This window comes from Halomonas alkalisoli, assembly GCF_021412585.1.
Lineage (GTDB): Bacteria > Pseudomonadota > Gammaproteobacteria > Pseudomonadales > Halomonadaceae > Halomonas > Halomonas alkalisoli.
In genome coordinates this window covers 169,672-221,850 of record NZ_JAKCMI010000028.1, presented here as the reverse complement: position 1 = coordinate 221,850, position 52,179 = coordinate 169,672, and the positions used below count along the sequence as shown (strand labels likewise).

General features: G+C 65.8%; 44 protein-coding genes and 1 tRNA gene (1 of these 45 only partly in view). 16 read left to right on the top strand and 29 right to left on the bottom strand.

The window, feature by feature from the left end:
* From LY622_RS13550 to LY622_RS13540, 3 genes are all read right to left on the bottom strand, one after another.
* A partial coding sequence (locus tag LY622_RS13550; protein ID WP_234291367.1) for an aldehyde dehydrogenase family protein occupies positions 1–1,292 on the bottom strand: 1,292 nt, incomplete at its 3' end.
* Positions 1,289–2,665 carry an aspartate aminotransferase family protein gene (locus LY622_RS13545; protein WP_234291366.1) on the bottom strand — a complete coding sequence of 459 codons (1,377 nt, stop codon included), beginning with the start codon at positions 2,663–2,665 and terminating at the stop codon, positions 1,289–1,291. The genes LY622_RS13550 and LY622_RS13545, both read right to left, overlap by 4 nt.
* A 25-nt stretch (positions 2,666–2,690) precedes the next feature.
* Entirely contained in the window at positions 2,691–3,479 is a 789-nt protein-coding gene (locus tag LY622_RS13540; RefSeq protein ID WP_234291365.1) for a gamma-glutamyl-gamma-aminobutyrate hydrolase family protein, read from the bottom strand.
* A gap of 246 nt (positions 3,480–3,725) precedes the next feature.
* Here LY622_RS13540 and LY622_RS13535 point away from each other — a divergent pair, with 246 nt between their 5' ends.
* Positions 3,726–5,102 carry a glutamine synthetase family protein gene (locus tag LY622_RS13535; protein WP_234291364.1) on the top strand — a complete coding sequence of 459 codons (1,377 nt, stop codon included), beginning with the start codon at positions 3,726–3,728 and terminating at the stop codon, positions 5,100–5,102.
* A 215-nt stretch (positions 5,103–5,317) separates the two neighbouring features.
* A complete protein-coding gene (locus LY622_RS13530) occupies positions 5,318–7,234 on the top strand; it encodes a Na+/H+ antiporter NhaC family protein (protein WP_234291363.1) in 1,917 nt (638 codons plus the stop codon).
* Between the two features lie 143 nt (positions 7,235–7,377).
* Here LY622_RS13530 and LY622_RS13525 read toward each other — a convergent pair whose 3' ends face one another.
* The 3 genes from LY622_RS13525 to LY622_RS13515 form a co-directional block, all read right to left on the bottom strand.
* Positions 7,378–7,956, bottom strand: coding sequence for a glycine zipper 2TM domain-containing protein (locus tag LY622_RS13525; RefSeq protein ID WP_234291362.1), 579 nt, complete (start codon positions 7,954–7,956; stop codon positions 7,378–7,380).
* 315 nt (positions 7,957–8,271) lie between these two features.
* A complete protein-coding gene (locus LY622_RS13520; RefSeq protein ID WP_234291361.1) occupies positions 8,272–9,144 on the bottom strand; it encodes a methylenetetrahydrofolate reductase in 873 nt (290 codons plus the stop codon).
* A gap of 194 nt (positions 9,145–9,338) precedes the next feature.
* Complete coding sequence (locus LY622_RS13515; protein ID WP_234291360.1) at positions 9,339–10,535, bottom strand: glycine cleavage T C-terminal barrel domain-containing protein; 1,197 nt, start codon at positions 10,533–10,535, stop codon at positions 9,339–9,341.
* Positions 10,536–10,776: 241 nt separating this feature from the next.
* Here LY622_RS13515 and LY622_RS13510 point away from each other — a divergent pair, with 241 nt between their 5' ends.
* A complete protein-coding gene (locus tag LY622_RS13510; protein ID WP_234291359.1) occupies positions 10,777–13,344 on the top strand; it encodes a GcvT family protein in 2,568 nt (855 codons plus the stop codon).
* Positions 13,345–13,368: 24 nt separating this feature from the next.
* On the opposite strand, the gene LY622_RS13505 is transcribed toward LY622_RS13510, so the two are convergent.
* On the bottom strand, positions 13,369–14,418 hold the full coding sequence (locus LY622_RS13505; protein WP_234291358.1) for a GlxA family transcriptional regulator: 1,050 nt from the start codon (positions 14,416–14,418) through the stop codon (positions 13,369–13,371).
* Between the two features lie 231 nt (positions 14,419–14,649).
* On the opposite strand from LY622_RS13505, the gene LY622_RS13500 reads away from it, so the two are divergent.
* A complete protein-coding gene (locus tag LY622_RS13500) occupies positions 14,650–16,395 on the top strand; it encodes a formate--tetrahydrofolate ligase (protein WP_234291357.1) in 1,746 nt (581 codons plus the stop codon).
* 197 nt (positions 16,396–16,592) lie between these two features.
* Here LY622_RS13500 and LY622_RS13495 read toward each other — a convergent pair whose 3' ends face one another.
* The 13 genes from LY622_RS13495 to hemA form a co-directional block, all read right to left on the bottom strand.
* The gene (locus tag LY622_RS13495; RefSeq protein ID WP_234291356.1) at positions 16,593–17,885 is read right to left on the bottom strand and encodes an NAD(P)/FAD-dependent oxidoreductase; all 1,293 of its coding nucleotides are present in this window, start codon (positions 17,883–17,885) and stop codon (positions 16,593–16,595) included.
* A gap of 23 nt (positions 17,886–17,908) precedes the next feature.
* A complete protein-coding gene (locus LY622_RS13490; RefSeq protein ID WP_234281313.1) occupies positions 17,909–18,745 on the bottom strand; it encodes an ABC transporter permease subunit in 837 nt (278 codons plus the stop codon).
* 3 nt (positions 18,746–18,748) lie between these two features.
* Entirely contained in the window at positions 18,749–19,657 is a 909-nt protein-coding gene (locus tag LY622_RS13485; protein WP_234291355.1) for an ABC transporter permease subunit, read from the bottom strand.
* A 56-nt stretch (positions 19,658–19,713) separates the two neighbouring features.
* Positions 19,714–20,790, bottom strand: coding sequence for a polyamine ABC transporter ATP-binding protein (potA, locus tag LY622_RS13480; RefSeq protein ID WP_234291354.1), 1,077 nt, complete (start codon positions 20,788–20,790; stop codon positions 19,714–19,716).
* Positions 20,791–21,002: 212 nt separating this feature from the next.
* The gene (locus tag LY622_RS13475) at positions 21,003–22,106 is read right to left on the bottom strand and encodes a polyamine ABC transporter substrate-binding protein (protein ID WP_305038586.1); all 1,104 of its coding nucleotides are present in this window, start codon (positions 22,104–22,106) and stop codon (positions 21,003–21,005) included.
* A gap of 180 nt (positions 22,107–22,286) precedes the next feature.
* Positions 22,287–23,633: a glutamine synthetase family protein gene (locus LY622_RS13470; protein ID WP_234291352.1), complete on the bottom strand. Its 1,347-nt coding sequence runs from the start codon at positions 23,631–23,633 to the stop codon at positions 22,287–22,289.
* 35 nt (positions 23,634–23,668) lie between these two features.
* On the bottom strand, positions 23,669–24,961 hold the full coding sequence (locus LY622_RS13465; RefSeq protein ID WP_234291351.1) for an NAD(P)/FAD-dependent oxidoreductase: 1,293 nt from the start codon (positions 24,959–24,961) through the stop codon (positions 23,669–23,671).
* A 328-nt stretch (positions 24,962–25,289) separates the two neighbouring features.
* Positions 25,290–26,210, bottom strand: coding sequence for a LysR family transcriptional regulator (locus LY622_RS13460; protein ID WP_234291350.1), 921 nt, complete (start codon positions 26,208–26,210; stop codon positions 25,290–25,292).
* Positions 26,211–26,220: 10 nt separating this feature from the next.
* On the bottom strand, positions 26,221–26,970 hold the full coding sequence (locus tag LY622_RS13455; protein WP_234291349.1) for a HesA/MoeB/ThiF family protein: 750 nt from the start codon (positions 26,968–26,970) through the stop codon (positions 26,221–26,223).
* A gap of 5 nt (positions 26,971–26,975) precedes the next feature.
* A complete protein-coding gene (locus LY622_RS13450; RefSeq protein WP_234281320.1) occupies positions 26,976–27,476 on the bottom strand; it encodes an Lrp/AsnC ligand binding domain-containing protein in 501 nt (166 codons plus the stop codon).
* A 187-nt stretch (positions 27,477–27,663) separates the two neighbouring features.
* Entirely contained in the window at positions 27,664–28,503 is an 840-nt protein-coding gene (prmC, locus tag LY622_RS13445) for a peptide chain release factor N(5)-glutamine methyltransferase (RefSeq protein ID WP_234291348.1), read from the bottom strand.
* A complete protein-coding gene (gene prfA, locus LY622_RS13440) occupies positions 28,503–29,591 on the bottom strand; it encodes a peptide chain release factor 1 (RefSeq protein ID WP_234291347.1) in 1,089 nt (362 codons plus the stop codon). Before prfA ends, prmC begins: the two co-directional genes overlap by 1 nt.
* A gap of 11 nt (positions 29,592–29,602) precedes the next feature.
* Positions 29,603–30,868, bottom strand: coding sequence for a glutamyl-tRNA reductase (gene hemA, locus LY622_RS13435; protein ID WP_234291346.1), 1,266 nt, complete (start codon positions 30,866–30,868; stop codon positions 29,603–29,605).
* 237 nt (positions 30,869–31,105) lie between these two features.
* Between hemA and LY622_RS13430 the strand changes: the two genes are divergently transcribed.
* The 8 genes from LY622_RS13430 (at position 31,106) to LY622_RS13395 (ending at position 38,116) form a co-directional block, all read left to right on the top strand.
* Positions 31,106–32,860 (top strand): tetratricopeptide repeat protein, encoded by a 1,755-nt coding sequence (locus LY622_RS13430; RefSeq protein WP_234291345.1) that lies wholly within the window; start codon positions 31,106–31,108, stop codon positions 32,858–32,860.
* 53 nt (positions 32,861–32,913) lie between these two features.
* Positions 32,914–33,534, top strand: coding sequence for a lipoprotein insertase outer membrane protein LolB (lolB, locus tag LY622_RS13425; protein WP_234291344.1), 621 nt, complete (start codon positions 32,914–32,916; stop codon positions 33,532–33,534).
* Positions 33,535–33,537: 3 nt separating this feature from the next.
* A complete protein-coding gene (ispE, locus tag LY622_RS13420) occupies positions 33,538–34,389 on the top strand; it encodes a 4-(cytidine 5'-diphospho)-2-C-methyl-D-erythritol kinase (protein ID WP_234291343.1) in 852 nt (283 codons plus the stop codon).
* Between the two features lie 92 nt (positions 34,390–34,481).
* The gene (locus LY622_RS13415) at positions 34,482–35,423 is read left to right on the top strand and encodes a ribose-phosphate pyrophosphokinase (protein WP_234291342.1); all 942 of its coding nucleotides are present in this window, start codon (positions 34,482–34,484) and stop codon (positions 35,421–35,423) included.
* 119 nt (positions 35,424–35,542) lie between these two features.
* Complete coding sequence (locus tag LY622_RS13410; RefSeq protein WP_234291341.1) at positions 35,543–36,187, top strand: 50S ribosomal protein L25/general stress protein Ctc; 645 nt, start codon at positions 35,543–35,545, stop codon at positions 36,185–36,187.
* A gap of 83 nt (positions 36,188–36,270) precedes the next feature.
* Complete coding sequence (gene pth, locus LY622_RS13405; RefSeq protein ID WP_234281328.1) at positions 36,271–36,855, top strand: aminoacyl-tRNA hydrolase; 585 nt, start codon at positions 36,271–36,273, stop codon at positions 36,853–36,855.
* Positions 36,856–36,894: 39 nt separating this feature from the next.
* Positions 36,895–37,986, top strand: a complete 1,092-nt coding sequence (gene ychF, locus LY622_RS13400) for a redox-regulated ATPase YchF (RefSeq protein ID WP_234291340.1) — start codon at positions 36,895–36,897, stop codon at positions 37,984–37,986.
* A gap of 53 nt (positions 37,987–38,039) precedes the next feature.
* A tRNA-Met gene (locus LY622_RS13395) sits at positions 38,040–38,116 on the top strand.
* 213 nt (positions 38,117–38,329) lie between these two features.
* On the opposite strand, the gene LY622_RS13390 is transcribed toward LY622_RS13395, so the two are convergent.
* Positions 38,330–39,640 carry a M18 family aminopeptidase gene (locus tag LY622_RS13390; RefSeq protein WP_234291339.1) on the bottom strand — a complete coding sequence of 437 codons (1,311 nt, stop codon included), beginning with the start codon at positions 39,638–39,640 and terminating at the stop codon, positions 38,330–38,332.
* A gap of 128 nt (positions 39,641–39,768) precedes the next feature.
* On the opposite strand from LY622_RS13390, the gene LY622_RS13385 reads away from it, so the two are divergent.
* The 4 genes from LY622_RS13385 to LY622_RS13370 all read left to right on the top strand — a co-directional run bounded on the left by LY622_RS13385 (position 39,769) and on the right by LY622_RS13370 (position 45,311).
* Positions 39,769–41,823 carry a carboxy terminal-processing peptidase gene (locus LY622_RS13385; protein WP_234291338.1) on the top strand — a complete coding sequence of 685 codons (2,055 nt, stop codon included), beginning with the start codon at positions 39,769–39,771 and terminating at the stop codon, positions 41,821–41,823.
* 205 nt (positions 41,824–42,028) lie between these two features.
* Positions 42,029–42,778, top strand: a complete 750-nt coding sequence (locus tag LY622_RS13380; protein WP_234291337.1) for an SDR family oxidoreductase — start codon at positions 42,029–42,031, stop codon at positions 42,776–42,778.
* Between the two features lie 26 nt (positions 42,779–42,804).
* Positions 42,805–43,656 carry a fumarylacetoacetate hydrolase family protein gene (locus LY622_RS13375; RefSeq protein ID WP_234291336.1) on the top strand — a complete coding sequence of 284 codons (852 nt, stop codon included), beginning with the start codon at positions 42,805–42,807 and terminating at the stop codon, positions 43,654–43,656.
* Positions 43,657–43,670: 14 nt separating this feature from the next.
* Positions 43,671–45,311, top strand: coding sequence for a UxaA family hydrolase (locus tag LY622_RS13370; RefSeq protein WP_234291335.1), 1,641 nt, complete (start codon positions 43,671–43,673; stop codon positions 45,309–45,311).
* A 23-nt stretch (positions 45,312–45,334) separates the two neighbouring features.
* On the opposite strand, the gene nanR is transcribed toward LY622_RS13370, so the two are convergent.
* The 8 genes from nanR to LY622_RS13330 form a co-directional block, all read right to left on the bottom strand.
* Positions 45,335–46,060, bottom strand: a complete 726-nt coding sequence (nanR, locus tag LY622_RS13365; RefSeq protein ID WP_234291381.1) for a transcriptional regulator NanR — start codon at positions 46,058–46,060, stop codon at positions 45,335–45,337.
* Between the two features lie 66 nt (positions 46,061–46,126).
* The gene (locus LY622_RS13360) at positions 46,127–47,203 is read right to left on the bottom strand and encodes an Ldh family oxidoreductase (protein WP_234291334.1); all 1,077 of its coding nucleotides are present in this window, start codon (positions 47,201–47,203) and stop codon (positions 46,127–46,129) included.
* Positions 47,204–47,251: 48 nt separating this feature from the next.
* Positions 47,252–48,631 (bottom strand): TRAP transporter large permease, encoded by a 1,380-nt coding sequence (locus LY622_RS13355; protein WP_234291333.1) that lies wholly within the window; start codon positions 48,629–48,631, stop codon positions 47,252–47,254.
* A 49-nt stretch (positions 48,632–48,680) separates the two neighbouring features.
* The gene (locus LY622_RS13350; protein WP_234291332.1) at positions 48,681–49,217 is read right to left on the bottom strand and encodes a TRAP transporter small permease; all 537 of its coding nucleotides are present in this window, start codon (positions 49,215–49,217) and stop codon (positions 48,681–48,683) included.
* Between the two features lie 56 nt (positions 49,218–49,273).
* Entirely contained in the window at positions 49,274–50,275 is a 1,002-nt protein-coding gene (locus LY622_RS13345) for a sialic acid TRAP transporter substrate-binding protein SiaP (protein WP_234291331.1), read from the bottom strand.
* A 122-nt stretch (positions 50,276–50,397) separates the two neighbouring features.
* The gene (locus LY622_RS13340) at positions 50,398–50,589 is read right to left on the bottom strand and encodes a hypothetical protein (protein ID WP_234291330.1); all 192 of its coding nucleotides are present in this window, start codon (positions 50,587–50,589) and stop codon (positions 50,398–50,400) included.
* Positions 50,586–51,611, bottom strand: coding sequence for a 4-hydroxythreonine-4-phosphate dehydrogenase PdxA (gene pdxA, locus LY622_RS13335; RefSeq protein WP_234291329.1), 1,026 nt, complete (start codon positions 51,609–51,611; stop codon positions 50,586–50,588). Before pdxA ends, LY622_RS13340 begins: the two co-directional genes overlap by 4 nt.
* On the bottom strand, positions 51,608–52,179 hold the 3' portion of the coding sequence (locus LY622_RS13330) for an SDR family NAD(P)-dependent oxidoreductase (protein WP_234291328.1). Its footprint extends 193 nt past the window's final position; 572 of the gene's 765 nt are visible here — the last part of the coding sequence; its start codon lies off the right edge, out of view; it ends in the stop codon at positions 51,608–51,610. The genes pdxA and LY622_RS13330 overlap by 4 nt, the downstream gene beginning before the upstream one ends.

Below are 52,179 nucleotides of genomic sequence, written 5' to 3'. Positions count from 1 at the left end.
CCGTAGGGCGTGTCGTTGGCCATCGCCACGGCCTCCTCCTCGCTGTCGAAGCCGAACACCGCCAGCACCGGGCCGAAGATCTCCTCGCGGCCGATGGTCATCTGTGGCGTGACGCCATCGAAGACCGTGGGCGGAATGAACAACCCCGGGCCGTCGATGGCCTGGCCACCGGTGCGCAGCCGCGCGCCCTCTTCCACACCCTGGCGGATGTAGTCGAGGATGCGCCGGTGCTGGGTCTCGTCGACGATGGCACCCATGAAGCTCTCGGGGTCGAGCGGATCGCCGGGCTGCATGGTCTCCGCCGCTTTCAATACGCGCTCGACGAACTCCTCGCGGATCGCGTTCTCCACCAGCAGCCGGGAGCCGGCGATGCACACCTCGCCCTGGTTGTGGAAGATCGCCGCGGCGGCGTGGCTCGCCACCCGGTCAAGCTCCTTGCAGTCGGCGAAGACGATATTGGGCGACTTGCCGCCGCACTCCAGGTAGACCCGCTTGAGGTTGGACTGGCCGGCGTACTGCATCAGCTGCTTGCCCACCGCCGTGGAGCCGGTGAAGGCCAGGCAGTCGACTTCCATGGAGAGCGCCAGCGCCTTGCCCACGGTATGGCCGAAGCCGGGCAGCACCTGGAACACCCCACGCGGTATCCCCGCGTCCTTCGCCAGTTGGGCCAGGCGCAGCGCCGAGAGCGGTGACTTCTCCGAGGGCTTGAGGATCACGCTGTTGCCGGCGGCCAGCGCCGGGGCGATCTTCCAGGCGGTCATCATCAGCGGGAAGTTCCACGGCACGATGGCCGCCACCACGCCGATGGGCTCGCGCAGCACCAGCGCCAGGGCGTCCTCGCCGGTGGGCGCCACCTCGCCGTAGAGCTTGTCGATGCACTCGGCCTGGTAGCGGATACAGGCGATGGCACCATTCATGTCGCCCAGCGAGCTCGAAACCGGCTTGCCCATGTCCAGGGTATCGAGCAGCGCCAGCGCGTGCTTGTTGGCTTCCATCAGATCGGCCAGGCGCAGCAGCACCTTCTTGCGCTTGCTCGGCGCCAGGCGGGACCACTCGCCGCCGGCGAAGGCCGCCCGGGCCGCGGTCACGGCCAGCTCGGCATCGACGGCGTCGCAGCTTGCCACCTGGGCCAGGATCTCGTTTGTCGCCGGGTTGCGCGACTCGAAGGTGTCGCCACTCACGGCGGCGACGAAGGCGTCGTCGATATAGGCGCGCGACTCGAAGGCGAGCCCGGCGGCCAGGGCCTGCCAGTCGTCGCGGGTCCTCGGGGACTCATTCGTGGAATGGCTCATGCGATGGACTCCTCGGTAGCGGGTTGGCGAAGGCCGGCCAGGGTGGCATCAAGGGCGGCCCGGGCCTTGGTGACTAGTTCGTCGATCTCATCGTGGGTAATCACCAGGGGCGGCGAGATGATCATGGTATCACCCACCGAGCGCATCACCAGACCGCCAGCGAAGCTGAAGTCTCGGCACAGGTTGCCCACCCCCAGCGCCTTGTCGAAGCGCTCGCCGGTCTCGGGGTCGACCAGCTCCAGGGCCCCCATCAGGCCAAGAGAGCGCACATCGCCCACCAGCGGATGCTCGGCCAGTTCGCCCCAGCGCCTGGCCAGATAGGGCCCCAGGTCGTCGCGGACCCGCTCCACCACGCCCTCGGCCTCGATCAGCTCCAGGTTCTTCAGCGCCACGGCGGCACAGGCAGGGTGTCCCGAGTAGGTAAAGCCGTGGAAGAACTCGCCGCCCTCCTCGATCAAGGTATCCGCCACCCGATCCCCCACCAGCACACCACCGATGGGCAGGTAGCCGGAAGAGAGCCCCTTGGCGATGGGCATCAGGTCCGGCTTGAGGTCGTAGTGAATGCTACCGAACCACTCGCCCAGGCGCCCGAAGCCGCAGATCACTTCGTCGGCCACCAGCAGGATATCGTACCTGGCCAGCACCTCCTTGACCGCCGGCCAGTAGCTTTCCGGCGGCATGATGGCGCCACCGGCGCCCTGCACCGGCTCGGCGATAAAGGCGGCAACGTTCTCCTCGCCGAGCTCCTGAATCTTCGCCTCCAGGGCCGCGGCGCACTCGATACCGAAGGCCTCGGGACTCATGTCGCGCCCCTCACCGAACCAGTAGGGCTGGCGGATATGGGCGATGTTCGGCACACAGGGGCCGCCCTGACCATGCATCGCGTCCATGCCGCCGAGACTCATGCCGGCCAGGGTGGAGCCGTGGTAGCCGTTCTCGCGGCCGATGATCCACTGCTTCTGCGGCTGGCCCTTCAGCGCCCAGTAGCGGCGCACCATGCGAAGCACGGTGTCGTTGGCCTCGGAGCCAGAGCCGACGAAGAAGACGTGGTTGATGTGCTCCGGCGCCAACTGCACCAGCTTCTCGGCCAGCTTCACCGCCGGCGGGTGAGTGGTCTTGAAGAAGTTGTTGTAGTAGGGCAGTCGCTCGAGCTGCGCGGTGGCGGCCTCGACCAATTCGTGGCGCCCGTAGCCCAGGTTGACGCACCACAGGCCGGCCATACCGTCGAGGATGCAATTCCCCTCGCTGTCATGGATATAGACGCCCTCGGCACGCTCGATGATGCGGCTTCCCTCCTCCCCCAGCGCCTTGAAGTCGGTAAAAGGGTGCAGGTGGTGGGCGCGGTCCAGCGCCTGATAGTCACGAGTCTTCATGGGTAACGTCTCCAGAAAGGGGCACTCAGGCCAGCTGGGTGATTGATGGGATGTGAGCAGCGCCCTGATGAGCACGGCAAGCCTCGGCGAAGCCGCGGAACAGGGCGTCATGGAGAGCATGCTCGCGAGGCTGCCACTCCGGGTGCCACTGCACCGCCAGGGCGAAGGTGGCGGCATCCGCCACCGATACCGCCTCGATCAGGCCGTCCGGGGCCCAGGCCTCGGCCACCAGCCCCTCGCCCAGACGGTCAACACCCTGCTGATGCAGGGAATTGACCCCCGAGCGGGTATCACCGAACAGGCGCGCCAAGGCACCGTCGGCGCGGATCTCAAGATCATGCGCTGGCGAATACTGGGCCGCCTTGTTGGCGCCGCCAGGCTCGCGGTGATCGAGCATGCCGGGCGCCGCCTGCACCGCCTGATGCAGGCTGCCGCCGAAGGCCACATTGAGTTCCTGAAAACCGCGGCAGATGCCGAATAGCGGCAGCGCCAGGGCCAGGGCCTCGTGGATCCAGGTCAGGGCGGCGGCGTCGCGATGCCTATCGTCCCGGGTATTCTGGGGCGCGCGCTCGGCGCCATAGCGATGGGGCTCCACATTGGTGTAGCTGCCGGTCAGCAGCAGCCCATCGACCCGGGAGAGCAGCTCACGGGCCGCCTCGCGGTCATTCTCCTGATCGCTCCACACCGGCAAGATCACCGGGTTCAGGCCATACTCACGCAGGGCACTCAGGTATTTTTCGGTTACCATCTGGGCGGCGTGCCCCTCCACCTCTCGGCGGCAGGCAATCACCCCCACCAGGGGTCGTGTCGTCATGGCTGGCTCCTCGCAGGATCGCTCAGGCGTTGTTATGGTTTACTCAACATACCCATGTTGATTTATCTTTCCAAGCATCCCACTGGAAAATCCAGGCATAAATAATTAAATATCTGTTTTTAAAAGAAATAAATCGAATCATCAAAAAACCTAAAACCACAAAAGCGTAAAGGATTTGACAACACGACTCCACCAAGAAAGGATAAAGGTCATCAACAACGACCATAAGCCCCACAGGTGAGCGCCATGTTTTCCACTCCCACCGATGACATCCAGGACTTTCTCGACCGCCACCCCGAGATCGACAGCTTCGATCTGCTGATCAGCGACCTCAATGGCGTCATCCGCGGCAAGCGCATCTCCCGGGATAACCTGGCCAAGGCCTACAGCAGCGGCATTGCCCTACCCGCCTCGGTCTTCGCCCTGGATATCAACGGCAACACCATCGAGGAAACCGGCCTGGGCCTGGCCACCGGCGACGGCGACCGCCTCTGCCGACCGATTCCCGACAGCCTGATGCCAGTGCCCTGGCTGCGCGGCGGCCGCCATGGCCAGCTACTGATGACCATGGTGGAACCCGACGAGTCGCCCTTCTTCGCCGATCCCCGTCAGGTTCTCACCCAGGCATTGAAGCGCCTGACCGCCATGGGCCTGACCCCGGTGGTGGCGCTGGAGCTGGAGTTCTACCTGGTGGACCGGACGCGCACGTCCTCAGGCGCAATACAGCCGCCCTGCTCACCCCGCAGCGGCGAGCGCGCCACCCAGAGCCAGCTCTACTCGATCCAGGAGCTCGACGAATACGCCGACTTCCTCGACGACATCCAGTCCGCGGCCCGAATCCAGGACCTGCCGCTGGATACCGCACTCAAGGAGTGCGCACCGGGCCAGTTCGAGATCAACCTGGTGCACTGCGACGATGCCCTCCGGGCCTGCGACAGCGCCGTGCTGCTCAAGCGGCTGATCAAGGGCGTGGCGCTGACCCACGGCTTCGAGGCCACCTTCATGGCCAAGCCCTATGGACTGGAAGCCGGCAACGGGACCCACGTGCATATCAGCCTGCTGAACGAGGCCGGTAACAATGTCTTCAGCGATACCGAGGGCGATGCGATGGGCACGCCGACGCTGCACCACGCCACCGCCGGCCTGCTGGAGCTGATGCCGGCCTCGATGGCAATCTGCGCCCCCAACCTCAACTCCTTTCGTCGCTTTCAGCCGGGGCTCTACGTGCCCATGGCACCCACCTGGGGCTACGACAACCGATCGGTGGCGCTTCGGATCCCCTCCGGACCCAACGGCGCCCGCCGGATCGAGCACCGGGTCGCCGGCGCGGACGCCAACCCCTACCTGCTACTCGCCACCCTGCTGGCCGGCATCGAGCACGGGATCCAGCAGCGCCTGGCACCACCCGCACCGGTGACGGGAAATGCCTACGACCAGTTTCCCCCCAGCCTCACCAACAGCTGGCAGCAGGCTCTGGATCTGCTGGAGGCGAACGAGGTGCTGGGCGAGGCCCTTGGCCGCGACTTTATCCACGTCTTCGTGGCCAACCGCCGGGCCGAGCGGGCCCAGGCCATGCAGGTGGTCAGTCAGCTCGAATACGACTGGTATCTACGCCACGTCTGATCGCCGATTTTTGCCTTGCGACCCACATGGATGTGGGAAGTGCGCTGGCCCGTAGGGAACGGGCCTGGCCCTGACCATCGCTCGCTCACTTTTCACCTCAGCGACTCTGTCAGCACACAACATCAAAAAAACACGGAATCTCCGGCTCATCTCAAGAGCCGGCGGACCGGGATATGTCCATCCAAACGACCACATACAACAATGAGGCGACCTCCATGGAAACCCCGAAACGACGGCTCTGGTTGTCGAGCCTGCTGCTCCTGCTGTTGATGGCCGCCGGCCCCCTGCTGGCCGATGACCGCCTGTCGACGCCCAGCCTGATTCTCCAGGGCGTGGGCTTCGAGATCGAGGTCGACGCCGGCGCCGACCATCGCCTGACCCTGGATGGCCAACCGCTGACGCTAACCGAAGGCGAAGCGGGCCAGTGGCTCGCCGAGGCGACCCTCGGCGAGGGAGCCGGGGTGCTGGAGCTCTTCGATGCCCAGGGCCAGCTGCTGGAGCGCCAGGAGCTCTCCACCATTCCCGCCTGGCTGTCGCTGGTGCCGGCACTCACCGCCATCGGCATCGCCCTGGTGTTCCGCCAGGTGATCGTAGCGCTCTTCCTGGGAATCCTGCTGGGGGGCTGGATCTACCACGGCATGAGTGCTGGGGCCCTGTTCACCGCCTTCAACGAGACGGTCAGCGTGCACCTGCTGGAGGCCGCCAGCGACAGCGAGCATATGGCGGTGGTGCTCTTCTGCCTGCTGATCGGCGGCATGGTGGGCATCATCTCGCGCAACGGCGGCACCCAGGGCATCGCGGCGCGCATTACCCGCTATGTTCACAACCGACGCCAGGCCCAGGCCACCGCCGGCCTGCTGGGGCTGGCCATCTTCTTCGACGACTATGCCAATGCGCTGATCGTCGGCAACACCATGCGCAATATCTTCGACAAGCTGCGCATCTCCCGGGCCAAGCTGGCCTATATCGTCGACTGCACCGCGGCGCCGGTCTCGGCGGTGCTGCTGGTGACCACCTGGATCGGCTTCCAGGTGGGCCTGATCCAGCAGGCCATGAGCGATATCGATGGCTGGAACGAGCCCGCCTACACCGTCTTTATCAAGTCCCTGCCCTATAACTTCTACCCCTTCCTGGCGGTGGCCTTCGTCTTCCTGCTGCTGTGGAGTCGCCGCGATTTCGGCCCCATGCTGGGCGCCGAACGCCGCGCCCTGGCCGGTCAGGCTAGCCGCTCACCGATGTCGCCCCGGGAGGCGGTGGTGGAAGAGGCCGAGATCGAGACCAAGCCGGGCATTCCCCTGCGCGCCACCAATGCAGTGATTCCCATGCTGGTCCTGGTGGCCTTTACCATCGGCGGTATCTATACCACCGGCTCCGCAGAGCTGGGTGCGGGAGATCACGGCATCCAGGATATCTTCGGGGAGGGCGACGCCTTCGCCGCCATGATGTGGGGCTCGCTGGCCGCCTGTATCACCGCCGTAGTGATGACCATGGCCCAGCGACTGATGACCATGAGCGAGACCACTCACTACTGGTTCGAGGGGGTCAAGTCGATGCTGCTGCCCCTGACCATTCTGATGATGGCCTGGGCCCTGGCCAACGTGAATGCCACCCTGGGTACCAGCGACTTCCTGATCGCCGCCCTGGGCGAGGCACTCTCGCCCCAGTGGCTGCCGGCCGCCATCTTCACCCTGGCCGCCTTTACTGCCTTCGCCACCGGCTCCTCCTGGGGGGTGATGGGGATCATGATGCCGCTGACCATTCCCCTGGCCTGGGCGGTCCTCGACCTCCATGGCCTGGCGGGAACCGCCGAAGGCATGCCGCTGCTCTATGCCTCGGTGGCCGGCGTGCTGGCCGGCGCTGTCTGGGGGGACCACTGCTCGCCGCTGGCCGAGTCGACCCTGCTGGCGGCCATGGCCAGCGGTTGCGACCTGATCGAGCATGTGCGCACCCAGCTGCCCTATGCCCTGCTGGTGGGAATCGTGGCACTGCTGTTCGGTAGCGTGGCGGTGGGCCATGGCGTCAGCTGGTGGCTGGGCCTGATCGTTGGCCTGATCGTGCTGGCCCTGGCCCTGCGACTGCTGGGCAAGCGCGCCGAGGATAGCGTCATCAAGACCAGGCCCGCGATCGCCTAGTCAAGGCGTCGTTCACAGAAACGCCAAGGGGGCCGCAGTCGCGGCCCCCTTGGCGTTTAGGCTACCTGCGTAATGTCCTGTGAAAACAACGACGCCCCGGCTTGGGGCCGGGGCGTCGTGGATCGAGCGTGGTGCTGGCGGAATCAACCTTCGTTGGTGATCTGGCTCTCCCAGCGGGGCCGGCCATCCTCGATGAGGACACGGTCGCCCTGGGGCGAAGTTTCCACACGGCTGGTCTGTACCACGTCGCCGTAGCGCCAGGTAACGTCATAGCCGAGGGTTTCCTGGTGTGAATCCATCACCGTATGGCACTGACGCTGCGTGGTCGTATAGGTCTGGGGCGCCTGATTGGCCTCGATGCGGCCCTGCACTTCGCGTCCCGCCAGGCCGCCGCCCACCACACCGGCAACGGTAGCCAGTGTCTTGCCGCTGCCGCCCCCGACCTGGTTGCCCAGCAGGCCACCGACGACGGCACCGGCAGCCGTACCGGCGATGCGGTTCGGGTCACGGCTGGGCTGCTGTGGCGCTGCCTGGCTGACCACGACGTCCTCGCATACCTCGCGGGGCGTCTCGACGCTGCGCGTCACGCGCTCCGTGCCGACAATATCGGCATACTGGGGTCCGCTCTCCTCCGGAGGCTGCTGGACCTGCCAGGCGCCGAACGCCAGACCACCCAGACCGAAAACGGCCAATGTCACGCCTACGACGGTTGATTTGTTCATCTGTCACCTCCTCTGTGGCGCACAGGCGCCTTGCCGACAAAATGCAAGGGTCGGCTCCGACGATATGCGGCGAATGCGATGAGGGACGGCGCATCCTGCGCCGCCAGGGGAATGAAGCCCAGTATACGCTGTCGCGAAGTGTAAAGATGTTCCCAGGCATCACTTCCACAATTTCTGACCAGGCGTCGGCGTAAAGCGACAATCTTGGACTTTGTCCGAAAGCTGTCTCAGTATCCCAACCGATCGCGCAGGGAATAGTCCCAGGCGCCCAGCGCCGCACCCTGGCCGGTCAGGCTAGCCGCTCACCCAACTGCCCTATGCCCTGCTGGTGGGCATAGCGGTCCTGCTGTTCGGTAGCGTCTCCAGCCAGGCGCGGGTGGGGCCGATCTGGTTAAAAGTATAGATGTGCAGGCCCAAGAAGCCTGCCCCCCCCTCTCCCAGAGACGACCGGAGGCCACGCAGCAGGGCGTCGGGGCGATAGACGGCCGGCCCGAACAGGCGGGTCATCCAACCGCCCTGACGCTGCAAGGTCCGTACCGAGTGGCCGAGACCGAGCCGCAGGGCGATGCTGAGCAGCCGCTTGCGCTCCATCACCCCGGGGATGCCGGCATGGACCGGCAGCCGCAGGCCGCGCCGCTGCTGCCGATCGCGCCAGGCCAGCAGGGGACCGGGCTCGAAGCAGAGCTGGGTGACGGCATAGTCGGCGAGCGCCGCCTTGGCCTCAAGATCGCACTGCAAGGAGGCCGCCTCGATATTGTGATGGCCTTCCGGATAGGCCGGCACCCCGACGCGCTCGGGCCGCGTCGACAGCACGGTCATGGCCTCGAGCAGCGCCAGGCCATGGGGGAAGTCGCCCAGCGGGCGCTCGGCGTCGCCGCCCACCACGAAGACGTCCTCGACACCCAGCGCCGCCAGTCGTGCCAGCAGCCGCTCCAGGTGGGCACGATCGCGCACCAGGCGGGCGGCGAGATGCGGTACCACCCGAAAACCGGCCCCCGCCAGCCACTCGCTGGCCTCCAGGGTGCGCTCGAGGCCGTGGCGCGGCGAGCAGGTCACGGTGACCACGGCACCTTCGGGCAGCGCCCCGGCCGCCTCCTGCATACCGCGGATAGGGAGCAGTTCAAAGCGGGTCGCCAGCCACGCCGGGCGAGCGAGGGCCGCCAGGGCGGCCCGATTGGCATCGTTCATGGCGCCTCCAGGCACTCACGAGGCAATCACGGTTGCCAAGTTAGCGAAGGGGCGCCGGGGGCAAGCCGAAGAGGAGGTCCTACGCCAGGGATGGCGTCGGTAGCGCCCATGGACGGGTTTACAGCGCCTCCTCGCAGGCTTGCCCCCGGATCAGCCCCGAGCGGTGTCGCTCTCGGTGACGGCTTATGGTTGCCTCACCCCTTGGGAATTGCCTTGCTCGGGTCGTGGAAGGGCTTCTCCACCACCACGGCGTCCTGCAGGCCGGTATTGGCCTCGATGCGCAGCGGGGTGCCCAGCTCGGCATAGGCGATGGGCACCATGGCGTAGCCGATGTTGCGCTCCTGGCGCGGCGAGCGGGTGGCCGAGGTCACCTGGCCGATGCGCTCACCGTCCGGGGCATGGACCGGGAAGACGTCGATCATCGAGCCATCGGTGAAGTACCCCACGCTGGGTCCGTCGATCTCCACCCCCACCAGCTTGCGCGACACCCCCTCGGCCTTGATCCGCTCCAGGGCGGCGCGGCCGATGAAGTCGTCGTCGCCGCGCAGGTCGACCATCCAGTCGTAGCCCATGCCCACCTCGAAGGGGTTGGTGTCGTACCAGATGTCGCAGCCGAAGGCGAGGATGCCGCCTTCGATGCGGCGGATGTGGCAGGGGCCGATCACCTGCATGTCATGGGGCCGCCCGGCTTCGAAGACCCGCTGCCAGAGCGCCTCACCATGCTGGCTGGCGTCACGCAGGTAGATCTCGTAGCCGATCTCGCCGGAGTAGCCGGTGCGCGAGATCACCACCGACATGCCGTCCAGCTCGGCCTCCATCAGGTGGTAGTAGGGCATGCCCAGCACGGCGTCGCCAAAGAGGTCCACCATCACCGCCTTGGCCCTGGGTCCCTGGACCTGCACCGGCGCCACGTCCACCTCCTGGATGGTAACGTCCAGGCCGGCATGGACCGCCAGGCCCCGGCACCACAACAGGATGTCGCTGTCGGCCAGCGACAGCCAGAAGCGGTTCTCCTCGATGCGCAGCAGTACGGGGTCGTTGAGGATGCCGCCATCAGGGGCGGTAACGAAGACGTACTTGCACTGACCCACCTGGCACTGACGCATGTCACGGGGCACCAGCCGTTGGACGAAGGCGAAGGCGTCGGGCCCACTGATCTCGATCTGGCGCTCCACCCCCACGTCCCAGAGAGTGACGCCCTGCACCAGGGCCCAGTACTCATCCACCGGGTCGGTGTAGAGCCGTGGGTGGTAATGGTGGTTGTAGACGCTGTACTTACGCACCCCGTGCCGCCGGGAGGCGTAGAAGAAGGGCGACTTGCGGATGCGCGGATAGAGCAGGATCTCCGGTGCCGCCTGGGTTTGCTCGATGCTCTCTAGTACCTGGGACATGGCCTGTCTCCTCAACGCTGAGCGGATCACGAAGCGACGCTGCGGGCCGCCTCTATCTGGAAGCTAGTGCTTCACCACCCCGCCGTCTCGCTGTGAACGTCAGCCACTTTGGTGCCGGCGACATCAGCCCCACCGGGCTGTCGCCCTGACGCAAGAGGACGTCGCCGCGGGACAGTGAGCCCCGGAACCCCTGCCTATCCTGAACTCGACGGCCCGCAGCCAGAGCCCCCAGGAGGCAAGCATGGCAACCCTTCCCCAGCAGGCGAACGCGGTGATCATCGGCCAGGGCGGCATCGTCGGTGCCTCAGTGGCCCATCACCTGATCGAGCAGGGCTGGACGAATCTGGTCGGTCTCGATACTGCCGCCATTCCCACGGACGTCGGCTCCACCGCCCACGCCTCCGACTTCTGCTACATGACTTCCCACGACCGCATGGCGTGCTACACGACCACCTACAGCCGCCGCTTTTACGAATCGCTCGGCCACTATCACCGGGTCGGCGGCCTGGAGATCGCCCGTGTCGGTGACGAGGCCCGCCTGGCGGAGCTGCAGCGCAAGGTCGCCTCGGGCAAGGCCTTCGGTACCAACGTCCGGATGATCGGCGCCGACGAGGTGGTGGAACGCTTCCCGCTGCTGCAGCGGGAGCTGATCCTGGGAGGCCTGTGGGACCCCGATGCCGGCCTGGTGGTACCCCGCTCCCAGCGGGTCGCCGGCCTCTTGGTCGAACGCGCCCTGGAGACTGGCCACCTGCGGGTGTTCGCCGACACCCCGGCGCTGGACATCGACGTCCAGGCCGGCCAGGTGTGCGGGGTGGAGACGCCCAGGGGCTATGTCGCCACCCCCCTGGTGATCCTCACCGCGGGGATCTGGGGACCGCTCCCCGCGGCCATGGCCGGGGTGGCGCTGCCGCTGATGCCGGTGGAGCATCCGCTGATGTTCTTCGGCCCCTTCGACGCCTTCGCCGGCACCGGCCTGGAGATCGGCTACCCGCTGCTGCGCGACCAGGGCAACTCCGCCTATTTGCGCGACACCGGCGACCCGCGCTCCACCGAAGGGGGAATGCTGGAGTGGGGCTACTACGAGGCCAACTCGCCGCGCCTGGTCCATCCCCGCGATATTCTCTCCCGGGAGAGGGCCCGCCTCTCCCCCTCCATGCGCGACCTGGACGCCGATCAGGTGGCCACGCCCTACGAGCGCGCCATCGAGCTCACCCCCCTGCTCGGAGAGCTGGGCTGGGACGAAAAGCACTCCTTCAACGGCTTGCTTTCCGTCACCTCCGACGGCGGATCCCTGGTGGGCGAGGCCCCGGAGACCCGCGGCCTGTGGTGCTGCGAAGCGGTGTGGGTCAAGGACGGCCCGGGCATGGGCAAGGTGCTGGCCGACTGGCTGACCCGGGGCCGCCCCGAACTCGACCCCTGCGGCATCGATATCGCCCGCTTCTACCCGGTGCAAAAGACGCCTCACCATGTGCAGGGCCGCTGCCGGGAGATCGCCCAGAAGATCTATGACCCACCGGTGCACCCCCGCGAACCCTTCGCGAGCGGCCGCGACCTGCGGCGCAGCCCTTTCTGGCCCCGGGAGCGCGAGCTCGGTGGCTACTTCATGGAGGTGGCGGGCTGGGAGCGCGCCCACGGCTATGCCGCCAACGAGACGCGGCTCGCGTCCTATCTCGAGCGGGTGCCCGAGCGCCCCGCGGAGTGGGACGCCCGCCACTTCTGGAGGGTCGCCAATGCCGAGCATCTGGCGCTTTCCGACGACGTGGGCATGATCAACCTCTCCCACTTCGCCATCTACGACATCGCAGGTCGCGACGCCGAGGCCCTGCTGGAGCGGCTCTCGGTGGCCAGGGTGGGCGGCGACAGGCCGCCCGGCAAGGGGGTCTACACCCATTTCCTCGACGCCTACGGCGGCGTCCACTCGGACCTGACCATCGTGCGCCTGGCCGCGGACGCCTTCCGCGTGATCTGCGGCGGCGACACCGGCCACCGCGACCTGATGTGGATCACCCGCCGCGCCGAGGAGTTCGGGCTCACCCACTGGCACCTGGAGGATCGCACCGACAGCCTGGCCACCTTGGGGCTGTGGGGGCCCAACGCTCGGCGCACTCTGCAGGCGCTTGCCGACGACCCGGCACAGCTCGACGCGGCCCGCTTCCCCTTCGCCACCGCCCGGGAGCTGCGCATCCAGGGCCTGCCGGTATGGGCCTTCCGCATCTCCTACGTGGGGGAACAGGGCTGGGAGCTCTACGTGCCCTTCAGCTATGGCCTCGCCCTCTGGGACCGCCTCTTCGAGGCCGGAGCGATTCCAGTGGGCATCGAAACCTACGCCAACAGCCGCCGCCTGGAGAAGAGCCTGCGGCTGCAGAACGTCGATCTGCTCACCGACTACAACCTCTACGAAGCCGGCCTGGCCCGGCCGAAGGTGAAGGAGGCCGACTTCCACGGCAAGGCCGCCTACCTGGAACAACGCCAACGGCCACAACAACCGGCCAGCCTCTGCACCCTGGTGATGGAGGCGCACCAGGACGCCGCGGGCAGGCCGCGCTATCCGGTGGGCCAGTCGCCGCTGCTCGACCCGGAGAGCGGCGAGGTACCGGTGGATGCGCTCGGCCGGCGCTCCTACACAACCAGCATCGCCTACGGGCCCAGCCTGGGCCGCAATATTGCCCTGGGCTACCTGCCCGTCGACTACGCCGAGGAGGGGCGCCAGCTGCTGATGGAATACTTCGGCGAACACTACCCGATGCGGGTGGCGGCGGTGGGCTATCGGGCGCTTTACGATCCGGAGAACCACCGCCCGCGCAGTTGATCCACGCCTGCCTCATGAACCCCCTCAGGGCGCCTCGCCGCCCTGAGCTGTGCCTTGAGTGGCCTCGCCCTGCACGGCGGTGAACTCGGTTTGACGCTCGTGACGCCCCTTGCGCTCCGCGCTCGGCGAGTGGCCGAAGTGGTCGTGATAGCACTTGGTGAAGTGCGGCGGCGAGATGAAGCCGCAGGCCAGCGCCACCTCGGTAACCGGCATATGGGTCTGCAGCAGCAGCAGCCGGGCCCGGGCCAGGCGCAGCTCCAGGTAGTACTTGAGCGGCGGCTTGCCCACGTAGCGCTGGAAGAATCGCTCCAACTGGCGGCGCGACAGGCCGGCGTAGCTGGCCAGCTCGTCCATGGCCAATGGTTCCTGCAGGTTGGCCTCCATCAGGGTGGCCACCTCCTCCAGCTTGGGGTGGCTGTGCCCCAGGCGAACCCGCAGTGGATAGCGCTGGCGATCGCTCACGCCGCGGATGCGCTCGTGGATGAACTCCTCGGCAATCGCCTCGGCCAGCGCCAGCCCCTGCTGACGCCCGATCAGATTGAGCAGCATGTCCAGGGGCGCGTTGCCACCGGAGCAGGTATAGCGGTCGCGATCCATGACGAAGAGCTGCGAAGTAAAGGTCACTTCGGGAAAGCGCCGCGCCTCGTGGAGGCTCGAGATGTGCTCCCAGTGCAGGGTGCAGCGATAGCCATCGAGCAGGCCGGCCTGGGCCAGCACATAGCCGCCGGTACACACCGCCCCCAGTGGGATGCGTCGCCCGGCCAGGCGGCGCAGCCAGGAGAGGGTCGCCCGGTCGCAGTGGCGCTGTACCTCCACCCCGGCACAGACCAGCAGCAAGTCCAGGGCAGGCACCGGCTCCAGCGCCTGGTCCACCAGCGTGGCCAGGCCATTGCTGGCCGACACCGCAGCGCCGTCGCGGCTCACCAGGTGCCAGGTGTAGAGACGACGGTCGGCCAGGTGGTTGGCCATACGCAGCGGCTCCAGGGCCGAGGAGAAGGCGAGATGGGAGAAGCCCGGCAGCAGCAGGAAGCCGATATCGTAGTGGCCGCTGACCTGCATGCCGTGGAACGCCATTGTGGCTCCTTTCCCAGGGGGATTACTGGCAAGGTAGACGAGCCGACGTCGTCTGGCGACGCCGCTGCTTTCCTATTCGACAGCGGGGAACGACCGATTGTCTCATGACAGAGGATGCCCCAAGTGTCGCTGCGGCCAAGCCGCCTGACGTCAGCACACAAACTCGACGGCCAAATGACGCAATACTGAGCCTAATCGCCGGTACGATCATCAAGCCCGAGGAGAACGACGATGCCCCCCCGCTCCCCCGCGACCGACCAGACCCGCCCGGTCCCACTCGACAACCTGAGCCTGGCCCGCGCCACTCGCCTCTGGCCCATCGAGGAGATCGCCCACCGCCTGGGGCTACCCGGCGAGGCGGTGGAACCCTACGGGCGCGGCATCGCCAAGCTCGACCCGGTGGCCCTGGCGGCGCTGGCCGAACGCCCCCGGGGACGCTACGTGGTCGTCTCGGCCATCACCCCCACCCCTCCGGGAGAGGGCAAGACCACCACCGCCATAGGCCTGGTCCAGGGACTGCAGCGCCTCGGTCACGTCGCCAGCGTGGCCCTGCGGCAACCCTCCATGGCCCCGACCCTGGGCCTCAAGGGCGGTGCCACCGGCAGCGGCTACAGCCAGGTGCTGCCCATGGAGCGCATCAACCTGCACCTGACCGGCGACCTGCATGCGGTGAGCGCCGCCCACAACCTGCTGGCGGCCATGGTCGACAACCATCTGCATCACCGCCTCGAACCCGAGCTGGATCCCCGTACGATTTGCTGGTCGCGGGTCATCGATCTCAACGACCGCGCCCTGCGCCACCTGGTGGTAGGACTCGGCGGCAGCGGCGACGGCGTGCCCCGCCAGACCGGATTCGAGATCACCGCCGCCTCCGAGGTAATGGCGGTGCTGGCCCTGGCCGACTCCCTCGCCGACCTGCGCCGCCGTCTGGGACGCTTGATAGTGGGCCAGGACCGCGCGGGCGAACCGGTAACCGCCGAGCAGATCGGCGCAGCCGGCGCCATGACGGTGCTGCTCAAGGAAGCATTCAAGCCCAACCTGCTGCAGACCCTGGAGCACGCCCCGGCGCTGATCCATGCCGGCCCCTTCGGCAACATCGCCCACGGTAACTCCTCCATCGTCGCCGACCGGATCGGCCTGCACGCGAGCGACTTCCTGGTCACCGAGGCGGGCTTCGGCGCCGACATGGGCGCCGAGCGCTTCTTCAACATCAAGTGCCGCATCTCGGGCCTGGTACCGGATGCCGCGGTGCTGGTGGTCACGGTGCGGGCCCTGAAGTACCACAGCGGCCGTCACCGGCTGACGCCTGGGCTGCCGCTGCCCGCCTCCCTGCTGGCCGAGCACCCGGAGGAGGTGCACGAGGGTGGCGCCAACCTGCTCAAGCAGATCGACAACATCCGCGCCCACGGCATCACCCCGGTGGTGGCGATCAACGCCTTCCCCGGTGACCACGAAAGCGAATATGCGGCCATCCGCGAGCTGTGCGAGTCGGTAGGGGTCAGAGCGGAGCTCTCCACCCATGTGCGGGATGGCGGCAAGGGTGCCCAGGCACTGGCCGAGGCCCTGATCGAGACGATAGACGAGGCCGACGAAACCGGGAACGATTTCCACTTCCTCTACCCCGACGAACTGCCGCTGGCGGCCAAGATCGAGCGCATCGCCACCCGCCTCTACGGCGCCGAGGGGGTCGACTTCGCTCCCACGGCCCGGCAGCAACTGGACGCCTGGCAGCGTCAGGGCCATGGCCGGCTGCCGGTATGTATCGCCAAGACGCATCTCTCGCTCTCCGCCGACCCGAGCCGGCTAGGCGCTCCCACGGGCTGGCGACTGCCGGTCCGCGAGGTGCGGCTCTCCGCCGGCGCCGGCTTCGTCTATGCACTGGCCGGCGATATCCGCACCCTGCCGGGACTCAATGCGACCCCGGCCGCCACCCGACTCGATATCGACGAGAACGGAGAGACCGTGGGGCTCTACTGATCAAGCCGGCAGAACACACTCGGGGCTGATCCGTCGACAGGTCTCTGAGGAGGCGCTGTGAACCCTTCCCTGGGCGCTACTTTTGCCATCCATGGCAAAAGACCTCCTCTTCGACCTGTCCCCGGCGCCCCTCGTTATGTGGCAACTGCGATAGCCCTGCGGTGGTCAGGATATCGAGCGCAGCAATGGACTCAGCGTTATATGCCGAGCTTGTCACGGGTGGCGTAGTACCAGGCGCCGAGGGCCGAGAGGGGTACACGCATCAGGCGCCCCCCGGGGAAGGGCAGGTGCGGCAGGCCGGCGAAGGCATCAAAGCGCTCGCTCGCTCCCCTCATGACCTCGGCAATCAGACGCCCGGCCAGGTGGGAGCAGGTCACCCCGTGGCCGGAGTAGCCCTGGGCATAGAAGACGTTGCCGTTGAGCCGCCCGAACTGCGGCAGGCGATTCAGGGTCATCAGGAAATTGCCGCTCCAGGCGTAGTCGATCCTGACCTCGGCCAGCGAGGGAAAGGTCTTCAGCAGCTTGGGCCGGATCAGCGCCGCGATATCCACCGGATCCTGGCCGCCGTAGTTGACGCCACCGCCATAGAGGAGCCGGCCATCACCGGTGAAACGGTAGTAGTCGAGCAGATAGTTGCAGTCCTCCACCGCCATGTCGTTGGGTATCAGCTCACGCCGCAGCGCCGCCGGCAACGGCTCTGTGGTGATGATCTGGGTGCCGCAGGGCATCGACCTGTTCTCCAGCTCCGGCAGCACCCCCTGCAGATAGGCGTTGCCGGCCATGACCACCCGCTGGGCCGTGACCGTGCCTTGCGGGGTGCGCAGCACGACCGGTTCGCCGTGCCTCACCTCCAGCACCGGGGTCTGCTCGTGGATCACCCCGCCCAGCGCCTCGAAGGCCGCCGCCTGGCCGAGCACCAGGTTGAGCGGGTGCAGGTGGCCACCGGAGTGATCCACCAGCGCTCCCACATAGCGGTCACTGTTCACCTCCCGCTTCAATGCCGAGCCTTCCAGCAGCTCCAGCTCATGGTGGCCGTAGCGCTCCCAGAGTGCCTTGTGCTCGACCAGCCCCTGCATCTGCCGAGCGTTGCAGGCGGCGAACAGGTTGCCGTCCTTCAGGTCGCACTGAATCGCATACTGCGCTATGCGTTCGCGGATGATGCGGTTGCCCTCGAAGGCCATGTCGCCCAGCGCCCTGGCGGTCTCGCTGCCATACTTCGCCTCGATCACGTCCATGTCGCGGCTGTAGCTGTTGACGATCTGCCCGCCGTTGCGCCCCGAGGCACCGAAGCCGACCCGAGCCGCCTCCAGCACCACCACCTGCATGCCCTGCTCAGCGAGATGAAGCGCCGCGGAAATACCGGTAAAGCCCGCCCCGACCACGCAGACGTCACACTCGATGTCGCCCGCAAGGGCGGGACGCGCCGGCGACGGGTTGGCCGTCGCCGCATAGTAGGACGCCACATGTTCGCTGCAGGCACTGCTCGTCATCTCGATACCTCACATAAAAAAATTTATCGGCCTGCCGTCATATCCTGCAGCATCGCCTGTCGCCGCTTGGCCTCACTGCGGCGCATGAAGTACCAGGCGAGGAAGGTGGCCAGCGACACGGCCAGTATGATCAATGTGGCCAGCGCATTGATCTTGGGTGACACACCCAGGCGCACCGAGGAAAACACCACCATGGGCAGGGTCGTGGCGCCGGGACCGGAAACGAAGCTGGCGATCACCAGGTCATCCAGCGACAGGGTGAAGGCCAGCAGCCAACCCGCCGCCAGCGCCGGCGAGATCACCGGCAGCGTGATGTGAAAGAAGGTTTTCACCGGCCCCGCGCCAAGGTCCATGGCCGCCTCCTCGATGGAGAGGTCCACCTCGCGCAGCCGGGACGCCACCACCACCGCCACGTAGGCGCTGCAGAAGGTGGTGTGGGCGATCCAGATGGTGACCATGCCACGGTCTGCCGGCCAGCCGACCATCTGCGCCATGTGAACGAACAGCAGCAGCAGCGACAGGCCGGTGATCACCTCGGGCATGACCAACGGCGCGGTCACCATGCTGGAGAGCACCGTCTTGCCCCGAAAACGCGAGAACCGCGTCATCACGAAGGCCGCCAGGGTCCCCAGGCACACCGCCATGGAAGCCGAGAAGAAGGCGATGCGCAGGCTGGTCCAAACGGCCGCCAGGATCTGCCGGTCGCGAAACAGCTCGATGTACCAGCGGCCGGAGAATCCGGCCCATACCGTCACCAGCCGCGACGAGTTGAAGGAGTAGATCACCAGGATGACCATCGGCAGGTAGAGGAACAGCAGGCCGACGATCAGCATCACCGTGGTGAAGGATGGCTTACGCATGGCTCACTCCTCCAGCTCACGGGATTGATAACGGTGAAAGAGGGCGATGGGAATGATCAGGATCGCCAGCATCACCATGGCCAGCGCCGAGGCCACCGGCCAGTCGCGGTTGTGGAAGAACTCCTCCCACAGCACCTTGCCGATCATCACGGTGTTGGGCCCCCCCAGCAGCTCGGGTATCACGTACTCCCCCACGGCAGGAATGAAGACCAGCATGGAGCCGGCGACGATACCGCCCTTGGACAGCGGCAGGGTCACCTTGAAGAAGGTGTTCAGCTTGCGTGAGCCGAGATCCGACGCCGCCTCGAGCAGGGAGCCATCGAGGCGGGTGAGGTTGGCGTATAGCGGCAGCACCATGAACGGCAGGTAGGCATAGACGATACCCAGGATCACCGCGAAATTGGTGTTGAGCATGCGAATCGGCGAATCGATCCAACCAAGCCATATCAACGAGTTGTTGATCAGCCCGTTGTTGCTGAGGATGCCCATCCAGGCGTAGACCCGGATCAAAAACGAGGTCCAGGAGGGCAGCATCACCAGCAGCAGCAGTACCAGCTGCCAGCGCATGGGGGCCCGGGCCATGGCGTAGGCCATGGGGTAACCCAGCAGCAGGCAGAGTACCGTGGCCAGCAGGGCGATCTTCACCGAGCCCCAATAGGCGGAGATATAGAGCGTATCCGTGGTCAGGAAGAGGTAGTTGCTGAAGGTGAGGACGATGTTCAGCGTCTCATGGCCGTAGTCGAGTATCGCACTGTACGGCGGTATCGAGATCGCCGCCTCCGAGAGGCTGATCTTGAACACGATGCCGAAAGGCAGCAGGAAGAACAGCGTCAGCCACAGCAACGGCACGGCGATGACCCAGCCGCGACGGGGCTTGAACAGCCGTCGCAGGCGAACCAGGTTGTCGGACATGGAAATCTCCCCATGGCACGGCCTTGTCGCAACAAGGCGCGTCGGAATTCGCGGTCTCAGTCGTGGAGAATCACGGCACTCAGCTCGTCCCAGTGGACATAGACCGGTTCGTCCCACTTCGGCCGGTCGCCGCGACGCTCGGTATTGGTCATGCTGGCCTTGACCAGATGCCCGCCCTCGGTGCGCACGAAGTACACCGAGAAGCCGCCCAGGTAGGCGATATCCTCTACGGTGCCGGCGGCCCAGTTGTAGTCGCCGGCGGGGCGCTCCCGGGTCAACCAGGTCTTCTCGGGACGAATCCCGACCCAGACACTGCGCTCGTCGGCCTGGGTGCTCACGCCATGGCCGATGCGGATCTGCCGGCCCAACTCCGGGCTGTCGATGATGCAGTGGTCGGCCTCGTCGGCGACGATCTCACCGGCGAAGAGGTTCACCGTGCCCACGAACTCGGCCACCATACGGCTCGCCGGGCTCTCGTAGACGTCCATGGGGGTGCCCACCTGGGCGATCCAGCCATCCGTCATGATCGCTACCCGGTCGGCCATGGTCATGGCCTCCTCCTGGTCGTGGGTCACCATGATGCAGGTGACGCCGACGCGCTCCAGGATCTGGACCACTTCCAGCTGCATCTCGGTGCGCAGCTTCTTGTCCAGCGCTCCCATGGGCTCGTCGAGCAACAGCAGCTTGGGTCGCTTGGCCAGCGAGCGGGCCAGCGCCACGCGCTGCCGCTGGCCGCCCGACAACTGGTGCGGCTTGCGCCGGGCGAACGCCTCCATGTGCACCAGCTTGAGCATTTCCGCCACGCGCTGGGTGATCTCATCCTTCTTCAGGCGATCCTGCTTGAGACCGAAGGCGATGTTCTGCTCCACGCTCATATGCGGGAACAGGGCATAGGACTGGAACATCATGTTGATCGGCCGCTCATAGGGCGGCATGGTCGAGATGTCCTCGCCGTCCAGGATGATCTCGCCCTCGCTGGGTTTCTCGAAGCCCGCCAGCATGCGCAGCAGGGTCGACTTGCCCGACCCCGAGCCACCCAGCAGGGCGAATATCTCCCCTCGTCGAATGGAGAGGGAGACATCGTCCACCGCCAGGGCGCCATCGAAGCGCTTGCTGACCCGGCGGATCTCCATCAGTGCTTCCCCGGGGGCAGGCCGCGGCCTGCCGGAGGCGGAAGGGGCCGACGACGGCTGTCCGGAAGTCAGTGTTCCAGCAGAATCAAATTCGGAAGACACGGGCTCGGTGCGTCGAGCCCGGTCCATGGCGCGCGGCTGGGGTTGCGGCATCGCAGCGTCTCCTGGCAGCCAGTCGGAGGTAGCCGGCCCGGGCGGGCCGGCGTGTCGCATCAGATACCCGACTTCACCCGGTTCCAGGTACGGGTACGGACGCGCTGAACGGCCAGGGGCTTCTCTTCCGCCACATAGAGATTGTCCATCACCTCCTGGTCGGGATAGATGGAGGTATCGTTGAGAATATCCGGATCGAGAAACTCGTTGGCGGCCACGTTGGGGTTGGCATAGACGACGTATTCGGTGATCGCGGCTGCGATCTCGGGCTCGAGGATGAAATTGATGAAGGCGTGGGCGTTGTCGGGGTTCGGTGCGTCGGCGGGAATCGCCATCATGTCGAACCACAGCGCCGCGCCCTCCTTGGGGATCGAGTAGGCGATGGTGAAGTCGCGGCCGGCTTCCTCGGCGCGGTCGGCGGCCTGGAAGATGTCGCCGGAGTAGCCAGCCGCCACGCAGATATCGCCGTTGGCCAGGTCCGAGATATAGCGCGAGGAGTGGAAGTAGGTGATGTTGTCACGCACGGCGGCGATAAGGTCACCCGCCGCCTCGAGGTCCGCCGTCTCCTCGGAGAGCGGGGAGAGTCCCAGATAGGCCATGGCCGGCGAGAGCATCTCGTCGCCCGAGTCGAGCATGGAGATGCCGCAGCCACCCTCCTTCAGCGCGGTGGTGACCTCGGGGTCGAAGATCAATGCCCAGGAATCCACCGGGGCGTCCTCACCGAGAATCGCCTCGACCCGCTCGACGTTGTAGCCGATGCCGTTGGTACCCCACATGTAGGGAATGGAGTGGCGGCTACCCGGGTCGATGGACTCCAGGTCGTCCATCAGTTCGGGGTTGAGGTTGACCATGTTGGGTAGCTTGTCGTGGTCCAGCTCCCGATAGACGCCGGCACTGACCTGGCGTGTCAGATAATGGTTGGACGGCACTACCACGTCATAGCCGGAGCGCCCCGAGAGCATGGCGGCGTCGAGCACCTCGTTGCTGTCGTAGACGTCGTAGACCACCCGAATGCCGGTAGCCTCGGTGAACTTCTCGAGGGTGTCGGGGGCGATATAGTCCGACCAGTTGTAGACCCGCACTTCGTTGGCATGAGCCGCGCCGGTCATCAACGCCAGGGAGGCCGCAGCAACGGCCAGGGAAAGCTTGCTTTGTCGGGACATCATGACACCTCTTTCGCTGTTGTTATTCACTTGGTTTCGTTGATACCCGGCATCCCCTTCGCCGGGGCCCTCCAGCATGTTGCCGCTCTTCCTCACGAGTCAGACGATAGGCTGTCAGCAGACCAGCCTGAGCGGTGACATCGTCTTCCTACCCATTGCTCTTGCGATGGCTCGGCCGCTTCAGACGCTGAGCAGCAGGAACTCCCTTTCCCAGGAACTGATCACCTGCTTGAAATTCTCGTTCTCCACCCGCTTTACCGCCACATAGCCGGTTACGAAGCGATGGCCCATGTAACGCTCCAGCTCCGCACAGTGCTCCATCCTTTCCAGCGCCTGCTCGAGGGTGAAGGGCAGGCGCATGTTGCGACGCTCGAACGCCCGCCCTTGCACCGGCGCCGACGGGTTCAGCCCCTGCTCCATGCCGAGGTAGCCGCACAGCAGACTGGCGGCAATGGCCAGGTAGGCGTTGGCATCGGCGCCGGGAAGGCGGTTCTCGATGCGCCGGTTCTGTGGCGTGGAGTCGGGGACGCGCAGTCCGCAGGTGCGGTTCTCCTCACCCCATTCGACGTTGACCGGCGCCGAGGTATCCGGCAGGAAACGGCGGAAGGAGTTGACGTTGGGCGCCATCAGCGGCAACGCCTCGGGGATGAAACGCTGCAGACCGCCGATATGGTGCAGGAACAGCTGGCTCATGGAGCCGTCGTCGTTGGAAAAGACGCTGCGGCCCGTGGTGGCGTCGAGCACGCTCTGATGGATATGCATGGCGCTGCCCGGCTCATTGGTGATCGGCTTGGCCATGAAGGTGGCCGCCACGTCATGCTTGAGCGCCGCTTCCCGCAGTGTCCGCTTGAAGAGGAAGATCTGGTCCGCCAGCATCAGCGGGTCGCCGTGACGGAAGTTGATCTCCATCTGGGCGGTGCCCTCTTCATGGATCAGGGTATCGATATCCAGCCCCTGGGCCTCGCACCAGTCATACATGTCCTCGAACAGCGGATCGAACTCGTTGGCCGCATCGATGGAAAAGGATTGCCGGCCGGTCTCCTGCCGCCCGCTGCGGCCGATAGGCGGCTGGAGCGGCAGGTCAGGGTCTTCGCATCGCTTGGTGAGATAGAACTCCATTTCCGGCGCCACCACCGGCTTCCAGCCCCTCTCGGCATAGAGGGCCAGCACCCGCTTGAGCTGGTTGCGACAGGAGAGTTCGATGGGGTTGCCCATCTTGTCATAGCAGTCGTGTATCACCTGGGCCGTGGGCTCCAGCGCCCAGGGCACCGGATAGACGGCCGAGATGTCGGGCTTGCATATCATGTCGATATCGGCGGGATCGAGCAGCGAGTAGTAGAGGTCATCCTCCACATAGTCGCCGGTCACGGTCTGCAGCAGTACGCTTTCGGGCAAACGCATGCCCTTCTCTGCCATGAACTTCGAAACGGGGGTGATCTTGCCTCGGGCAATCCCGGTGATATCGCTGACCAGGCACTCCACCTCGGTGATGCGCCGTTCCTTGAGCCAGCTCTCTAGATCTTTCATGGAAACCTCATTTCCGCCCCGTTTCGGGCTGATGGTTATAGTCGGTCACGCAGTTTGTAGAAGGTAGTCGCCAGCACCAGCAGCGGCGTTCGCAGCCAGCCGCCACCGGGGAAGCGCCGATGCGGCATGGCGGCGAAGAGATCGAACCGCTCGCTCTGATCGGCAATGGCATCGCTCATCAACTGCCCGGCGAGGCCAGCCAGGGCCATGCCGTGGCCGGAGTAGCCCTGGGCGTAGTAGAGGTTATGCCCGATACGGCCGAAGTCCGGCGCCCGGTTTAGGGTAATGGCCACATCGCCTCCCCAGCGATAGTCGATCGCCACGCCCTCCAGCACGGGAAACAGCCGTGCGATCTTGGCGTCCATTCGCTCGCGCAGGCCGCGCGGCTCACGGCCATCGTAGCTCACCTCGCCGCCATAGATCAGCCGCCGATCGGCAGAGAGACGATAGTAATCGAGCACGAAGTTGGCATCGGCCAGGGCATCGTTGCGTGGCAGCACCGAGGCGGCCTGCGCTTCGCTCAGGGGAGCTGTCGCCACCATGTAGTTGGCGGCGCGCATCGTCCGGCCATTCAGCTCTGGCACCAGTCCCCCCAGGTAGGCATTGGCGGCCACCACCACGAAGTCGGCGGTGATGCTGCCGCCATCGGTTTCCACCCGCGCCGGCTGCCCCCGCCGGATGCTTAGCGCCCTGCTATCTTCGTGAATCGTTACCCCGGCACGCTGCGCGGCACGCGCCAGCCCCAGCGTATAGTTCAGCGGGTGCAGGTGGCCGCCCTCCCCCTCGTACAGGGCGCCGGGATAGGCGTCGGTCACCACCCGCTCACGCAATGCCGGGCCCTCGAGCCAGGCCATGTCCGTATAACCGTAATCGCGGGCCATGCGCTCCCGAAACGCCTGCAGCTCGCGCACATGGCGCGGCTTGACGGCGGCGTGCAGGAAGCCCCAGGCCAGGTCGCAGGGAATGGCATGACGCTCGACGAGACCCGCCGTGAGCCGAACCGCTTCACGGCTCATCTCCCAGATGGCGCGGGCTCGTTCGAGTCCCAGCACTTGCTCCACGGTGGTGATATCGGTGCCCAGGCCCGGAAGGATCTGGCCGCCGCTGCGCCCCGAGGCACCGTAGCCAATCGCCTGCGCTTCCAGCAGGCGTACCGAATAGCCCCGTTCGGCCAGGTGCAGTGCCGCCGAGCAGCCGGTTACGCCACCGCCGATCACACAGACATCGGCCCGCTGGTCGCCTTCCAGCGGCGGACAGGCCTCCAGGCCTACCGCCACCGTATCGCGGTAATAGGATGCCGGGATGTCGAGCGTAGTGGCAGCAGCCATGAAACCGGTCCTTGCACTGATGGGGCCGGGATCAGCCGGCATGACGAGCGATGATTAGCCTCTGGTTGAGCCGCATTGGCGTCCAGACCATGCCTCTAGTCTGGCACCAAACCCGCAGACCATGTCAAGTATTCAATAACGAAAAACGTCAACACACAATCACCAGCACCTGCTTGCGCGGCATAATAATCGTCTTTTATAGCGCATATAGAGCATGAAACGCCGTGACCGCAGGAGAAGCTGGAGGGGATAGATTGTCAAGAAATCACCATCAAACGGGCACGTCGGGCCTGGCAAGCAGGAGCGGGACCGGTGTGGCGACGACCCGCTAGCCATGACGCCCCACGGAGGCCAGAAAGACCTCGAGCACCCGGTGAGGGCGACGGTCTCGGCGGGTGATCGTGACCAGGGGAATGGGATAGGTGCAGGTTTCGGGGCAGAGCGCCCGCAAGCGCCCCGCCGCGACCCAGGGTTCGGCCAGGTGATCGGGCAGGTAGCCGATATAGCAACCGGTCAGGATGAGAAAGACCGCGCCCTCGCGGTCCGAGGCCGTGGCGGTACCCTTCAGCCTGGCATGGGCCTGGCGGGCCGTCTCGGGCAGCGGGTAAGCGGGCAGCACCGCCTCGTGAGCGGCCAGCACCGCCTCGTCCAGCGCCTCGTCCCGTCGATGAAAGAGCGGGTGACGGTCGGCGCAGTAGAGGCGCAACGTTTCGTCATAGAGCGGCCGTGCATCGACGCTGGCCGGCAGGTTGACCTCCGGGACGACGCCCACATGCAGGCGGGCATCCAGCACGCCCTGGGCGATACTGTCCGGTGCCTCCATGTGGATATTGATGCGCACGTCCGGCCCCTGTGCCTTGAGGTCGGCCAGGGCATCAGTCACGTGCATCCGCGGCATGCTGACCAGGTTGTCGGTCAGGCCGATGTTGAGCTCGCCACGCAGGTTCCGATGCAGCCCGTTGACCTCGGTACGAAAGGTCTCAAGCGCCGACAGCAGCGTCAGGGTCGCCTCGAAGACCTGGCGCCCCTCCTCGGTGAGAGAGAAGCCGCCGCGTCCCCGCTGGCACAGCTTCAGCCCCAGGCGCTTCTCGAGGTCGCTCATGTGCTGGCTGATCGCCGGCCGACTGATACCAAGCGCCGACTCCGCGGCGGAAAAGCCACCACACTCCACCACGGCCTTGAAGACACGAACCAGGCGAATATCGAAATCGCTGACCTGCCCCAGCTTCAGCCCCGACCGGTCGACCATGAGCGAATCCTCAGCGCGAGGCGCATACCGGACAGGCGGGGTCCCGCGGCACCTGGAAATGGCGCCACTGGCCGCTCATGCCATCGAAGGTGGAAAGCCCGCGATGCGGGGTGCCGGCACCGCTGAGCAGCTTGACCGCTTCCAGCGCCTGAAAGCAGCCGATCAGCCCCACCAGGGGTGCCACGACGCCATTCTCGGCGCAGCGAAGCGCCTCGTCGTCGCCCTCTCCGGGGGGATAGAGGCAGGCATAGCAGGGGCTTGCCGGGTCACGGGGATCGAACACCGCCAGCTGTCCGGAGAAACGGATCGCCGCACCGGACACCAGCGGCTTTCCCGCCTTGTGGCTGGCGGCGTTGATGGCATAGCGGCTGGAAAAGCGGTCGGTACAGTCGAGCACCAGATCCACCGCGGCCACGGCGTCGTCCATGGCCGCCCCCTCCAGGTGCTGCGTCACCACGGTGATGTCGCAGCCGGGATTGAGTGCCAGTGCCGACTCGCGTGCCGACTCGGCCTTGTTGCGCTCGAGATCGCCCATGCCGTGAGCGATCTGGCGCTGCAGGTTGGAGAGCTCAACGCTGTCGGCATCGGCCAGGGTGAGATGCCCCACCCCGGCGGCGGCAAGATAGAGCGCCACCGGCGAGCCCAGGCCACCGGCACCCACCACCAGCACCCGGGATGACAGCAGCCGCTCCTGGCCGCCGATATCGATCGACTCCAGCATGATCTGGCGGCTGTAACGCAGCAGCTGGTTATCGTCCATCGCCATCACTTGCCTTCGAGCTCCTCGATGTCGGGTACGTAGATGGAGAACTCCTCCTTGACCTCTTCCATGACCACGTAACTCTTGGACTCCTTGACTCCCGGGAGGGTCAGCACCACGTCGCCAAGCAGCTGGCGATAGGCCGCCATTTCCGGGATCCGGCACTTGAGGATGTAGTCGAACTGCCCCGATACCAGATGACACTCCTGGATCTGGGGCAGCCTTGCCACGGCCCGGCGAAACTCGTCGAATACCGCAGGGGACTGGGTCTCCAGGCTTATCTCGACGAACACCAGCAGATTGGCCTTGAGGGCCCTGGGGTCGAGAACGGCCTTGTAGCCGCGGATGACCCCGGCCTTCTCGAGCCGCTTGACGCGCTCCAGGCACGGGGTGGTGGAGAGTCCGACCTGGGCGGCCAGGTCGACATAGGAGATGCGGGCGTTCTCCTGCAGGCAGCGCAGGATATTGAGGTCGATACGGTCGAGCGAGCGGGTTTTGGCTTTCATTATCGTATTTGGCAAACCGGATCAGGATGAAGGGATGATGTCGCCATGCCGGTGGATCCACCCAAGAATCAGCGGCTATGAAGCACACTAAGGGTGTAGTGACATGGAATCACGACGACAATCGGAAATATTTCCTGAATAGATGTACCACAGCACGCTCCCCCCCTCCAGTGGAGAACCCTCAACGTTATTCCCCCACGCGCCCGAGCGTCACCCGCGGCTGGCCCGACAAATCATGGTGGCTGGCGACCTCGTGATACCCGGCCGCCTGCAGCAGCTGTCGAACGCGTTCGGCCTGGTCGTGCCCATGCTCCATGGCCAGCCAGCCACCCGGGCACAGATAGCGCATGGCCGAGTCGATCAGGCGACGCAGATCGGCCAGCCCATCCTCCCCCGCCACCAGCGCGCTGGCGGGCTCGAAGCGAACGTCGCCCAGCATGAGATGAGGATCGCTCTCCGCGATGTAGGGCGGGTTGGCGACGATCAAGTCGAAGCACTCAGCGGTCAGGGAGGAAAACCAGTCGCTGACCAGGAAGCGAGCGTTGGCGATGTTCAAGCTCTCGGCATTGGCCGTGGCGAGTGCCACCGCCTCCTCTACCCGGTCGACCCCGGTTACCTGCCAGCCGGGCCGTTCACTGGCAAAGGCCAGCGCAATGGCCCCGGTGCCGGTACCCAGGTCCAGCAACCGCCCCTCGGCAGTGGGAGCCAGCTCCAGCGCGATCTCTACCAGGGTCTCGGTATCGGGACGCGGGATCAGGGTATGCGACGAAGTGGAAAGGGCCAAACCCCAGAACTCGCGCTCACCGATCAGGTAGGCGACGGGATGTCCCTCGGCCCGGGCCGCCACCAAGGCTTCGAACCGGGCTCGCTCGTAAACCGGAGCCGCCCTGTCGCCCCAGGTATAGAGCCAGGTACGGTCGACGCCCAGCACATGGCCCAGCAGCACCTCGGCATCCAGCCGCGGGCTGGTCGAGCCCGCTTCGGAAAGCCGCGCCGCAGCGCGACCAAGAAGGCTGTCGATGTTCATCAGGCCTCCTGCTGCAGCGCCGCGAGCTGCTCGGCCTGGTGCTCGTGAATCAGCGGCTCGATGACTTCGTCGAGCTCGCCGGCCATCACTTCGCCGAGCTTGTACAGGGTGAGGTTGATACGGTGATCGGTCAGCCGCCCCTGGGGAAAGTTGTAGGTGCGAATCCGCTCGCTGCGATCCCCCGAACCCACCAGCGAACGGCGCGTATCGGCCTGTTCGCGGCGCTGGCTGTCCTGGGCGCTCTGCTTGAGCCTGGCGGCCAGCAGCGACATCGCCTTGGCGCGGTTCTTGTGCTGGCTGCGCTCTTCCTGGCATTCGACCACCACGCCGGTGGGCAGGTGGGTGAGGCGGATCGCCGAGTCGGTGGTATTGACGTGCTGTCCCCCGGCCCCGCTGGAGCGGAAGGTATCCACACGCAGGTCGGCCGGGTTGATATCCACGTCACCCACCGTGTCGGCCTCGGGCATCACCGCCACCGTGCAGGCGGAGGTGTGGATACGGCCCTGGGATTCCGTGGCCGGCACGCGCTGCACCCGATGGGCGCCGGATTCGAACTTGAGGCGGGCATAGACCCCCTCGCCCTTGAACCGAGAGATGACCTCCTTGTAGCCACCCTGCTCACCGTGGCTGGCGCTGACCACCTCCACTTTCCAGCCACGCTTCTCGGCATAGCGGGAGTACATGCGAAACAGATCGCCGGCAAACAGCGCCGCCTCGTCGCCACCGGTGCCGGCACGCACCTCGAGGAAGACGCTGCGGCCATCGTCCGGGTCCCGGGGCACCAGCAGCTGCTTGAGCCGGACTTCCAGCGCCGCCAGACGCTCCCGCCCCTCCACCAGCTCCATCTCGGCGAGCTCGCGCATCTCGGCATCACTGTCGCCGGCCAGATGTTCGGCATCCTCCAGCTCACCTTCGACGACCCGATAGTCGCGCCAGGCATCGACGAGAGGCTCGAGCTCGGAATATTCCCGGGAGTAGTCGCGAAACCGCGTCTGATCGGTAATCACCTCGGGCTCCGCCAGCAGGGCGGCGAGCTCCTCGAAGCGCTCGACGAAGGCGTCGAGTCGCTGGCGCAGGGTCGCTTTCATGGCGTTTCCTGTCAGGGTTTTGTTGATGGGGGATCAAGCAGCAGCGCTTCGGCCGCCGCCAGCAGGTCGCGGCGTTCACTGCCCGAGGCTTCACGCAGGGCGACCGTTGGCCGATGCAGCAGTCGATTGGTGAGCTGATGCGCAAGAATGCGGATCACCTCTTCCGGGTCGTCGCCACGGGCCAGCCGGGCCATTGCCTGTTGCTCCGAGCGCTTGCGCAGCTCGGCGGCCTCATCGCGATAGCGTCGGATCAACTCGCCGCCGCCCCGGATACGCCGCTCGTGGAGCCACACGCTGACGCCATGCTCGATCAGCGACTCGGCCTGGTCTGCCGCGGCCTGGCGATGGCGCCTGTTCTCCTGAATCACCTCATTGAGGTCATCCACGGTATAGAGGAAGACGTCGTCCAGGTCACCCACTTCCGGCTCGATATCCCGCGGCACGGCGATATCGACCATGAAGATCGGCCGGTGGCGGCGCTTCTTGAGTGCCCGCTCCGCCATGCCCTTGCCGAGGATCGGCAGCGGGGCCGCGGTAGACGAGATGACGATATCCGAACGTACCAGTGCATCGGGGATCTCGTTGAGGGAGATCGCCTCGGCATTGAACTCCCGGGCCAGCACTTCGGCCCGCTCACGGGTACGATTGGCGACGATCATGTTGCGCACACCCGCCTCGCGGAGATGGCGCGCCACCAGCTCGATGGTTTCGCCGGCGCCGATCAACAGCGCCCGGGAGCGACCGAAATCGTCGAATATCCGGCTGGCCAGGCTGACCGCCGCATAGGCGACCGACACCGGATTCTGGCCGATGCCGGTGCGCGTGCGAACCTGCTTGGCCACCGAAAAGGTGTGCTGGAACAGCAACTCCAGCTCGCCGCCCAGTCCGCTGGCCAGACGCGCCGACTGGTAGGCTTCCTTGAGCTGACCGAGAATCTGCGGCTCGCCCAGCACCATCGAATCGAGCCCCACGGCTACCCGCATCAAATGACGGGCGGCATCGTTGTCGAGATAGTGATAGGCACAGGAGGTCAGGTCATCCACCGGCAGCCCATGAAAATGGCTCAGCCAGTCGAGAATCAGCCGCTCGCCGCTGGACTCGGTGACGCAATAGAGTTCGGTGCGGTTGCAGGTCGACAGCACGGCGGCTTCGCGCACCTGCGGGACATTGCGCAGCTCGCCGAGCGCCGACTCCAGTTGGGTAGGCGTAAAGGCAACCCGCTCGCGTACCGCGACGGTGGCTGTCTTGTGGTTGATTCCAAGGGCAAGAAGCGTCATGCGTTAAGCGTCTTCGCGTGGTGTCGTCAGGCGGTACCGAAACAGGCAAAATCCACCGCTGGTGGCGCTGCATTCTACCACAGCCTTCCATCCTCGGCGCCATGTACACCCTGGCGACAATTGACGTACGACAAGGGGGGTGTCGTTTCGCTGACCTTGGCCGACATTGGAGTCGATCCCTTTGCCCACCGGGCCTGAGTCGGTATGCTGGCAGCTGGCATCCTGGACGAGACACGCATGCCCCCGATCCTGACACGCTTCATTCGCCATGGAATGGCGACCCTTGGCCTTGCCGCCCTGCTGACCGGCTGCCAAGGCATGCCACTGGCCCACTTGATGCCGGACCTTGACGATCCGCTCGATTCCGCCCCGCCCATCGAGCGGGGGCTGGATGCCGAGGGGTTCTCCACGCTGCTGGTGGCAGAACTCTCCGGCCAGCGCGGCGACTACCGCCGCGCCGCCCGCGGCTACCTGGCGATGGCCGAACGCTACCAGGCCGCGGAGCTGGCCGAGCGCGCCACCCTGGCGGCCCGCTTCAGCAATGATCCCCTGCTGCTCGAGGAGACGGTGGAGCGTTGGCACCAGCTTTCGCCGACGGCCGAGGCGCCGCTTCGCCTGCTGGCGGGGCTGGCTCTGCAGCGGGGTGACTGGGTAGGCGCCCTGGAGAAACGGCTGCTGCTGGTAGAGCAGGGCGCTCATGGCGAACTCACCCTGCTCATGGAACTGGCGCTGGATGCCGGGGTTCCCCCCCTCCCCCTGCGCGAGCGCATGGGCGAGCACCTCAGTCGACCCGGCGGCAGCGACCACCCGCACTACCATGATGCGGTACTGGCCATGGCGATACTCGAGGCCGCCACAGGGCAATCACAGCGAGCCGAGACCCGGCTAGACGCCCTGGCTCGGGATCACTCGGAGCTGCCGGCACTGTGGATGACCCGTGCCCGCCTGGCGCTGGGCGACGGGAATATCGCCCAGGCCCGGGACGCTGCCCGCCGCGGCCTGGAAGTGTCGCCAGACGATCCCCGGTTCCTGCTGCTGCTGGCCCAGACCGAACTGCAGCTTGGCAATGTGGCCGCCGCCGAGGCGCACACCGACACCCTGCTCGAGGAACATGAGGGCAACCAGGAGCTCCGCACGACGCTGGCCAGCCTGTTCCTGGAGGATGGTCACTTCGAAGCCGCCCGCCGAGTGCTGCTGCCCTTGGTGAGCGGTGAGCAGCCGCCGCCCACGGCGTTCTACCTCCTCGGCGCCATTGCCGAGCAAGAGGGTGAAGTCGATAACGCCCTGCTCTATTACCGCCAGGTGGCATCGGGTGACGACTTCCTCCGGGCTCGCCTGCGCGCGGCCCGCATGTTGATCGAGGATGACCGCCTGCTGGACGCCCGCGCCTTCCTGCGCATCGAGCGGCTGCGCCACGACGACCATTTCAACGACCTGGTCATGCTGGAGGTCGAGCTGCTGGACCAAGCCGGGATGACGGCGGAAGCCGACGCCCTGCTCGACCGGGAGCTGGCCCGCACCCCCAACGACGAGCAACTGCTCTACCTGCGCGCCATGCGTGCCTGGGCGGAAGGAGACATCGAGGCCATGGAGCGCGACCTGGGTCGCATCATCGAGCGCGACCCCGATAACGCCACGGCCCTCAATGCGCTGGGCTATACCCTGGCCGACCTGAACATCGAGGGCCGGCTGGAGGAAGCCCGGGAGCTGATCGAGCGGGCCCATGAGATCGAGCCGGGCAATGCCGCCATCATGGACAGCCTGGGCTGGGTCCACTTCCGCCTCGGCGACCCGGAGCGCGCCCTGCCCTGGCTGGAGCGCGCCTACGCCGCCATGCCCGACCAGGAGATTGCCGCCCATCTCGCCGAGGTGCTGTGGGTGCTCGAGCGCCAAGACGACGCCCGCGCCCTGGTCAACGAGGCGCTGCAACGTTTCAACGAGCATCCCGTGGTCGACGACCTGCTTGAACGCATTCCCGAGTTGACACCCTGATCGCTACCGTTATTTTCCTTTCCCAGCCACGCACCCGCTGACGAGACACTGCCATGACGCTCCACGCCAATGCCCTGCGACTCTTGCTTACGAGCCTGGCCTTGATGCTGCTGGCCGGCTGCGCCGCCCCCATGCCCGCCCCTGACTCCGATCGTGCAGCGGGCCAGTGGGAGGCCCAGCAGGAACGCCTCGAGACCCTCGACACCTGGATACTGGCCGGCAAGGCCGGGCTTCGCACCCCCCAGGAGAACACCAGCGCCAACCTCGACTGGAGCCAGCACCCCCACTACTATCGCATCCTGATCAGCGGCCCCTTCGGCAGCGGCCGCAACACGCTGGAGGGTCGCGAAGGCCGCTTCTCGCTGACCACCTCCGAGGGACGTTTCGAAGCCGAGACCCCCGAGGCGCTACTGCAACAACAGTTGGGCTGGACCCTGCCGGTCAGTTCGCTCTCCGACTGGATTCGCGGCCTGCCTGCGGAGCACAGCCAATACCACATCGACCACGATGAACTCGGTTTCCCCCGCCGCCTCGAGCAGGATGGCTGGGAGATCGACTACCGCGACTGGACCCTGGTCGAATCGCTGTGGCTGCCGCGCCGCATGATCATGGAGTACGGCGAGCTGCGCGTGACCCTGGTGGTCACCGACTGGCGTCCCGTCCTCGACGACTGATCCATGACGGCGACGCTGAACCTGCCGGCACCGGCCAAGCTCAACCGGATGCTTCACATTGTCGGTCGACGAGCCGATGGCTACCATGAGCTGCAGACGCTGTTCCAGTTTCTCGACTACGGCGACACGCTGCAGTTGACCCGGCGCGACGATGGCGGCATTACCCTGACACCGGCCGTGGACGGCATCCGTAGCGAAGAGAACCTCATCGTACGGGCGGCCAGGCTGTTGCAGGACGAGACCGGCTGCCGCCTCGGCGCCGACATCCACCTGACCAAGCGCCTGCCCATGGGTGGCGGCCTGGGCGGCGGCAGCTCGGACGCCGCCACGACGCTGCTGGGGCTCGACCGGCTATGGGGCCTGGACCTCGGTGAGGAGCGGCTGGCCGCCATGGGCCTGGCCTTGGGTGCCGATGTACCGGTTTTCGTCCGCGGCCGCTCTGCCTGGGCTGAAGGCGTCGGCGAACGGCTGACCCCGGTGACCCTGGACACCCCCTGTTTCGTGGTGATCCACCCGGGGGTCGCCGTCGCCACCGCGGCGGTGTTCGGCGCCGCGCAATTGACACGTGATACCCCCCCGATTACCATGGCGCGCGCACTGCAGGGGGGAGCGCCCAGTTGGCACAATGACTGCGAGCCGACGGTCCGGTCACTCTATCCGCCAGTGGCGGAAGCCCTTGACTGGCTGGGCAGGCGCGCACCGACCATGCTGACGGGAACCGGTGCCTGCGTCTTCGCCCGGGTAGAGACCGACGCGGAGGCGAAGCGCATCGTGGCCGACCTGCCCAGCCGCTTCATGGCATTCACGGCGCGCGGCCTCAACCTCTCCCCGCTACATGCTGCTCTGGGCCGCTGATCGTGCCAGGGTCACGAACTGCCGGCCGTTGCGGACGAGGTGCCGAACCGATGAGTCCCGAGAGCCCCCCAACACTGCATAGGTGGATGCGCGTGTCAAAATTGATGGTTTTTGCCGGGAATGCCAATCCCGAACTCGCCCAGAAGATCGCCGAGAGTCTGGACACCCGCATGGGTAACGCTACGGTCGGGCAGTTCAGCGACGGCGAAATCGCGGTCGAGATCAACGAGAACGTTCGCGGCAAGGACGTCTTCATCCTGCAGTCCACCTGCGCGCCGACCAACGACAACCTGCTCGAGCTGATTCTCATGGTGGACGCCCTGCGCCGGGCTTCCGCCACGCGAATCACCGCCGTGGTGCCCTACTTCGGCTACGCCCGCCAGGATCGCCGTGTCCGCTCCGCCCGCGTGCCGATCTCCGCCAAGGTGGTCGCCGACATGATGGTCAAGGCTGGCGTCGACCGGGTGATGACCATGGACCTGCATGCCGACCAGATCCAGGGCTTCTTCGACGTGCCGGTGGACAACGTCTACGGCTCGCCGATCCTGCTCGACGACATCGAGCGCCAGAACTACGATGATCTGGTGGTTGTCTCCCCCGACGTAGGCGGCGTGGTCCGCGCCCGCGCCATCGCCAAGCAGCTCAATGCCGATCTCGCCATCATCGACAAGCGCCGTCCCCAGGCCAACCAGGCCCAGGTGATGCATATCATCGGCGAGATCGAGAACCGTACCTGCGTGGTGGTCGACGACATGATCGATACCGCCGGCACCCTGTGCAAGGCCGGTGAGGCGCTCAAGGCCCATGGCGCTCGCCGCGTGGTGGCCTACGCCACCCACCCGATCCTCTCCGGCCCTGCAGTGGACAACATCGCCGGGTCGGTGCTCGACGAAGTGGTCGTCACCGATACCATCCCGCTGTCCGACGTGGCTCGCCGTAGCGGCAAGATCCGCCAGCTCAGCGTAGCCGGCCTGATCGCCGAGGCGATTCGTCGTGTCAGCAATGAAGAATCCGTCAGCGCCATGTTCCACTGAGTCTCAGCGACTTTCAGCAAGAACAGGGCGTCGGAAAAGTGCCCCACGGGGCTTTCGGAAACACGGTGGTCAGGTCGCGGGCCGCCGTGATTTCCTTATCTCAAGCAAGAGGCAACATCATGTCCGATTTCACTCTCAATGCCAGCGTTCGCAACGACCTGGGGAAAGGTGCGAGCCGCCGCCTGCGTCGTGAGAACCTCCAGGTGCCGGCCATCATCTATGGTGGCGAACAGGCTCCGCAGCCGATCTCCGTCGAGAAGGCCGCCTTCTACAAGGCCGTCGAAGACGAAACCTTCTTCTCCTCGGTGCTCAACCTGGTCGTCGACGGCAAGAAGCAGCAGGTCGTCGTGCGCGACCTGCAGCGTCACCCGTACAAGCCGCTGATCACCCATGCCGACTTCCTGCGCGTGGACGCCACCCACGAGATCACCATTCGCGTGCCGCTGCATGTCGTGGGCGAAGAGAAGTCCAAGGGCATCAAGGACGACGGTGGCGAGCTGCACGTGCTCTCCAACGAGATCGAGATCAGCTGCCTGCCCAAGGACCTGCCCGACTTCCTGGAAGTCGACATCTCCGAGGTCGAGCTGGGCACTACCCTGCACCTCTCCGACCTCAAGGTGCCGGCCGGCGTGACGCTGGTCGAGCTCTCCTACGGCGCCGACCACGACAACGCCGTGCTGACCATCAGCAAGCCCAAGGTGCGCGGTGAAGATACCGAAGGCGAGGAAGGTGAAGGCGAGGAAGGCGAAGGCGCGGCCGAATAACCGGCCCTGTCGGGGCCGCCCTGTGGCGGCCCCTTCCCGACCCGACCAAGCGCTACGGCGCTTGTTTTTTTTGGAGACCCCGCATGCCCCAGGTGAAAGCGATCATCGGGCTGGGCAATCCCGGTGGCGACTATGCAGAGACCCGTCACAATGCCGGCGCCTGGCTGGTGGAAATCCTGGCACGCCAGGCCGGCACCGAGCTGCGTCCGGAAAAGAAGTTTCTGGGCCTCTATGCCAAGGTAAGTCTCGAGGGACAGGAGCTTCACCTGCTCGAACCCACGACCTTCATGAATCGCAGCGGCGCCGCCGTGGCGGCCCTGTGCCAGTTCTACAAGATCGCTCCCGACGAACTGCTGGTGGCCCATGACGAGCTGGACATCCCCCCCGGCGCGGCCCGCTACAAGCAGGGCGGCGGCCACGGTGGACACAACGGCCTGCGCGATATCATCAGCGCCCTTGGGAACGACAGGAACTTCCATCGCCTGCGCATCGGCATCGGCCATCCCGGCGATTCACGCCAGGTCACCAACTACGTTCTGGGCCGTCCCGGCAAGGCCGAGCTCGGTGCCATCGGCGGTGCCATCGGTGAATGCCTGGCTACCCTGCCGCTGGCCGTCGCCGGCGACTGGGCCCGCGCCATGAGCCGGCTGCACAGCTTCAAGGGCTGACCCCGACGCCATTTTCGCCATTACTTTCAGGACATCATCATGGGTTTCAACTGCGGTATCGTCGGCCTGCCCAACGTCGGCAAGTCCACCCTCTTCAACGCCCTGACCAAGTCCGGCATCGATGCCGAGAACTTCCCCTTCTGCACCATCGAGCCCAATGTCGGCATCGTGCCGATGCCGGACCCACGCCTCGATGCGCTGGCCGCCATCGTCAAGCCGCAGAAGGTCCTGCCCACCACCATGGAGTTCGTGGACATCGCCGGCCTGGTGGCGGGCGCCTCCAAGGGCGAGGGCCTGGGCAACAAGTTCCTGGCCAACATCCGCGAGACCCAGGCCATCGCCCATGTGGTGCGCTGCTTCGACAACGACAACGTCATCCACGTGGCCAACCAGGTCGACCCACGGGCCGACATCGAGATCATCAACATGGAGCTGGCCCTGGCCGACCTCGATACCGTGGAGCGGGCCATCCAGCGCCTGGTGCGTGTCGCCAAGGGCGGCGACAAGGAGGCCATCGCCACCAAGGCCATCCTGGAGCGCATTCAGCCCCACCTGGCGGAAGGCCAGCCGCTGCGCAGCTTCGGCCTCGACGATGACGAGCAGCGCCAGCTCAAGAGCTTCGGCTTCCTCACGCTCAAGCCGACCATGTACATCGCCAACGTCAACGAGGACGGCTTCGAGGACAATCCCTACCTCGACGTGGTGCGTGAGATCGCCGCCGAGGAAGACGCCGTGGTGGTGCCGGTGTGCAACCAGCTGGAGGCGGAGATCGCCGAGCTCGACGACGAGGAACGCGCCATGTTCCTCGACGAGATGGGCATGGAGGAGCCGGGGCTCGACCGGGTGATCCGCGCCGGCTACGGCCTGCTCGGCCTGCAGACCTATTTCACCGCCGGGGTGAAGGAAGTCCGCGCCTGGACGGTCAAGGTGGGCGCCACCGCCCCGGAAGCCGCCGGGGTGATCCATACCGACTTCCAGAAGGGTTTCATCCGCGCCGAGGTCATCGCCTATGACGACTTCGTCACCCTCGGCGGCGAGCAGGGCGCCAAGGATGCCGGCAAATGGCGCCTGGAAGGCAAGGAGTATGTGGTCAAGGATGGCGATGTGATCCACTTCCGCTTCAATGTGTAACCACAAACCTTGACCTGCCGGAGGCGAATCCGTAAACTTCGCCTCCGTTGAATGGCTACGTAGCTCAGCTGGTTAGAGCACATCACTCATAATGATGGGGTCCCCTGTTCGAATCAGGGCGTAGCCACCAAGCATTCAAAAAAACCCGGCGCCATTGTGAACTGCCCCCCAATAGTTGGACGGTTCATTGGCGCCGGGTTTTTTGTATGACAAGTATCCTCGCTATTTGAGCTCCGGGACCAGGCCTGCGAGGAGGCGCTGTAAATACATCCCTGTACGCTACCGACGCCATCCTGGCGCAGGACCTCCTCTTCGCCCTGCCCCGGCGCCTCTCGTACGTCGCTCAGGCCAGCTCCGCGCGATTGCAGAAGGCAACGAGCGCCCGCGTCAGGTATTCCACGTCCTGGGCGCCGGCGGTCTCGCGAATCGAGTGCATGGCCCACTGGGGGACGCCCACGTCCAGCGTCGGCACACCCAGTTCGGTGGCGGTAATCGGCCCGATGGTACTGCCACAGCCCATGTCGGCGCGGGTAGCAAATACCTGGACCGGAACCCCGGCCTCGCGGCACAGGTCGCGGAACAGCGCCGAGGTGACACTGTTCGTGGCATAGCGCTGGTTGGCATTGACCTTGATCACCGGTCCGCCGTTCAGGGCCGGCCCATGGGCCGCATCGTGCTTGTCGGTGAAGTTGGGGTGCAGGGCATGGGCGTTGTCGCAGGAGATCATGCGCGAGGCCTGGATCAGCCGGATGAAGCCCTCCTCTTTCCCCTCCCCCGCCTCGCCGAGCTGGGCATTGACGCGGCGCAGGACATCTCCCAGGAAGGGCCCCTGGGCTCCGCAGGCACTGGCGCTGCCGACCTCCTCGTGATCGCTGGCAACCAGCACGACCCCCTGGGACCCATCCGACTCGAGCAGCGCCTCCAGGCCGATGAAGCAGGACAGCAGATTGTCCAGGCGGGCGCTGGCGATCAGCTCGCCCCTCACCCCCACCCGCGCCGGCGGCTGGGTATCGAAGAGCGCCAGCTCGAAGTCGAGAATCTCCGCGTCCCCGATGTCGTGCTGGGCAGCGAGCCACTCCAGCAGCAGCCGCGTGAGGTCGGCCTTCTCGCCCCCCTGAAGGAAGACCGGCGCCATCTGGGTCTGGGCGTTCAGCGCTCGTCCGTTGTTGGCTTCTCGATCCAGATGGATCGCCAGGCTGGGGATGGTCGCCACAGGGCGGTCGACATGCAGCAGCAGCCCTTCCAGCCGGCCATCGGCCCGACGCAGATGAACGCGTCCCGCCAGGCCCAGGTCACGGTCGAACCAGGGGGCCAGCAGCGCCCCGCCGTAGAGCTCGACACCCAGCTGCAGCCAGCCGGCCATCGATGTCTGGGCGGCATTGGGCTTGAGCCGAAGGCCGGGACTATCAGTATGGGCCCCGATCATGCGCAGGGCGTCGAGTCCCTCCCGGGGCAGCTGCAGGGCAATGATGGAGGAATCGTTGCGGGTGACATAGAACCGTTCCCCGGCCGCCAGTTGCCAGGGGTGCGTCTCATCCAGTCGACGGAAGCCGGCGGCCTCGAGTCGCTCGGCCATGACCGATACGGCGTGCCAGGGGGTCGGCGAGCGCTGCAGAAAGTCGAGCAGTCGCTCAAGTCGGGCTTCCTGAGACATGAGAATCCTCTTCAGGGGGTCTGTGGTTGACGAGACAGCTGGTACAATACCCTGTCGTCCTTTGCAACTCGCAAGCCTTGCGCGTGTCTAGGGAAGGAAGTTTACACGAAACCGGGAGTGCTTCATTGATGAGCCTGCTAGCCGTTATTCGGCACTCAGCCATACTGCTGGCCCTTGTATTGCTGACCGGCAATGTGGCGCTGGCCCAGATTCAGCCCAGCGAAGCTCAGCGCCAGGCAGCGATAGAAGTGGCCGAATCGCTACGCTATGGCCACTATGCCGATGCCGCCCTCGACGATGAGTGGTCTCGACTGGCCTTCGGACGCTATCTCGATGTGCTCGATGGACAGCGTGCCTTCCTGCTCGACAGCGATGTCGAGGATTTTCGTCACCTCGAGGAGCGCATCGACGACATGATCTTCGAGGGGGAACTGGCCCCCGCCTATGAGCTCTATCAGCGCTATCACGATCGCGCCGAGTCGCGCTTCGAGTGGCTGCTGGACAAGATCGACGAGGGCCTCGGCTACACGTATGAGACCGATATGCGCCTCGAGCTCGACCGCAGCGAGGCCCCCTGGGCCGAGAGCCATGAGGAACTGGACGAGCTGTGGCGCAAGCGGCTCAAGAACGCCGCCCTGACCCTCGACATTACCGGCCAGGACGAAGAGCAGGTCGAGACCAACCTGCGCCAGCGCTACGAGGGACAGCTCTCCCGGCTTCGCCAGACCAACGGCGAGGATGTGTTCGGCCTGTTCATGGCCGCGGTGACCAGCAGCATCGACCCCCACACCGAGTATCTCTCCCCCCGCCAGGGCGAATCCTTCGACATCCAGATGCGCCTGTCGCTGGAGGGCATCGGCGCCATGCTGCAGTCCGACGGCGAATACGTGAAGGTCTCGAGCCTGGTTCCCGGAGGCCCGGCGGACCGCGCCGGGGTGCTGGAGCCGGCCGACCGCATCATTGGCGTCGGCCAGGAGGATGGCGAAGAGATCGTCAACGTGGTCGGCATGCGCCTGGACGAGGTCGTGGATCTCATCCGTGGACCCAAGGGCAGCGTGGTGCGCCTGGAAGTGGTGCCGGCGGAAGCCATGGACATGACCCGCTCCCATGAAGTCGCGATCACCCGCGATACCGTCGACCTCGAGGACCAGGCGGCCAAGGGAGAAATCATCGAAGTCGAGCGTGACGACGGCATTCAGCGTATCGGCGTGATCAAGATCCCTACCTTCTATGTCGACTTCGATGCCTGGCAGGCCGGTGAGGAGGAGTTCCGCAGCACCACCCGTGACGTCGCCCGTGAAGTCGAACGACTCAAGGAGGAGGGGATCGATGGCATCATGCTCGATCTGCGCAACAACGGCGGTGGCGCCCTGCAGGAAGCCAACTCGCTGATCGGCCTGTTCATCGACCGTGGCCCCACCGTTCAGGTGCGCGATGCGCGTGGGCGTATCAGCCTCTATGGCGATACCGAGGCCGGCACGCTCTACGACGGCCCGCTGGCGGTGCTGGTCAACCGGCTGTCGGCATCGGCCTCGGAAATCTTTGCCGGCGCCATCCAGGACTACGGCCGCGGCCTGGTGCTGGGGAATGCCACCTTCGGCAAGGGTACCGTGCAGACGTTGAGCGAACTGAGCCATGGCCAGATAAAGCTCACCCGTGCCAAGTTCTACCGCATCTCCGGGGAGAGCACCCAGCACCGCGGCGTCGAGCCTGACATCCTGTTCCCCAGCCTGGTGGACCCCGAACGGATCGGTGAAAGCAGCCTGGACAACGCGCTGGAGTGGGACACCGTCCAGGAGGTGCAGTATCGTCACTACGGCGAGCCCTGGGAGTATCTGGAAACCCTGCGCTCTCGCCACCGGGAGCGTGCCGATACCCACCCCAACTTCGTCTTCCTGGAGCAGCGCGCCGACCTGGCCCGCCGCCTGCGCGAAGAGCACACCAGCGTGAGCCTCGATCGCGAGCAGCGCCAGCGTGAAGTCGAGACAAGGGACGCCGAGCAGCTGTCGCTGGAAAACCGGCGTCGCGAGGCCCTGGGCCTCGACCTCATCGAGGAGCTGGTCGATACCCGCGACGAAGACGACGACGAAGAACCGGTGGAGCGTGTCCAGGTGACCGAGGCCGCCGCCATTCTCGCCGACTACGCCGAACTCACCCAGCGCCGCATGGCTTCTCGCTTCTGATACCCTCCCCCTCCGGCCGAGGCCGGAGGGGCCCTTCCGATAGTATCGTCTCCCCGTTGGCCCCGGCCTCCCTTCCCGCTCCATCAGCGCCCTGCCGCGCCAAGTTTGGCATCCCCCGGAAACTGCGCCATAATCGGAATGACTGTCGTGCTAGTATCCTGTCATACAGGTTAAAGCGACCACTCACCGACTTCCGGGAGCCGACATGCGACTGCAGAACAAGACGGCGCTGATCACGGCCGCCGGCCAGGGTATCGGCCGGGCCACGGCGCTTCGCTTCGCCGCTGAGGGCGCCCGGGTCATCGCCACCGATATCGATGCGGCGTCGCTGGCCGAGCTCACCTCCACGCCAAACGTCGAGACGCGCCGACTGGACGTGCTGGATACCGCTGCCATCGAAGCGCTGGCCGGCGAGCTTCCCCCCCTGGACATCCTCTTCAACTGCGCCGGCTACGTGGCCAGCGGTTCGCTGCTGACCGGCACCGAGGAGGACTGGGAGCTGTCGCTGGCGCTCAATGTCACCGCCATGATGCGCATGATACGGGCCCTGCTTCCCAAGATGCTGGACCACGGCGGCGGCAGCATCATCAACATGGCCTCGGTGGCCTCGAGCCTCAAGGGCGTGCCCAACCGCTGCGCCTACGGCACCACCAAGGCGGCGGTGCTCGGCCTGACCAAGTCGGTAGCCGCCGACTATATCGGCCAGGGCATTCGCTGCAATGCGATCTGCCCCGGCACCGTGGACTCCCCCTCGCTGCGCCAGCGCATTCGGGCCCAGGCGATGCAGCAGGGGCGCGAGGAGTCCAGCGTCTACGACGAGTTCATCGGGCGTCAACCGCTGGGCCGGCTCGGCACCCCTGACGAAATCGCCGCACTCGCCACTTACCTCGCCGCCGACGAGTCCGGCTATACCACCGGTACCGCCCAGGTCATCGACGGTGGCTGGCTCATCTGAGAACGAATAACAGACAAGGACACCCCATGAAACTGCTGCGCTTTGGCCCCAAGGGCCACGAGAAACCCGGCCTGCTCGACAACGACGGCGTGATCCGCGATCTGTCGGCCCACATCGATGACCTCGCCGGGACACGCCTCGGCCGCGACAGTCTCGCCAGGCTGGCCGAGCTCGATGTTTCGCGCCTCCCCTCGGTGGCACCCGACACTCGCCTTGGCCCCTGCGTTGGCGGAGTCGGCAAGTTCATCTGCATCGGCCTGAACTACTCCGACCATGCGGCCGAAACCGGCGCCCAGGTTCCACCGGAGCCCGTCGTCTTCAACAAGTGGACCAGCGCCATCTGTGGCCCCGACGATGAGGTGATCATTCCCCGGGATTCGCAGAAGACCGACTGGGAAGTGGAACTCGGTGTGGTGATCGGCAAGGGCGGCCGCTACATCGATGAAGCCGACGCCATGGAACATGTCGCCGGCTATTGCGTGATCAACGACGTCTCCGAACGGGAATTCCAGCTCGAACGCAGCGGCACCTGGGACAAGGGCAAGGGGTGTGACACCTTTGGCCCCATGGGCCCATGGCTGGTTACCCCGGACGAGGTGCCCGACCCCCACCGGTTGGACATGTGGCTGGAAGTGGATGGCCATCGTTACCAGGATGGCAACAGCCACACCATGGTCTACCGCATCCCCTTCCTGATCAGCTACCTGAGCCGGTTCATGAGCCTGCAGCCGGGCGATGTCATCTCCACCGGCACCCCGCCAGGCGTGGGCATGGGCCAGCAGCCGCCGGTCTATCTCAAGCCGGGCCAGCGCATGCGCCTGGGCATCGAAGGCCTCGGCGAGCAGCATCAAGCCGTCATCGCCGAGCCGCGGCGCTGAATCGGAGCCAAGCCATGAGCCAGACCATTGCCAGTGACACCGGCCACCTGGACAGCCTGCGCGTCCATGCCGCCGACAACGTGCGCGTGGCCTTGAAGGACCTGCCCGCCGGCACCGAGATCGACGACGATGGACAGCCCTTCCCCCTTGCCGAGGCCATTCGACACAAGCACAAGTTCACCATCACGGCCCTCGAGCCCGGCGACACCGTCATCATGTATGGCGTCACCGTGGGCCGCGCCACCCGGCCGATAGCACGAGGCGGCGCCATCACCACCGAGAATACCGAACACAGCACCGCTACCACCTCGCCCCAGGCCAGGCGCGGCAGCTGGCAGGCGCCGGATGTCTCCCGCTTCCAGGACGCCACCTTCGACGGCTACCACCGCCCGGATGGCCGTGTGGGCACCGCCAACGTATGGCTGGTGGTGCCGCTGGTGTTCTGCGAGAACCGCAATATCGAGGTCCTGCGCCAGTGTATCGCCGACGCCCTGGGCGAAGATCCCTACCGCGACTACAAGCGGCTGGCCAGGGAGCTGCTTCACGGCCAGGCCTCCGAGGAGCCCGTCGCCCTGCCGCGCGAGCGGCTCTTTCCCAACGTGGATGGCGTGCGATTCCTGACCCATACCCTGGGCTGCGGCGGCACCGACGCGGATGCTCAGGCGCTCTGCCAGCTGCTCGCCGGCTACATCTGCCACCCCAACGTGGCCGGCGCCACGGTGCTGAGCCTGGGCTGTCAGAAGGCGCAGATCGAGATGCTCAGAAGCGCCGTGGCCGAGCGCGACCCCCAGGGCCTGCGCCCGGTGCACTACCTGGAACAGCAAGCCAGCATCAGCGAAGAGGCGCTGATTCGGCAGGCCCTGACCACCATCTTCGACGGCCTCGCCGAGGCCAACCGGGTCGAACGGCGGCCAGCCCCCCTGTCCGAGCTGGTCGTCGGCGTGGAGTGTGGCGGCTCCGATGGGTTCTCGGGGCTTTCCGCCAACCCGCTGGTGGGGGCGGTCGTCGACCGCCTGGTGGCCCTGGGCGGCAGCGGCATCCTCAGCGAGTTCCCCGAGCTGTGCGGCGTGGAGCATGAGCTGATCGCCCGCTGTAGCGACGATGCGGTCGCCGAACGCTTCGCGACCCTGATGGATGCCTACCAGCAGCATGCCGCCCGGGTCGGAGCCGATTTCTCCATGAACCCTTCGCCGGGCAACATTCGCGACGGCTTGATCACCGATGCCATGAAGTCCGCCGGGGCGGCGAAGAAAGGCGGCGACAGCCCAGTGGTCGACGTGCTCGACTACACCGAGCCCCTGATGCGCAAGGGTCTCAACCTGCTCTGTACACCGGGCAATGACGTGGAGTCGACCACCGCGCTGGCGGGGTCCGGGGCCAACCTGATCCTGTTCACCACCGGACTCGGCACGCCCACCGGCAACCCGGTTACCCCGGTGCTCAAGATCGCCAGCAACAGCGAGCTTGCCCTGCGCATGAGCGATGTCATCGACTTCGATGCCGGCCCCATCATTCGCGGCGAGGCGTCGATCGACGAACTGGCCGACCGCCTGCTGGAATTGTGCATCGACGCCGCCTCGGGGCGCTACCAGCCCCGTGCGGTCGGCCTCGCCCAGTACGACTTCATACCCTGGAAACGCGGCGTGTCGCTGTAGGGAAACGCTCGGTCCGTCACTTTTCACTCCGCTTCGGGAGTCAGGCGCCTCTTGAGCTTCATATAGGTGCCGTAGTGGCGATCCAGGTGACGGCGCATGGCCGCCTCGGCGGCGTCGGGGTCACGGGACTCAATGGACTCGACGATCTCGATATGCGCTGCGAGCGCCGCCTTGTCCTCGTCCTTCTGCTGCAGCACCTGGGCGCGCCGGTCGTCGAGCCATTCGGACAGCGCCACATGAATGGCATCGAAGATCGGGTTGCGACCGATGCTGGCCAGCACGCCATGAAAATCGTTATCGGAACGCTTGAAGCGTGCCTCGTCGCCGATGGCATCGCGGTTGTCCTGAAGGGCCTCGCGTAGCCGGGCGAGATCCTCGTCACTGGCATGACGTGCCGCATAGCGGGCCAGCGATATCTCGAACATGGCCCGGGCTTCCTGAAAGTATTGCTGGCCGTCGGGCTTGGAGAGCAGCTGGCGTGTCACTCCGGAGAGTCGCGCCATCACCGCTTCGGCCGTGGGTCGAATGACCCGAGCGCGAGTGCCGCTGTTGATGGCGATCAGGCCAAGCTGTTGCAGGTGGAACAGCGCTTCGCGCACCGCCGGCCGACCGACGCCGAACTGCTCCATCAGCTCCCGCTCGGAGGGGAGTTGGTCGTTCTCGCCCAGCCGCCCCTCGAGAATCTCCGCCTCGAGCTGTTCGGCGACCTGTTCGGACAGCGTCTTGCGCTCGACCCGGTATTTGGTCATGGGCACTTTTTCTCCTGGTTAACCGCTTATCTACCGCTATTTTACTGTATTTTGCCCTGCTTTCGTTCAGCCGATTCGGGTCAGCGGGCAAAGGCCGTACTGCCGGGCGAGTTCGGCATAGGCCTGGCGGTTCGCCGCATCGAGTGGAATGCCCAGGGCATCCCGCCTCGCCTGGCAGCGCCATTCACGGTCGCCGGGGGCCAGTACTTCGGCGCCGTCTCTCGCGGGCCGGCTGCGCAAGTCGGCCAGGTAGTCGGCGAGACAGCGGGCGAAGGTACCCTCCTCGACGAAGGCGTCGGGCTGAATGGCGAGAAAGAAGTGACCGATGCCCCGCGGCGTCTCCATGTCCGGCCCACCCATGGGCAATAAGCGAAAGCCGTTCTGCATCCCCGCCAGGGCGGAACTCAACACCTCGACCATTCCCCCCAGGCCCGCCCCCTTGAAGCCGAAGTCGCTACCGCCCAGGGGCAGGAGTGCCGCAACCTCGTCTGGCGTGCGGGTGACCCGGCCCGCTGCGTCGGCGGCCACCTGGTCGGGCAGCTCACGACCGATGGCACCGTACTGCTGCACGCGATTCCAGGGGATCGAACTCGTCGCCATGTCCAGCAGGTAATGGGCGTTGCCCGCCACCGGCGCCGCAAAGGCGATCGGGTTGGTACCGTGGAAGGGCGCTGCCCCCTGGTGCAGCAGCACAAAGGGGTCGGAGTTGCAGAAGGCCATGCCGATGTAGCCACGCTCGGCGGCGGCCAGGGCGTAGCATCCCGCCGCACCGAAATGCGACGAGTTACCCACCGCCACCGCTCCCATGCCGGCCTCCCCGGCCATGGCCATGGCGTGCTCCATGGCGGTGTAACCGGCGAGATGACCCAGGCCATCGTCGGCATCCAGGAAACCGGTGGCCACAAGACGGCGATGAAAGACCATCCTCGGCGCCCCCTGGATGCGTCCGCCCTCGAGCGCCGTCAGGTAATGGGGCAGCAGGCGCAGGCCATGGCTGTCTGTGCCCATCCGCGATGCGGTGACCAGCGCCCGGGTCGCCGCATCTGCCGATGCCTGGTCGGCGCCGGCAGCCGCCAGAGCTTCGCGCATGAAGCGCTCGAGGTCCTCGGTGGCGACGCGGAAATCCTGCTGGGGATCGTTCATGGACGGCTCGCTTCTGGTCTCGGTCGTGATGAGGGTGGGCGATCAGCCTCAGCGGTAGATCAGCGTCGGTAGCCACATGGAGATGGCCGGTATGAAGGTCACCAGCAGCAGGCAGAACACCAGCGGGATAAGGAACGGGATGGTGCCGCGCATGCAGCGCTCGAAGCTGACGTTGGAGACCCTCGAGAGCACGTAGAGCACCATGCCCACCGGGGGTGTCAGCAGGCCGATCATCAGGTTGAGCACCATGATCACGCCGAAGTGGACCGGGTCGACGCCCACGGCGATGGCCATGGGCAGCAGCACCGGCACCAGGATAGTGATCGCGGCGATGGTCTCCATGAAGCAGCCGACGATGATGAGCACGATATTGGCCATCATCAGTACGGCGATCTTGCTGTCGGCGAAGGGCCCCATGAGGGCGATGACGCTCTGAGTCACCTGGTTGCTGGTCAGGATCCAGGCGAAGATCGACGCTGACGCGACGATGAACAGAATTACCGCTGTGGTCTCGATGGTCTCCATGCTGACCTTGAGCAGTTTCTGCCAGGTGAGGGTGCGATAGACCACGACACCCAGCAGCAAGGCGTAGGCCACTGCAGCCACGGCCGCTTCGGTGGGGGTGAAGGCCCCGGTGATGATGCCGCCGACGATGATGACCGGGGTCATCAGCGACAGGAACGCCCGGCCAAAGGTCCGCCCCAGTACGCGCACCGAGAATCGTGCATCGGCGGTATAGCCTCGGCGACGGGAGATGACAAAGATCATCAGCATCAGCATGGCCCCCATCAGCAGGCCCGGCACCAGGCCGGCGGCGAACAGCTGCCCCACCGAGGCCGAGGCCATGACGCCATAGATCACCATGGGCAGGCTGGGTGGAATGATCGGCCCGATGGTCGACGATGCCGCCGTGATGCCAACGGCGAATTCCTCGTCGTAACCGGCATCCTTCATGGCCTTGACCTCGATCATGCCGAGACCACCGGCGTCGGCTACCGCCGCTCCCGACATGCCCGAGAAAACGATACTCGCGCCGACGTTGACGTGGCCCAGCCCACCGCGCATCCAGCCCATCAGCGCCTTGGCGAAGTTGAAGATGCGCTCGGTGATGCCACCGTTGTTCATCAAGCTACCAGCGAAGATGAAGAAGGGAATGGCCAGCAGCGGGAAGCTGTCGATACCGTTGATCATGCGGTGGGCCACCACGATGTCAGGCACCTGACCGGTGATCAGCACGAACATCAGGCAGGCACCGGCCAGGCTGATGGCGATGGGCACGCCGAGCACCAGCATGGTGAACAGGGCAAAGAAGAGGAAGGAAAGATGGTAGCCCATCAGTGGCAGGATCACGCAGCCCAGCACGGCCAGTGTTGCCAGCAGCGGAGATACGACCGGCTTGTGCCAGCGCATCACGGATAGTCGGGACATGCGAAGACTCTCGATAAGGATGGCATTGAGGGAAACCTTGTCACGGGCATCATGCAGCACGGTCCCGGTACTTGAGATACAGCCGTTGTGCGGTGCGTATCGCCATCAGCGCGAAGGCGACACAGACGGTGTAGTAGATCAGGCTCTTGGGCAGGTCTACCGAGACCATCAGGCTGCTGGTGCGCGACGCCAGGCGATAGGTCACCCAGGTCATTGCCAGGTAGAAGCCAAGACTGGCTGCCCCCACCAGGCGTTCGAGCAGGCGTGACTGCCAGGCGGGCATGTAGTGGTAGAAGAACTCCACCATGATGTGGCTGCCATTGCGCGCTGCCATGACGCTGCCCAGGAAGCCGACACCTATCAGCAGGTAGCGGGCGATCTCTTCGGTCCAGCCGATGGAGCTCCCCATCACGTATCGGCTGAAGAACTGGGCGAACACCACCAGGATAAGCGCCCAGAACAGGATCAGGGTCGCCAGGTCTTCCAGGCGATAGTCGTTGAGGCGAAAGGGGGTATCGTCAAAGGCCGACTCGAAGTCGATCAGGGGATCGGCAGGCGGCACGGAATCTTCACGCTTCTCACTCATGGCAAGACTCCAGGGCTTCCGCCCGAGAGCGACGGAAGCCCCTCACAGGGTAGCGGTTACTGGCCGATGGCCTGCAGGCGATCGTAGGTTTCCTCATCCCATGTCGCGGCCGAGCCGTTATGTGCGGGCACAACGGCCTCACGGAAGGCTTCGCGGTCCACCTCGTTGACGGTGTTGCCCTGCTCCTCGAACCAGGCCACCAGCTCCGCCTCGGCTTGCTGGATATCCCGGGTATTGTTCTCGGCGGCTTCCTGGAAGACCTCACGGAAGATCTCGCGGTCCTCCTCTGAGAGCTGGTTCCAGCGTGGCCCACCGACGATGGTGATCAGCGAGTCGGTGATGTGGCCAGTCAGGTTGATGTAGTCCTGAACTTCGTGGAAGGCCTTGGCGCGGATCGTCGGAAGCGGATTCTCCTGGGCATCCACCACGCCCTGCTGCAGGGCCAGGTAGACCTCATCGAAGGCGATGGGGGTCGGGTTGGCGCCCACGGCTCGCGGCATCATCATGTACATCGGCGCATTGGGGACACGGATCTTCATGTCCTGCATGTCCGCGGGCTCGTTCACCGGCACATTGGAGGTGACATGGCGCTCGCCATAGTAATTGAGGGCGATCGGCACGTTCCCTGTCTGGTCCTGGTAACCCTGGGCGATCTCCTGGAACAGGTCGCTCTCGGCATAGGCCTGCCAGTGATCGAAATCCCGGAACATGTAGGCGGCACCGGCGATACCCATGGGGCCATAGGAGCGCCCAGCGAACTGGGTTCCGGTATAGATCACGTCCACGGTACCCAGTTCGAGCCCCTCGTTGATGTCCTCTTCCTTGCCTAGCGAGGACGCCGGGTGCACCTGCATGGTGTAACGCCCTTCGGTACGTTCCGCGATCTGCTCGGCAGCCCATTCCGCCCACTTGTGGAACGGCTCCGAGGTCTCGTAGACGTGGGCGAACCGCAGGGTTTCCTGGGCCTGTACGGCGCCGGTGAAGCCGATGCCCGCAGCGAGCATGCTGGCGGTCATCATGCGGACCAGCTTGAGATGGCGTTGGCTCTTGTGGCTCATCTTGTTTTCCTCACAACCTGTTGAGTTTGTTCTACGTGTGGGTTGTTGATGGTGGCGAATCGCGTGTTCGAGCGAGGTGCCGGGCACTCACCGCCTTGGCTGGGTATCCTGCTGTATACGTGTCATACCATCAGATTCCAACCTAGCCGCTCCACGCCCATTGCGCAACTCGGAGCCAGCACCTCCCGCGCATCGGCGCCTCGTGCAGCGAAGGGGGCAGCGGCATCCAGTGCGCCGGTCAGGTCATCGGCCACGATGGCGACACGGCAGCCGGTGCTGCCAGCGCCCACTTCATCATGGGCCGCCCCGCTCACGGCTGGGACGCTCGCGACTCAGCCCCGGTCGCGACGTCCGCCAGCCGACGCGCGTAGGCAATGGCCGCCCCCATGTTGGTGGCATCCGCCCTGCCCTGCCAGGCAATGTCGAAGGCGGTGCCGTGATCCACCGAGGTGCGCTGGACCGGCAGCCCGAGGCTGACATTGACGGTCGTGTCGAAGGCGATCAGCTTGACCGGGATATGCCCCTGGTCGTGGTACTGGGCCACGACCAGGTCGAACTCGCCCTTCGAGGCTCGGTAGAAGACGGTATCGGCGGATATGGGGCCACTGACCGTGAACCCCCGCGCCTTGAGGCCCCTTACCGCAGGTGCGATGACCCGCCCATCCTCGTCGCCGAAGATCCCGCCTTCACCACAGTGGGGGTTGAGCCCGGCCACGGCGATGCGCGGGTTCGCCACACCCATGGCCACCAGGTGCGCGTGGCCCGCTTCCACCGTGGCGACGATGCGCTTCTCGGTGACCCGTTCGATGGCCCCGCGCAGGGAGACATGGGTGGATACGTGCAGTGTCGATAGCGTCTCGGAGGCCAGCAGCATGAACGACGACGGCGCCCCGGTAAGCGCCGCCAGCATTCCGGTATGGCCATCGTAATGATGACCGGCCTCGTGCAGCGCGGCCTTGTTGAGCGGTGCGGTGACGATCACCCGGGCCCGGCCGTCCTGAACCAGCTTGACCGCTGTCTCGACACAGCGAAACGCCATGTCACCCCCGCCGGCGCTGATCCTGCCATCCGGTATCTCGACGTCCTCCGGCACCTCGACGATGGCCACGGCCACGCCGCCAGTGGCTTCACCCGCCTCGTCGAGCAGGGTGAAGGCAAGCTCGGCGCCGATGGAGCGCGCCGCACGGCGGTAGATGGCGGGATCCCCCACCAGCAGGGTGGTGGCACGTTCGGCGGGGGACATGGCGGCCACGGCACGACAGATGATTTCCGGGCCGATGCCGGCCGGGTCCCCCATGGTGATGACGATCGCATAGCAGGAAGAGGGCGTGGTCATGGCATCAGCTGTCCGCCGTTGACCTCGATCACCTGACCGGTGACATAGCCGCTCATGGTATCGGTGCCCAGGAAGACATAGGCACCCACGCACTCCTCGGCGCTGCCCAGTCGCCCCATGGGAATCGACGCGCGTGCCGCCGCCATCTGGGCCTCGCTGGAGTGACGCTCGTGGAAGTCGGTGGCGATGGTGCCAGGCGCCACGCCGTTGACCCGGATACCCTCCCCCGCCAGCTCCTTGGCCATGCTGCGGGTCAGGGTACTGACGAAGCCCTTGGCCGAGGCGTAGAGACCGGCTCCGGGACCGCCGCCGTTGCGCGCGGCGATGGAGGTGGTATGGATGATATTGCCGCGCCCGGCACGGCGGAAATGGGGCAGCGCGGCACGGCTGGCCATGACCACCGAACGCGCGTTGAGATCCATCACGCGGTCGTACTGCTCGTCGTCCATGTCATCCAGGGAGACTCGCCCCAGCATGTCGCCGGCGTTGTTGATCAGCAGGTCCAGGCCCCCCAGGCGTTCGGCGGCCTCGTCGACCAACCGCTGGGCCTGGCTGGAACGGCTGACAT

What these genes read in the sequence shown, in the direction of transcription:
- LY622_RS13350 (WP_234291332.1), bottom strand. Translation starts at nt 49,217, where the DNA reads ATGAGTGAGAAGCGTGAAGATTCCGTGCCGCCTGCCGATCCCCTGATC.
- LY622_RS13455 (WP_234291349.1), bottom strand. Translation starts at nt 26,970, where the DNA reads ATGGACGATAACCAGCTGCTGCGTTACAGCCGCCAGATCATGCTGGAG.
- LY622_RS13500 (WP_234291357.1), top strand. Translation starts at nt 14,650, where the DNA reads ATGCCCCCCCGCTCCCCCGCGACCGACCAGACCCGCCCGGTCCCACTC.
- LY622_RS13470 (WP_234291352.1), bottom strand. Translation starts at nt 23,633, where the DNA reads ATGAAAGATCTAGAGAGCTGGCTCAAGGAACGGCGCATCACCGAGGTG.
- LY622_RS13460 (WP_234291350.1), bottom strand. Translation starts at nt 26,210, where the DNA reads ATGGTCGACCGGTCGGGGCTGAAGCTGGGGCAGGTCAGCGATTTCGAT.
- LY622_RS13535 (WP_234291364.1), top strand. Translation starts at nt 3,726, where the DNA reads ATGTTTTCCACTCCCACCGATGACATCCAGGACTTTCTCGACCGCCAC.
- ychF (WP_234291340.1), top strand. Translation starts at nt 36,895, where the DNA reads ATGGGTTTCAACTGCGGTATCGTCGGCCTGCCCAACGTCGGCAAGTCC.
- pdxA (WP_234291329.1), bottom strand. Translation starts at nt 51,611, where the DNA reads ATGACCACGCCCTCTTCCTGCTATGCGATCGTCATCACCATGGGGGAC.
- LY622_RS13345 (WP_234291331.1), bottom strand. Translation starts at nt 50,275, where the DNA reads ATGAGCCACAAGAGCCAACGCCATCTCAAGCTGGTCCGCATGATGACC.
- LY622_RS13515 (WP_234291360.1), bottom strand. Translation starts at nt 10,535, where the DNA reads ATGTCCCAGGTACTAGAGAGCATCGAGCAAACCCAGGCGGCACCGGAG.
- LY622_RS13430 (WP_234291345.1), top strand. Translation starts at nt 31,106, where the DNA reads ATGCCCCCGATCCTGACACGCTTCATTCGCCATGGAATGGCGACCCTT.
- LY622_RS13385 (WP_234291338.1), top strand. Translation starts at nt 39,769, where the DNA reads ATGAGCCTGCTAGCCGTTATTCGGCACTCAGCCATACTGCTGGCCCTT.
- potA (WP_234291354.1), bottom strand. Translation starts at nt 20,790, where the DNA reads ATGGAGATCCGCCGGGTCAGCAAGCGCTTCGATGGCGCCCTGGCGGTG.
- LY622_RS13510 (WP_234291359.1), top strand. Translation starts at nt 10,777, where the DNA reads ATGGCAACCCTTCCCCAGCAGGCGAACGCGGTGATCATCGGCCAGGGC.
- LY622_RS13375 (WP_234291336.1), top strand. Translation starts at nt 42,805, where the DNA reads ATGAAACTGCTGCGCTTTGGCCCCAAGGGCCACGAGAAACCCGGCCTG.
- LY622_RS13520 (WP_234291361.1), bottom strand. Translation starts at nt 9,144, where the DNA reads ATGAACGATGCCAATCGGGCCGCCCTGGCGGCCCTCGCTCGCCCGGCG.
- LY622_RS13540 (WP_234291365.1), bottom strand. Translation starts at nt 3,479, where the DNA reads ATGACGACACGACCCCTGGTGGGGGTGATTGCCTGCCGCCGAGAGGTG.
- prmC (WP_234291348.1), bottom strand. Translation starts at nt 28,503, where the DNA reads ATGAACATCGACAGCCTTCTTGGTCGCGCTGCGGCGCGGCTTTCCGAA.
- pth (WP_234281328.1), top strand. Translation starts at nt 36,271, where the DNA reads ATGCCCCAGGTGAAAGCGATCATCGGGCTGGGCAATCCCGGTGGCGAC.
- nanR (WP_234291381.1), bottom strand. Translation starts at nt 46,060, where the DNA reads ATGACCAAATACCGGGTCGAGCGCAAGACGCTGTCCGAACAGGTCGCC.
- LY622_RS13380 (WP_234291337.1), top strand. Translation starts at nt 42,029, where the DNA reads ATGCGACTGCAGAACAAGACGGCGCTGATCACGGCCGCCGGCCAGGGT.
- LY622_RS13485 (WP_234291355.1), bottom strand. Translation starts at nt 19,657, where the DNA reads ATGTCCGACAACCTGGTTCGCCTGCGACGGCTGTTCAAGCCCCGTCGC.
- LY622_RS13475 (WP_305038586.1), bottom strand. Translation starts at nt 22,106, where the DNA reads ATGTCCCGACAAAGCAAGCTTTCCCTGGCCGTTGCTGCGGCCTCCCTG.
- LY622_RS13390 (WP_234291339.1), bottom strand. Translation starts at nt 39,640, where the DNA reads ATGTCTCAGGAAGCCCGACTTGAGCGACTGCTCGACTTTCTGCAGCGC.
- LY622_RS13370 (WP_234291335.1), top strand. Translation starts at nt 43,671, where the DNA reads ATGAGCCAGACCATTGCCAGTGACACCGGCCACCTGGACAGCCTGCGC.
- LY622_RS13505 (WP_234291358.1), bottom strand. Translation starts at nt 14,418, where the DNA reads ATGGCGTTCCACGGCATGCAGGTCAGCGGCCACTACGATATCGGCTTC.
- LY622_RS13495 (WP_234291356.1), bottom strand. Translation starts at nt 17,885, where the DNA reads ATGACGAGCAGTGCCTGCAGCGAACATGTGGCGTCCTACTATGCGGCG.
- LY622_RS13545 (WP_234291366.1), bottom strand. Translation starts at nt 2,665, where the DNA reads ATGAAGACTCGTGACTATCAGGCGCTGGACCGCGCCCACCACCTGCAC.
- LY622_RS13490 (WP_234281313.1), bottom strand. Translation starts at nt 18,745, where the DNA reads ATGCGTAAGCCATCCTTCACCACGGTGATGCTGATCGTCGGCCTGCTG.
- LY622_RS13355 (WP_234291333.1), bottom strand. Translation starts at nt 48,631, where the DNA reads ATGTCCCGACTATCCGTGATGCGCTGGCACAAGCCGGTCGTATCTCCG.
- LY622_RS13360 (WP_234291334.1), bottom strand. Translation starts at nt 47,203, where the DNA reads ATGAACGATCCCCAGCAGGATTTCCGCGTCGCCACCGAGGACCTCGAG.
- ispE (WP_234291343.1), top strand. Translation starts at nt 33,538, where the DNA reads ATGACGGCGACGCTGAACCTGCCGGCACCGGCCAAGCTCAACCGGATG.
- LY622_RS13410 (WP_234291341.1), top strand. Translation starts at nt 35,543, where the DNA reads ATGTCCGATTTCACTCTCAATGCCAGCGTTCGCAACGACCTGGGGAAA.
- LY622_RS13530 (WP_234291363.1), top strand. Translation starts at nt 5,318, where the DNA reads ATGGAAACCCCGAAACGACGGCTCTGGTTGTCGAGCCTGCTGCTCCTG.
- lolB (WP_234291344.1), top strand. Translation starts at nt 32,914, where the DNA reads ATGACGCTCCACGCCAATGCCCTGCGACTCTTGCTTACGAGCCTGGCC.
- LY622_RS13450 (WP_234281320.1), bottom strand. Translation starts at nt 27,476, where the DNA reads ATGAAAGCCAAAACCCGCTCGCTCGACCGTATCGACCTCAATATCCTG.
- LY622_RS13465 (WP_234291351.1), bottom strand. Translation starts at nt 24,961, where the DNA reads ATGGCTGCTGCCACTACGCTCGACATCCCGGCATCCTATTACCGCGAT.
- prfA (WP_234291347.1), bottom strand. Translation starts at nt 29,591, where the DNA reads ATGAAAGCGACCCTGCGCCAGCGACTCGACGCCTTCGTCGAGCGCTTC.
- hemA (WP_234291346.1), bottom strand. Translation starts at nt 30,868, where the DNA reads ATGACGCTTCTTGCCCTTGGAATCAACCACAAGACAGCCACCGTCGCG.
- LY622_RS13525 (WP_234291362.1), bottom strand. Translation starts at nt 7,956, where the DNA reads ATGAACAAATCAACCGTCGTAGGCGTGACATTGGCCGTTTTCGGTCTG.